The sequence below is a fragment of the Rugamonas violacea genome, assembly GCF_016461825.1.
GTDB lineage: Bacteria > Pseudomonadota > Gammaproteobacteria > Burkholderiales > Burkholderiaceae_D > Rugamonas.
In genome coordinates this window covers 248,683-289,237 of sequence record NZ_JAEMNU010000123.1, presented here as the reverse complement: position 1 = coordinate 289,237, position 40,555 = coordinate 248,683, and the positions used below count along the sequence as shown (strand labels likewise).

The 40,555-nt window shown below is 66.4% G+C and carries 36 protein-coding genes; 19 read left to right on the top strand and 17 right to left on the bottom strand.

Annotated features, from left to right (window positions below; translation table 11 throughout):
- Positions 1–69: 69 nt before the first annotated feature.
- Positions 70–1,365 (bottom strand): Xaa-Pro dipeptidase, encoded by a 1,296-nt coding sequence (locus tag H7U20_RS23535; protein ID WP_199761545.1) that lies wholly within the window; start codon positions 1,363–1,365, stop codon positions 70–72.
- Positions 1,366–1,546: 181 nt separating this feature from the next.
- On the opposite strand from H7U20_RS23535, the gene H7U20_RS23530 reads away from it, so the two are divergent.
- Both H7U20_RS23530 and H7U20_RS23525 read left to right on the top strand, forming a co-directional pair.
- Complete coding sequence (locus H7U20_RS23530; RefSeq protein ID WP_199761544.1) at positions 1,547–2,605, top strand: Rpn family recombination-promoting nuclease/putative transposase; 1,059 nt, start codon at positions 1,547–1,549, stop codon at positions 2,603–2,605.
- A gap of 193 nt (positions 2,606–2,798) precedes the next feature.
- Entirely contained in the window at positions 2,799–3,134 is a 336-nt protein-coding gene (locus H7U20_RS23525; protein WP_199761543.1) for a collagen-like protein, read from the top strand.
- A 203-nt stretch (positions 3,135–3,337) separates the two neighbouring features.
- Here H7U20_RS23525 and H7U20_RS23520 read toward each other — a convergent pair whose 3' ends face one another.
- Entirely contained in the window at positions 3,338–4,066 is a 729-nt protein-coding gene (locus tag H7U20_RS23520; RefSeq protein WP_199761542.1) for a head GIN domain-containing protein, read from the bottom strand.
- 317 nt (positions 4,067–4,383) lie between these two features.
- On the opposite strand from H7U20_RS23520, the gene H7U20_RS23515 reads away from it, so the two are divergent.
- Complete coding sequence (locus tag H7U20_RS23515) at positions 4,384–5,016, top strand: SAM-dependent methyltransferase (protein ID WP_199761541.1); 633 nt, start codon at positions 4,384–4,386, stop codon at positions 5,014–5,016.
- A gap of 111 nt (positions 5,017–5,127) precedes the next feature.
- On the opposite strand, the gene H7U20_RS23510 is transcribed toward H7U20_RS23515, so the two are convergent.
- The 4 genes from H7U20_RS23510 to H7U20_RS23495 all read right to left on the bottom strand — a co-directional run bounded on the left by H7U20_RS23510 (position 5,128) and on the right by H7U20_RS23495 (position 8,553).
- Positions 5,128–6,408, bottom strand: a complete 1,281-nt coding sequence (locus H7U20_RS23510; protein WP_199761540.1) for a c-type cytochrome — start codon at positions 6,406–6,408, stop codon at positions 5,128–5,130.
- Between the two features lie 18 nt (positions 6,409–6,426).
- Entirely contained in the window at positions 6,427–7,155 is a 729-nt protein-coding gene (locus H7U20_RS23505; protein WP_199761539.1) for a c-type cytochrome, read from the bottom strand.
- Positions 7,156–7,304: 149 nt separating this feature from the next.
- Complete coding sequence (locus H7U20_RS23500) at positions 7,305–8,042, bottom strand: 3'-5' exonuclease (protein ID WP_370593230.1); 738 nt, start codon at positions 8,040–8,042, stop codon at positions 7,305–7,307.
- A gap of 1 nt (position 8,043) precedes the next feature.
- The gene (locus H7U20_RS23495) at positions 8,044–8,553 is read right to left on the bottom strand and encodes a ProQ/FINO family protein (RefSeq protein ID WP_199761538.1); all 510 of its coding nucleotides are present in this window, start codon (positions 8,551–8,553) and stop codon (positions 8,044–8,046) included.
- Positions 8,554–9,101: 548 nt separating this feature from the next.
- On the opposite strand from H7U20_RS23495, the gene rpoD reads away from it, so the two are divergent.
- Both rpoD and H7U20_RS23485 read left to right on the top strand, forming a co-directional pair.
- On the top strand, positions 9,102–11,636 hold the full coding sequence (gene rpoD, locus H7U20_RS23490; RefSeq protein ID WP_199761537.1) for an RNA polymerase sigma factor RpoD: 2,535 nt from the start codon (positions 9,102–9,104) through the stop codon (positions 11,634–11,636).
- Positions 11,637–11,831: 195 nt separating this feature from the next.
- Positions 11,832–12,026 (top strand): hypothetical protein, encoded by a 195-nt coding sequence (locus H7U20_RS23485; RefSeq protein ID WP_199761536.1) that lies wholly within the window; start codon positions 11,832–11,834, stop codon positions 12,024–12,026.
- Here H7U20_RS23485 and H7U20_RS23480 read toward each other — a convergent pair.
- Positions 12,023–13,810 carry a sensor histidine kinase gene (locus H7U20_RS23480; RefSeq protein WP_233411011.1) on the bottom strand — a complete coding sequence of 596 codons (1,788 nt, stop codon included), beginning with the start codon at positions 13,808–13,810 and terminating at the stop codon, positions 12,023–12,025. The two genes, H7U20_RS23485 and H7U20_RS23480, sit on opposite strands and share 4 nt — an antisense overlap.
- Before the next feature lie 210 nt (positions 13,811–14,020).
- Positions 14,021–16,897, bottom strand: a complete 2,877-nt coding sequence (gene ppc / locus H7U20_RS23475) for a phosphoenolpyruvate carboxylase (RefSeq protein ID WP_199761535.1) — start codon at positions 16,895–16,897, stop codon at positions 14,021–14,023.
- Between the two features lie 93 nt (positions 16,898–16,990).
- On the opposite strand from ppc, the gene hemC reads away from it, so the two are divergent.
- The 6 genes from hemC (at position 16,991) to H7U20_RS23445 (ending at position 22,655) form a co-directional block, all read left to right on the top strand.
- Positions 16,991–18,049, top strand: coding sequence for a hydroxymethylbilane synthase (hemC, locus tag H7U20_RS23470; protein WP_199761534.1), 1,059 nt, complete (start codon positions 16,991–16,993; stop codon positions 18,047–18,049).
- Positions 18,042–18,848 carry a uroporphyrinogen-III synthase gene (locus H7U20_RS23465; protein WP_199761533.1) on the top strand — a complete coding sequence of 269 codons (807 nt, stop codon included), beginning with the start codon at positions 18,042–18,044 and terminating at the stop codon, positions 18,846–18,848. Before hemC ends, H7U20_RS23465 begins: the two co-directional genes overlap by 8 nt.
- Complete coding sequence (locus H7U20_RS23460) at positions 18,845–20,068, top strand: uroporphyrinogen-III C-methyltransferase (RefSeq protein WP_370593229.1); 1,224 nt, start codon at positions 18,845–18,847, stop codon at positions 20,066–20,068. The genes H7U20_RS23465 and H7U20_RS23460 overlap by 4 nt, the downstream gene beginning before the upstream one ends.
- A 2-nt stretch (positions 20,069–20,070) precedes the next feature.
- The gene (locus tag H7U20_RS23455) at positions 20,071–21,267 is read left to right on the top strand and encodes a heme biosynthesis protein HemY (protein ID WP_199761532.1); all 1,197 of its coding nucleotides are present in this window, start codon (positions 20,071–20,073) and stop codon (positions 21,265–21,267) included.
- A gap of 224 nt (positions 21,268–21,491) precedes the next feature.
- Complete coding sequence (ppa, locus tag H7U20_RS23450; RefSeq protein WP_099419070.1) at positions 21,492–22,034, top strand: inorganic diphosphatase; 543 nt, start codon at positions 21,492–21,494, stop codon at positions 22,032–22,034.
- Between the two features lie 291 nt (positions 22,035–22,325).
- A complete protein-coding gene (locus tag H7U20_RS23445) occupies positions 22,326–22,655 on the top strand; it encodes a DUF5335 family protein (RefSeq protein WP_233411010.1) in 330 nt (109 codons plus the stop codon).
- Here H7U20_RS23445 and H7U20_RS23440 read toward each other — a convergent pair.
- Positions 22,621–23,820 (bottom strand): GNAT family N-acetyltransferase, encoded by a 1,200-nt coding sequence (locus H7U20_RS23440; protein ID WP_199761531.1) that lies wholly within the window; start codon positions 23,818–23,820, stop codon positions 22,621–22,623. The genes H7U20_RS23445 and H7U20_RS23440 overlap by 35 nt on opposite strands.
- Positions 23,821–23,920: 100 nt before the next feature.
- On the opposite strand from H7U20_RS23440, the gene H7U20_RS23435 reads away from it, so the two are divergent.
- The 3 genes from H7U20_RS23435 (at position 23,921) to H7U20_RS23425 (ending at position 28,173) form a co-directional block, all read left to right on the top strand.
- Positions 23,921–25,972 (top strand): NAD(+) synthase, encoded by a 2,052-nt coding sequence (locus H7U20_RS23435; RefSeq protein WP_199761530.1) that lies wholly within the window; start codon positions 23,921–23,923, stop codon positions 25,970–25,972.
- A 155-nt stretch (positions 25,973–26,127) separates the two neighbouring features.
- Positions 26,128–26,466: a P-II family nitrogen regulator gene (locus H7U20_RS23430; protein ID WP_199761529.1), complete on the top strand. Its 339-nt coding sequence runs from the start codon at positions 26,128–26,130 to the stop codon at positions 26,464–26,466.
- 270 nt (positions 26,467–26,736) lie between these two features.
- Positions 26,737–28,173 carry a sulfatase family protein gene (locus tag H7U20_RS23425; RefSeq protein ID WP_199761528.1) on the top strand — a complete coding sequence of 479 codons (1,437 nt, stop codon included), beginning with the start codon at positions 26,737–26,739 and terminating at the stop codon, positions 28,171–28,173.
- Positions 28,174–28,273: 100 nt separating this feature from the next.
- Here the strand turns inward: H7U20_RS23425 and H7U20_RS23420 are convergent, their stop codons facing one another.
- Positions 28,274–28,855 (bottom strand): TetR/AcrR family transcriptional regulator, encoded by a 582-nt coding sequence (locus H7U20_RS23420; protein ID WP_199761527.1) that lies wholly within the window; start codon positions 28,853–28,855, stop codon positions 28,274–28,276.
- Between the two features lie 123 nt (positions 28,856–28,978).
- On the opposite strand from H7U20_RS23420, the gene H7U20_RS23415 reads away from it, so the two are divergent.
- A complete protein-coding gene (locus H7U20_RS23415) occupies positions 28,979–29,920 on the top strand; it encodes an ABC transporter six-transmembrane domain-containing protein (protein WP_199761526.1) in 942 nt (313 codons plus the stop codon).
- Between the two features lie 25 nt (positions 29,921–29,945).
- Here the strand turns inward: H7U20_RS23415 and H7U20_RS23410 are convergent, their stop codons facing one another.
- From H7U20_RS23410 to trxB, 3 genes are all read right to left on the bottom strand, one after another.
- Complete coding sequence (locus tag H7U20_RS23410; RefSeq protein ID WP_199761525.1) at positions 29,946–30,563, bottom strand: trimeric intracellular cation channel family protein; 618 nt, start codon at positions 30,561–30,563, stop codon at positions 29,946–29,948.
- A 192-nt stretch (positions 30,564–30,755) separates the two neighbouring features.
- On the bottom strand, positions 30,756–31,427 hold the full coding sequence (locus tag H7U20_RS23405) for a Smr/MutS family protein (protein WP_199761524.1): 672 nt from the start codon (positions 31,425–31,427) through the stop codon (positions 30,756–30,758).
- A 16-nt stretch (positions 31,428–31,443) separates the two neighbouring features.
- Complete coding sequence (gene trxB / locus H7U20_RS23400; protein ID WP_199761523.1) at positions 31,444–32,397, bottom strand: thioredoxin-disulfide reductase; 954 nt, start codon at positions 32,395–32,397, stop codon at positions 31,444–31,446.
- Between the two features lie 286 nt (positions 32,398–32,683).
- On the opposite strand from trxB, the gene H7U20_RS23395 reads away from it, so the two are divergent.
- The 3 genes from H7U20_RS23395 to H7U20_RS23385 all read left to right on the top strand — a co-directional run bounded on the left by H7U20_RS23395 (position 32,684) and on the right by H7U20_RS23385 (position 37,076).
- The gene (locus H7U20_RS23395) at positions 32,684–35,041 is read left to right on the top strand and encodes a DNA translocase FtsK (protein ID WP_199761522.1); all 2,358 of its coding nucleotides are present in this window, start codon (positions 32,684–32,686) and stop codon (positions 35,039–35,041) included.
- Positions 35,042–35,051: 10 nt separating this feature from the next.
- A complete protein-coding gene (gene lolA, locus H7U20_RS23390; RefSeq protein WP_199761521.1) occupies positions 35,052–35,687 on the top strand; it encodes an outer membrane lipoprotein chaperone LolA in 636 nt (211 codons plus the stop codon).
- Between the two features lie 87 nt (positions 35,688–35,774).
- Positions 35,775–37,076, top strand: coding sequence for a replication-associated recombination protein A (locus H7U20_RS23385; RefSeq protein WP_199761520.1), 1,302 nt, complete (start codon positions 35,775–35,777; stop codon positions 37,074–37,076).
- 235 nt (positions 37,077–37,311) lie between these two features.
- Here the strand turns inward: H7U20_RS23385 and H7U20_RS23380 are convergent, their stop codons facing one another.
- The 4 genes from H7U20_RS23380 to H7U20_RS23365 form a co-directional block, all read right to left on the bottom strand.
- The gene (locus tag H7U20_RS23380) at positions 37,312–37,767 is read right to left on the bottom strand and encodes a hypothetical protein (protein WP_199761519.1); all 456 of its coding nucleotides are present in this window, start codon (positions 37,765–37,767) and stop codon (positions 37,312–37,314) included.
- A 67-nt stretch (positions 37,768–37,834) separates the two neighbouring features.
- Complete coding sequence (locus H7U20_RS23375; RefSeq protein ID WP_199761518.1) at positions 37,835–38,092, bottom strand: hypothetical protein; 258 nt, start codon at positions 38,090–38,092, stop codon at positions 37,835–37,837.
- Positions 38,093–38,103: 11 nt separating this feature from the next.
- Positions 38,104–38,397, bottom strand: coding sequence for an ArsR/SmtB family transcription factor (locus H7U20_RS23370; protein ID WP_199761517.1), 294 nt, complete (start codon positions 38,395–38,397; stop codon positions 38,104–38,106).
- Positions 38,398–38,566: 169 nt separating this feature from the next.
- Positions 38,567–39,400, bottom strand: coding sequence for a helix-turn-helix domain-containing protein (locus tag H7U20_RS23365; RefSeq protein ID WP_199761516.1), 834 nt, complete (start codon positions 39,398–39,400; stop codon positions 38,567–38,569).
- 266 nt (positions 39,401–39,666) lie between these two features.
- Here H7U20_RS23365 and H7U20_RS23360 point away from each other — a divergent pair, with 266 nt between their 5' ends.
- The gene (locus H7U20_RS23360) at positions 39,667–40,503 is read left to right on the top strand and encodes an alpha/beta fold hydrolase (RefSeq protein ID WP_199761515.1); all 837 of its coding nucleotides are present in this window, start codon (positions 39,667–39,669) and stop codon (positions 40,501–40,503) included.
- Positions 40,504–40,555: the final 52 nt, after the last annotated feature.

Below are 40,555 nucleotides of genomic sequence, written 5' to 3'. Positions count from 1 at the left end.
GGTCCGACCCCAGTCTGTGCCCCTGGGTTTGGCCGGCATCGCCGGGAGCGCGTGATATGGCCGTCGGCCTCACTTCGCCACCACGCCGCCCTTCATCACCCAGCGCACGTTCTCCAGTTGGCGGACATCCTTCAGCGGATCGCCGTCGACGGCGATCAAGTCGGCCAGCTTGCCGGCTTCGATGCTGCCGATCTTGTCGGCCCAGCCCATCAACTGGCTGGCGTTGACGGTGGCGCTGCGGATCGCCTGCAGCGGCGTCATGCCCAGCTTGACGTAGACGGCGAACTCGCGGCCGTTCAGGCCGTGCGGGTAGACCGCCGAATCGGTGCCGAAGGCCACCGGCACGCCCTGCTGGATGGCGCGGCCGATGTTCACGCGGGCCATCGGCAGGACGGTCTTGGCCTTCTCCAGCAGCGGCTTGGGCAGGCGGATCGCCTCGGCGTTCTCGATCAGCCAGTCGCCCAGATAGAGGGTGGGCACCAGCCAGGTCTTATGCTCCTTCATCAGCTTGATGCCCTCGTCGTCGATGTAGGAGCCGTGCTCGATCGAGTCGACGCCGGCCAGCACGGCGAGGCGGATGCCGTCGCCGCCGTGGGCGTGGGCGGCCACCTTGCGGCCCAGGCGGTGCGCCTCGGCGACGATGGCCTTCATCTCTTCGATGGTGTACTGCGAGGCGCGCGGGTCGTCGCCGAAGGACAGCACGCCGCCGGTGGCGCAGATCTTGATGACGTCGGCGCCGTACTTGATGACTTGGCGGGTGCGTTTGATCACCTCGTCGACGCCGTCGGCGACGCCCTCGGCGCTGATCTTGTATTCGGGCGCGTGCATGGTGTCGTCGCAGTGGCCGCCGCTGATGCCCAGCGCCGGGCCGGAGGCGGCGATGCGCGGACCGGGCAGGTCGCCGGCGTTGATGGCGTCGCGCAGGGCGATGTCGGCGTAGCCCTCGGCGCCGACGTTGCGCACCGAGGTGAAGCCCGCCTCCAGCGTGCGGCGGGCGTTGCGCGCGCCGGTCAGCGCCGAGCGCGGCACCGAAATGGCCACCGCCGCGTAGCCGGCGTCCTCCGGGTTGCCGGTCAGGTGGGTGTGCATGTCGATCAGGCCGGGCAGCAGGGTCTTGTCGCCCAGGTCGATGACGCTGGCGCCGGCCGGAATCGCCAGCCGGCTGCCGGCGGCGGTGATGCGCTCGCCGTCGATCAGCACCACCGCCTGCTCCAGCGTGGCGCCGCTGCGCACGTCGAGCATGTGGGCCGCCTTGATGGCGATGAGGCGGGGCGGCGGCGTGTCGGCGGCGTGGCCGGCGGCGCAGGTCAACAACAAAGCGGGCAGCGCGAGGGCGCGGCCGAAGGACGAGGTGACAACGTTCAAGTGGATCTCCCAGGTGTTTTTTTTGGATTGTTGGAGCGGAAAGTATATCGAGCTTTCCGGAAGGGAAGTGCGCCGTTTGGGGCGCGCTTTGCCTGATTTTCTTCGGCGCCTTTGCGGCGAGCCAAGCTCGGCGCGCGCGGCAGGCGAGCTCGTCCTGTGCCGCCGCGACTACAATTTTGCAATGAAGGTCCACGCCGACGCCAGTTACAAGCAACTGTTCGCCCACCCGGAGTTGGTGCGCGATCTGTTGCGCGGTTTCGTACCGTATGCCTGGGTCGACCAGCTCGAGGTGAGCGCCTTCGAGCGCGTCAACGGCAGCTACGTCGGCGACGGCGGGCAGCAGCGCCACAGCGACATGGTCTGGCGCATCCGCGTCGGCGCCGACTGGATCTATCTGTACATCCTGCTGGAATTCCAGAGCCACACCGACCCATGGATGGCGCTGCGCATGCAGGTGTATGTGGGGCTGCTGTACCAGGACTTGCTCAAGCAGCGGCAGTTGACGCGGCACGGCAAGCTGCCGCCGGTGCTGCCCATCGTGCTGTACCACGGCCAGCGGCGCTGGAACGCCAGCACCGACCTGGCCGAGTTGATGCTGGCGGCGCCGCAGGGCCTGGAGTCGCTGCAGCCGCAGCAACGCTATTTGCTGATCGACCGCGCGCGGCAGGAGCTGGAGCTGCCCGGCGTGCGCAGCAATCTGGTCAATCTATTGTTTCGCCTGGAGCATTCGCGCAGCGCGCAAGACATCCTCGCCGTTCTAGGCAGCCTGGTCAGCTGGCTCGACGATCAGCAGTCGGCGACCTTGCGCAACAGCCTGAAACGCTGGATACACGCGCGTTTGCGGCGGCGGATCAAGACGATTACACTGCCAGTACGAGCGGATTTTACGGAGGTTAAAATGATCTACGAGCGCGTCTACGAGACCTTTGAACAGATGCTGGAATATGAGGCGATCCAAAAGGGCTTTAAGCAAGGCAAGTTGGAGGGTTGGGAGGAGGGCCGGGAGGAGGGCCGGGAACAGGGCCGGGAACAGGGCAGGGAGGAGGGCAGGGAAGAGGGCAGGGAAGAGGGGCACTTGTTGGCGCTCCGCGAGATCCTGTTGAAACGGCTGAGTCAACTCAAGTGCCTGAAGGCGGAGTTGCTCAATCAGATCGCCAACGCCGACGCCCGGCAGGTGCAGAGCTGGATTTATGCTTTGCTTGACGGTGACGAACCCGAGCGGATCTTTCGGCTGCATTAAGTGGCACCGCTGGCACCGCTGGCGGGACGGTGGCGGAAGCGAACGCGGCGCTTACTTGGGCCGCGTGTTCGGTAGCGAACGGAACTCTTTGTCCTTGCAGCGCATGATGCAGCTAGAGAACGCGCATCCACGCTGGCAATGACGCCGCATGACATGCCGTTACATTCCCGTTTTAATGAGAAAAAGGCCCATCATGAAAATCATCCTGCTCCCAATCGTCCTCGTCGCCACTCTCGCCCTGAGCGCCTGCCAGCGTGAGACACCGCCGACCGTCGTTCCGGTCGCCGTTCCTGTTGCTGTTCCCGGCCCTGCGGGTGCCCCTGGCGCCACCGGTGCCACCGGCGCGACGGGTGCCTCGGCCCCGGCCGGCGAGACCGGCATGCCCGGTGCCACTGGCGCGACCGGTGCCACCGGCGCGACCGGTAACGAGGGCGTCAGCGGCGCCCCGGGTGCCGACGGCGCCAAGGGCGACAAGGGCGCGACCGGCAAGACCGGCGGCGATACCGTCATCGTCGTGCCGCAGAAGTAAGCCGGCCGACGCAGGCGGGCCGCTGGGGCCCGCCACAAGGCAAGGCGCGCGTCCATCTCGATGATGGGCGCGCGCCTTGTTGCGTTTGGCCGCGACGAGTTTCATCGCGGCGGCGGCCCGGTTGGGCGACATCGCCCGTCTGTTTATTGCGGCATGCCGCCCAGGCGCTTGATCGTGCCGGATCCCGTCACGCTTTTGCTCACCTATGGATCGCCGTAGTAGCCGATGCTGCCGGAGCCGGCCACGCTCAGGCTGAGCGACTTTTGCGCCGACACGGTGGCTTGGCCGGAGCCGCCGATGTTGATCACCGCATCGCGCACGGCCAACTGGCCGGTGTGCACGGTGCCCGAGCCGCCGATCGACACTTGCAGGCGCTCGGTGTTGCCGCCGGCCTTCATGCTGCCGCTGCCGCCGATCGAGATGGTCACCGCTTCGCTGTTGAGCTTGGCGACATTGATCGAGCCGGAACCGCCCACGTCGAATTGCAGCTTCTCGCCCTGCAGACGGTCGGCGTTGATGGTGCCGGAGCCGGCCATCGAAACCCGCTCCAGGCTGCGCGCCTGCACCACCAGCTTCAGGTTGCGGATGTCGAGGTGCTGGGCCTTCTGCAGCGGCCGGATGCGCAGGGTGCCGTTCTCGACCACGGTCTCGATCAGCGGCAGGATGTTGTCGTCGGCCTCGATGGTGACGCTCTCGCTGTTGCCGAGTCGGATCTCGACGTTGCCGCCGGTGCTCAGCGCCATGGCGTTGAAGTGGCCCAGTTCGCGGGTCTGGCTGATCATCTTGCCGCTGCCCTTGACCGTTTCGCCGCGCAGCCAGTCCAACGGCGAGGCCTGGGCCGTGCCCAGCGTCAGCGGCGCGGCGACGGCCAGGGCGCTGGCGGCGAGCAGCAGGTGGCGCAGGTGGTGGCGCAGGGATGGGGTGCGTTGCATGGGGTTCTCCTGTGGGGGGCTGGTTGATGGTGTCGAATCGGTGGGTTTGACAGTGCACGCATGGTAGGCCGGCGGCGCCGCGGCGCCAACGCCGTTGCGACGGATTGCAGCCGAGGCGGTGCAGAATGCCGGCGGCGCCGACGGGCGGCGCCGCTGTCGGCCCGCTGTCGGCCCGCTGTTGCCCCGGTGGCGGGCGGCAACTTGGCCGGAAGATGAGCGGAAGGCGGCGGCGGATGAGGTATCATGCCGGTATTGCGCCGTCCTGCGGCGCAGCTTCTCAATGACCGGCCCGGGCCGGTCGATCTCACTGGAATCACATGCTTATCATCACCATCAAACAGGGCAAGGAAAAGAACTTGCTGGCCGGCGAACTCTTGATCTACGCCTCCGCGATCGACAAGGTCGACGGCAAACCGCAGGAGAAAATGAAGCCGGGCTCGAACGCCATCGTGCAAAGCTCCGCCCACCAGTTCATCGCGCGCGCCGCCTACAACTCGAAATCGCAGATCCGCGCGCGGATCTGGACCTTCAAGGAGGACGAGCCGATCGACCACGCGATGATGAAGCGGCGCGTCAAGGCGGCCGTGCAAAAGCGCCTGGTCAGCGTGAAGAAGGCGGCGCCGAGCCAGATCGTGCCGCTCATCAAGGGCGACGAGGACGGCTTGTCCGGCCTGCTGGTGGACAGCTACGGCGGCGTGAACGGCTATTTGATCTGCCAGTTCCAGGCCGGTGGCGTCGACGCCTGGAAGGTGCCGATCGTCCAGGCTTTGCTGGCCGAGACCGGTTGCCCCAACGTCTACGAGCGTTGCGACGAACTGATGCGCAAAGGCGAGGGCCTGCCCTTGTTCTCCGGCACGCTGGCCGGCGAGGAGCCGCCCGAGTCCGTCAACGTGACCGACGGCGGCAAGCACTTCAGCATGGACCTGCGCACCGGCTTCCGCTATCGCTGATCCCGCCGGGACGGACGCGCCGCGTCCACCCCGTTGGGCCGGCCAGCGCCGGCCCGGCCCCGCCGCCCGCCAGGGCGCGGCGGGGCGCACCAACGCCGGCCGCGGCGCCGCTCAGTCGAGCGGAATGTTGCGGTAGCGGTTCACATCCTGCCCGCTGACCGGCGGCGCATTATTCCCCCACGCACTACGCAGGTAAGACACCACGGCCGCCACTTCGCCGTCGTTGAGCACATGGCCGAACGGCGGCATGCCGTAGGGGCGCGGATTGCCCGCCGTGCCGGGCGCGAAGCCGCCGTTGAGCACGATGCGGATCGGATTGACCGCCTCGTCCGTGGTCAGCGCGCGGTTGCCGGCCAGCGGCGGATAGGCCGGCGGCAGCCCGGCGCCGCCGCTGCCGTGGCAATCGACACAATGGGTTTCGTACAGCTTGGCGCCGGCCGCCAGGAAGGCCTGCGCCGGCGGCGACTTGTCGCGCTCATAGTCGGACGGCTCATGCCTGGCCGGCAGCGATTTCAGATACACCGCCATGGCGCCGATGTCGGCGTCGTCCAGATGCTGCAGGCTCTCGCGCACCACCTCGGCCATCGGGCCGAACACGGTGGCGCGCGGCGACACGCCGGTCTTCAACAGCGCGCTGATGTGGGCGGGCAGCCATTCGCCCAGGCCGGCCTCGGCGTCCGAGGTCAGCGACGGCGCGTACCAGCCGAGGATGGGGATCATGCCGCCGGACAGGGTGTCGGCGCTGGCGCCCAGGCTGTTGCGCGCGCTGTGGCAGGCGCTGCAGTGGCCCAGGCCTTCGACCAGGTAGGCGCCCCGATTCCAGCTCAGCGACTGGGCCGCCTGCGGCTGGTAGACGGCCGGCTTGAAGTACAGCGCGCGCCAGGCCGCCAGCATGATCTGCTGGTTGTAGGGGAAGCGCAGGCTGTGCGCGGCGTTGCTCTGCTTGACCGGCGCGAGCGATTGGAAATAGGTGAACAGGGCATCGGCGTCGTCGCGCGTGACCTTGGTGTAATTGGTGTAGGGGAAGGCCGGATACAGCAGGCGGCCGTCCTTGGACTTGCCGTTGTGCAGGGCGTTCCAGAAGTCCGTCGCGTTCCAGCCGCCGATGCCGGTCTCGCGGTCGGGCGTGATGTTGGGCGAGACCACGCCGCCGAACGGCGTTTGCAGGGCGCGGCCGCCGGCGTAGGCGGCGCCGCCGCGCGTGGTGTGGCAGGCCATGCAGTCGCCGGCCTTGGCCAGGTAGGCGCCACGGGCGATTCTTTCCTGCAGCGGCAGGGCGGCGGCGGCCGGCGAGGGCGGCGGGCCGGCGTCGTCGCGCGGCCACAGCAGCAGGGCCAGCAGGGCGGTCAGGGCGAGGCCGCTGCCGATGAGGACGAGGGGGAGTTTTTTCATGGGTGGGGCATCCTCGGACTACTGGGCGGACTGGGCGGGCATGCTGCCGCATTGCAGCGGCAGGGGCAGGGCGATGCTGGTGGCGGGCCGGGCGGCCGGATCGGCGACCTGGCTGGACAACCAGCCCGAGACGGCGGCGACGTCGCCGTCGGACAGGCGGCCGGCGATGTCGGCCATGCAGTCGGGCGCCTGGGCGTGGCGGGTCTGGTTGCGCCAGGCGCCGAACTGGGCGTTGATGTAGTCGGCCGGCAGGCCGATCAGGCCGGGCACGGCCGGCGTCACGCCGGTCAGCTGCTGGCCGTGGCAGGCGACGCAGGCCGGCACCTTTTTGGCCGGGTCGCCGTTGAACACCAGCGTGCGGCCGCGCTCCAGCATGGGCGCGCCCAGGCGGCTGGCCAGCGGCGGCGGGTAGGGCGGATGCTGGGCCGAGAAGTAGTCGGCGATCTCGCGCAAATAGGCGTCGGGCAGGTGTTCGACCATGTAGTTCATCATCGGATAGTGGCGCCGGCCCTGGCGGAAGTTGATCAGCTGGTTGTACAGGTAGCCGGCCGGCTTGCCGGCGATGCGAGGAAAGAAGGTGTCGCGGCTTTCCTTGATGGCGTGGCAGGCGGTGCAGGCGGCGACGCGCTGCGCCAGCGTGTCGGGCAGGGTGGCGGGCGCGGCGGCGAAGGCGGGCAGGCTGGCGGCGGCCAGGGCCAGCGTGGCGGCGCCCAGCAGCGCGCTGGAGGCAAGCGGGAAAATGGTCATGGACGATACCGTTCAATGAAAGGATGGCCCGGCAAAATGGGCCTCGTCACAAGGATATACCCGGGCGCGGTTTAAGGACAGGCGCAGAAGCCGCGCGAAAAGCGGATCAGTTGGCTGCGCGGCGCCGCACGGTGGCGGCGCGCATGGCGTCAGGCCGGTTCTGCCTTGCCGTCGGCCGCAGGCGCGGCCTCGCCGTTGCCGGCCGGCGTAGCCGCACGCGGCGCGCGCGCCTGGCGCGGCGGCCGTGGCGGCTTGGCCGGGCGCAACGGTGGCAACTGGCCGCCGGCGGCGATCCAGTGGCGGTAGACGCGCAGCGCCACTTGGGCGTCGTCGGCTGCGTAGAGGATCTGCTTGTCGCTCAGGCGCGCGCTGGCCCAGTTGGTGGTGGAGATCTTTTTGGATTTCTGCAGCTTCTGGCCGAAGAACTTGGCCACCGCGCTTTTCGCGCCGAGGTCGTTGCGTTGGCCGCCGCGCAGCGCCACCGAGAGGTCGACCACGCCGGCGGCGCGGATGTCCAGCTTGGCGTGCAGCCGCTTGACGTCGTCGGACAGGCCGAAGCCGACCTTGAGGGTCTGCTCCGACTCGAGGATGGCGCGCAGTTCGGCCAGCGGCGGGTTGGCGCCGATCTGGAACAGATAGGCGACGCCGTCCGTGGCCAGCTGGATCAGATGCGGCCCGCTTGAACTTTCACCCTTGGCGAAGGTCGGCTTGGACTCGGTGTCGAAGCCGATCGCGTCGGCCGCCAGCAGCGCGGCGCGGGCCGCCTCGGCGTCGGCCGGGGTGCGCACCAGGCGCACATCGGCCAGGGCGATGCCGTGGTAGGGCGGCAGTTCGGCGGGCGTTTGCGCCGGCGGGGCCGGCGTCTCGGCGGTCAAGTCCGGGCTCAACTTAGCCCTTGCGCGAGAACTTCGCGGTCAGCTGGTTGAGCTTGTCGGCGCGCACGCGGCTGGCTTCTTCCTCGGCGGCTGCGTCGCGCTCGGCCTTCTTGCGCTCGGCTTCCTTCTTGAAGCGGTCCTGCAGCACCTGGGTGGCGTGGCTGCGGTGGGTGTCGGTCACTTCCGCGCCGGCGGTGCCGTCGAGGTCGTAGCGCAGCTTGGCCTTCTCCATCACCTTCAGATAGCGCAGCGAGCCGGTGTGGATGCCCAGCGCGGTGCGCATGGTCTTGCGGTCCAGGTCGGGCAGGCGCGCCAGGATCTGCTTGTCGATGCCGATGGACAAGGGCAGGAAATCGCGGAAGGCGGGGAATTGTTGCTGCAACTGCTTCAACAGCGTGCGCGGGGTCAGCGCCGGCGTCGTCGTCGGCGCGCTCGCTGGTGCGCTCGCGGCAGGGGTAATCGGGGTGTTGCCTGGCTCGTCTGCCTGAGGCTGGGGGGTAAGGCTAGTGTTCATCGACTTCATTGGTTACACAAAGAGGCGCCAGCATATCATGCGGGCTAGGCGAATGCAGTGCATTTTGAGCCAGCATGTCGTTTCAACCACACTTTTCTTCCGCTGCGGCAGGTGCTTTTAGGCCGCAGACCTTGTATAATGACTGACGCACCACATGTAGGGCGGTGCGGTTTCAGTCAGGTACAAGAAGTTTAGCAAGGGCGCTACGCCCTTGTTATATGGTTTTTTGATGTCGGATATTGGATTTATCAATTATCCTGATGTCTCGCTATACGGCATAATTTGCCCTCTTCTCTATTCTTCACTGAAAAATAGATATAAGCCCGTTTCGCTTGCGGGCTTTTTTTATTCCGCTAGGTATAACGTCACAATTTACAACACTCCCGACTCCTGTGCGGCCGTTCGCGGCATCCGCCGGGTCGTGGCGTTTGTGTAAATTCGTGGTCCAGCCGTCCGCAAGGGCAGGCAAACACGCTCCATCGAGTCCGGTACGCAGGCTTAGGTGGAATTATTCACTTCGCGCCGCGAACCGCTGGCCTCGCATTTGAGAGAAATTCATGACAAAAACGCCGAAAACTTTAACGCTGTCCGTCAAGGCCGCCCGCACCAGCGCCGCGCCGTTGGTGGTTCCTAAGACGACTTTATCTTATGTGATCGATAATGCGCAAGAGGCAGCTGGAAAAGCAACGGTGGTGGTCAAGAAGAAAACCCGCCTGGCCGCCGCCGTGGCCGACGCCGCGCCGGCCGAAGCCGCCGTCAGCGTGCCGGCCGCCGTGCTCGACGCCGCCCTCGCCGAGGCCGCCGATGGCGCCGCCCCGCTCAAGACGCCGAGCGTGAAGATCGCCCGCAAGGCCGGCGCCGCCTCGGCCGCCGTCTCGCTGGCCGCGCCGGCCGGCCCCAAGGTGGTGGCGCCGAAATCCAAGCTGGTCAAGGCCAAGGCCGAACCGGCGCCGGTGGTCATCGTCACCGCCGGCCCGGTGGTCAGCCAGGTCACCGACGCGGCCACGCTGGCGGCCATCGACACCTCGGGCTACCTGCTGCCTAGCGTCAAGGTGCCCGGCCGCCGTGGCCGCAAGCCGAGCGAATTCACGCCGGAAAACGACGAAGTGGCGGCGCTGAACGCCGTCGAGCGGGCCGAACTGAAGGCCGTCTCGAAGGCGCGCGAGCGCAAGGCCAAGGGCGGCGCGGCCGACCTGCTGGGCGGCGACGCCAAGACCTCGGCCGAGGATCTGGAGCGCCGGCGCCAGCAAATCAAGAACCTGATCAACATGGGCAAGGAGCGCGGCTTCCTGACCTATGCCGAGATCAACGACCAACTGCCGGAAAACATTGTCGACCCGGAGGCGATCGAAGGCATCATCGCCACCTTCAACGACATGGGCATCGCCATCTACGAGCGCGCGCCGGAAGCCGATTCGCTGCTGCTGACCGACAGCGTGGCGACGGTGACCAGCGACGACGAGGTCGAGGCGGCCGCCGCCACCGCGCTGTCGACGGTCGATTCCGACTTCGGCCGCACCACCGACCCGGTGCGCATGTACATGCGTGAGATGGGCGCCGTGGCGCTGCTGACGCGCGAAGGCGAGATCGAGATCGCCAAGCGTATCGAGGGCGGCTTGAAGGACATGATCCAGGCCATCTCGGCCTGCCCGACGACGATCGCCGAGATCGTCGCGCTGGCCCGCAAGATCGAGGCCGACGAGCTGAAGGTCGACGAGGTGGTCGACGGCTTCGTCGACCTCAACGAGGCCAGCAGCGGCAGCGCGCCGGCGGCGGCGCCGGCGGCGGCGGCCGGCGAGGACGACGAGGAAGAGGAAGAGGAAGTCGAGGAAGAGGACGGCGACGCCAACGGCGGCGCGGCCGGCTTCTCGACCGAGCAACTGGTGCAGCTGAAAAAAGCCGCGTTGGAGAAGTTCAACGTCATCTCGACGCAGTACGACAAGATGCGCAAGGCCACCGGCGGCTACGGCTCGAAGGCCTACATCGCCGCGCAGGAAGCCATTTCGGCCGAGCTGCTGGGCATCCGCTTCACCGCCAAGGTGGTCGAGAAGCTGTGCGACACCCTGCGCGGGCAGATGGAGGAAGTGCGCCACATCGAGCGCGCCGTGCTCGAATTGTGCGTCAACAAGTGCGGCATGCCGCGCGCCCACTTCATCAAGGTGTTCCCGGGCAACGAGTGCGACCTGGACTGGGTCGACCTGGAAGTCGATTGCGCCTATCCGTACAGCGCCATCCTGGGCCGCAACGTGCCGGCCGTGAAAGAGCTGCAGAAGAAGATGATCGACCTGCAGGCCCGCGTGGCGCTGCCGCTGGCCGACCTGCGCAAGATCAACAAGCAGATGGCGGCCGGCGAGAAACGCGCCCGCCAGGCCAAGCGCGAAATGACCGTGGCCAACTTGCGCCTGGTGATCTCGATCGCCAAGAAGTACATCAACCGCGGCCTGCAGTTCCTCGATTTGATCCAGGAGGGCAACATCGGCCTGCTCAAGGCGGTCGACAAGTTCGAATACCGTCGCGGCTACAAGTTCTCCACCTACGCCACCTGGTGGATCCGTCAGGCCATCACCCGTTCGATCGCCGACATGGCGCGCACCATCCGCGTGCCGGTGCACATGATCGAGACGATCAACAAGATGAACCGCATCTCGCGCCAGATCATGCAGGAAACCGGCAGCGAGCCGGACCTGGCGACCCTGGCGGTCAAGATGGAAATGCCGGAGAACAAGGTGCGCGAGATCATGAAGATCGCCAAGGAGCCGATTTCGATGGAAACGCCGATGGGCGAGGACGGCGATTCGCAACTGGGCGACTTCATCGAGGACAACACCACCTTGGCGCCGCTCGACGCCGCGCTGCACGCCTCGATGCGCAACGTCATCAAGGAAGTGCTGGACTCGCTGACGCCGCGCGAAGCCAAGGTGCTGCGCATGCGCTACGGCGTCGAGATGTCGAACGACCACACGCTGGAAGAAGTGGGTAAACAGTTTGACGTGACGCGCGAACGCATCCGCCAGATCGAAGCGAAGGCGATGAGCAAGCTGCGCCAGCCGTCCCGTTCGGACAAGTTGAAGAGCTTCCTGACCACGCACTAGGCGCGGCGCTAGTTCGTTTGGACAAAGAGAAGGGAGGCGCGGGCCTCCCTTTTTTTCGTCCCGGAAAACTTGCGCCGTCCTTGGCGTGTAAAGCGACGGCAGCGTGGCGATGACCTTGTTGTTCCTCATATTGGCGCGCGGTTGGCGGGCGCATCATGGAATCGTAGCGCCAGAAGTCCAGCCAGTGAGGCGAGCATGAAGCCCAATCAGTCCGACCAGCAAGCCGATGCGCCGCAGCCCGCGCAGTTGACCGACAAGCCCAACAGCCTGGCAGCGACGCCGGCGCGCCTGGAGCGGCGCCACGTCCCGCCGGTGCCGCCGGCGCCGGAGCGCATCCGCGAACAACTGGGCTGGTGGCTGATTCCCGCCAACAAGCGCGGCGGCGCCTAGCCCGCCGCCATCGCCACGGCCGGCCGGGCCTGTTGTTCCAGGCCGGGCAGCAGGATCGACATCGAGCTGCCGCTGTCGGTGCGGCGCGCGATGATCAGTTCGCCGCCGAAGGCGTTGACCCGTTCGCGGATCGCCCGCAGGCCGAAGGCGGCCACCTGGGAACGCTCGCCGTGCTGCTCGCTGTGCTGCTCGCCGACGCCGTCGTCGGTGATGACGATGGTCATGCGCCGCGGCTGCAAATTCAAGGACACCTGCACCGCGCTGGCGCCGGCGAACAGGTTGATGTTGCTCAGCGCCGTCTGCACGATGCGGAAAATGCTGGAGGTCTGGCGCGGATCGAGCGAGCAGTTGGCGCTGTCGTCGATCAGTTGCAGCGAGCATCGCAGGCCGCTGCGCTGTTCCAGCCGCTGCAACTGCCACTCGACCGCCGCGCACAGGCCCAGTTCCAGCACGCTGGGATGCAGCTCGTCGATGATGGCGCGCACCGAGTGGATCGAGGCGTCCAGCGTGGCCAGCACGCGGCCGGCCTCGCGGTGCAGGCGGCCGTGGCGGGCGCCGGTGCGCGCGTGCAGCATCGACACGTCGAGCTTGAGCGCCATCAGGTTCTGCCCCAGCTCGTCGTGGATGTCGAGGGCGATGCGGCGTTGCTCGTCCTCCTTGAGGTTCTCCTGGTGGTCGGACAGCGCGCGCAACTGTTGCAGCGAGCGCTGCAGGGCGTCCTCGTCGCGCTTGCGCTCGGTCACGTCGACGCACATGGCGATCAGCAGCAGCGGCTTGCCGGCGGCGTCGTACAGCGGCTTCTTGTAGGTCTGCGCGCTGCGGTTCTCTTGGTGCGCGGCGTCCCACACCTGCTCCTCGCGCACCAGCAGCGTGCCGCTGGCGAAGGTGGCGCGGTCGTCGGCCAGGAAGCCGGCCATTTGCTCGGCCGGGAAGTGGGCGTCGCCGCGGTTGCCGCGCAGCTCGGCGAAGGGCATGCCCCACATCTTCTCGCAGGCCTCGTTCATCAGCGTGATATTCGAATCGGCGTCCTTGATGAACAGGGCCACCGGCATCATCGAGATGATCTCCTGCAATTGCACGTCGCTGTGCGCCTGCGCCTGTTCGGCCGCCTTGCGCACCTCGATCTCGGCGCGCAACTGGTCGTTGGCCCGCTGTAGCTGGTCGGTGCGCTCGCCGATGCGCCGCTCCAGCGTGCCGTTGGCCTCGGTCAGGGCGCGCCGGCCGGCGATGGTCAGGCGGCGGATCTTCAGCAGGATGGCGCTGCTCAGCACGGTCAACGCCAGCAGCAGCAGGATCAGTCCCTGGCGCAGCTGGGCGTGCTCCTCGCGGTCCTGTTTGCGGATGCGGTCGCGCTGGGCGCGCTCGGCGCCGATCATGCCGAGCACCTGCAGGCCGATGCCGGCCAGGCCGTGCTCGCCGTCGGGCGTGCCGGCGCGCATCGCGCGGACCTGTTGTTGCAGGCGGGCCAGCAGCGGCGGCATGGTGTCGCTGCCGACGGCCAGCGGCGCGCCCTGGTCGAGCTGGCGCTGCAGGGTCAGCACGGCGGCGGCCCGGCTGGCGTCGGCGGCGCCGTCCGGCTGGCGCTCGCTGAGCATCTCGGTGCGGTACAACTGGGCCTGCAACTGTTCCAGCCAGAGCACCCGGCCGCGCGCCTGCTTGAGCCGCTCGTCGGCCTCGGCCGACTGGCCGCTCTGGTGCGCCACCACGCCGACCATGGCGGCCATCAACACCAGCACGGCGGCGATGCCGGCCAGGCTCCAAGTTTCAATCGACCATTTTTTCATTGTCGGCTCCAGCAGACGTCGTCGCAAAGGGGACCGGCCGATCCGGCGGACAGGCGAGGGCGGGCACGGGCTGACTTATTGTAATATTTCTTTTATCTATTTGTCTTTCTTTTTATGTAACATTCTTAAAAAGAAAAAGGGCGGGAACAGCAGTTTGCCGTTCCCGCCCCCCGGCGGGTGAGCGCGCCGCTCGCCTGGCCGGCGAATCGTCTAGCCGGTGTTGCGCAGGCCGGCGGCGACGCCGTTGATCGACAGGTGGATGCCGCGGTGGACCCGCTCGTCGACCTTGCCGGCCTGGTTGGACTGGGCGCGGTGGCGCTTGATCAGCTCGACCTGCAAGTGGTTCAGCGGGTCGAGGTAGGCGAAGCGGTTCTGGATCGAGCGGGCCAGCAGCGGATTGCCGGCCAAACGTTCGCCGGCGCCGGTGATGCTTTGCAAAATCTCCAGGGTGCTGGCGTGCTCGTCGGTGATGCGCTTGAAGATGCGTTCGCGCAGCTCCTGGTCGGCCACCAGTTCGGCGTAGCGCGAGGCGATCGCCAGGTCGGTCTTGGCCAGCACCATGTCCATGTTCGACAGCAGGGTGGCGAAGAACGGCCATTGCCGGTGCATGGCGCGCAGCTGGGCGATGCGCGCCTCGCGCGGGCCGGCGGCGATCCAGGCGCCGATGGCGCTGCCGAAGCCGTACCAGCCCGGCAGCAGCAGGCGGCACTGGCCCCAGGAGAAGCCCCAGGGGATCGCCCGCAAGTCCTCGATGCGCTTGGTCGACTTGCGCGAGGCCGGGCGCGAACCGAGGTTCAGTTCGGCGATCTCGGCGATCGGCGTGGCGGCGAAGAAGTAGTCGGTGAAGCCGGGCGTCTCGTAGACCAGGTTGCGGTAGGCCTGGTAGGCGAGCGCGGAGATGTCGGCCATGACGGCTTCGAAGCCGGCCAGCTCGGCCTGGTGGGCGGCGTCGGCCGACTGCGGCATCAGGCTCGCCTCCAGGGTGGCGGCGACCAGCAGCTCCAGGTTGCGCCGGCCGATGTCGGCGTTGGAGAACTTGGAGGCGATGATCTCGCCCTGCTCGGTCAGGCGGATCTGGCCGTTGACGGTGCCCTGCGGCTGGGCCAGGATGGCCTCGTAGCTGGGGCCGCCGCCACGGCCGACGGTGCCGCCGCGGCCGTGGAACAGGCGCAGCTTGACGCCGGCGTCGGCGAACACGGTGACCAGGTGGGTCTCGGCCTTGTACAGTTCCCAGTTCGAGGTGAGGAAGCCGCCGTCCTTGTTGGAGTCGGAGTAGCCCAGCATGACTTCCTGGATCTGGCCCTGGCGGGCGATCAGCTGCTTGACCAGCGGCAGCGCCATCACCGCCTGCATGATGTCGGCGGCGCGCTGCAGGTCGGGAATGGTCTCGAACAGCGGGATCACCATCAGGTCCAGCTCGGCCCCGTCGGCGGCCGTGGCCAGGCGCAGCAGGCCCATCTCTTTTTGCAGCAGCAGCACTTCCAGCAGGTCGGACACCGTCTCGGTGTGCGAGATGATGTAGTTGCGGATGGCGCGGGCGCCGTAGCGGGCGCGGATCTCGCGCGCCGCGCGCAGGATGGCCAGCTCGGAGTCGGTCTCCTCCGAGTAGGCGATGTAGGGCGAGTAGAGCAGGCGCGGCTGCGCCAGCTCGGCCAGCAGCAGGGCCACCTTGGCGTCCTCGTCCAGGGCGGCGTAGTCGGCCTGGGCGCCGCCCTTGGCGAACAGCTCGGCCAGCACGCGCTCGTGGATGTCCGAGCTTTGCCGCATGTCCAGCGAGGCCAGGTGGAAGCCGAAGATGTCGGCCGCCCGTTTCAGGGTCGACAGGCGCGGCTTGACCAGCATGCCGCCGTGGTTGGCCTCGAGCGAGTCGATCAGCACCTGCAGGTCGGCGGCGAAGCCGGCCGCGCCGGCGTAGGGCTCGGCGTGGCCGACCTCCTTGCGCAGGATGTTGGTGGCGCCCAGCGCGCGCGCGGTGCTGGCCAGGCGGGCGTAGATGCCGATCAGGGCGCGGCGGTAGGGCTCGTCGCTGCGGTGGTCGGAGGTGTCGGGCGAGGTGTCGGCCAGCACCTGGAGCGCCGGGCTGCAAGCCACCATCAGGGTCGAGACCGACAGTTCGGCGCCCAACGCGTGGGCCTCGTCCAGGTAGAAGTCGAGGATGGTGGTGGCGTGGCGCGCCAGGGCGTGGCGCATGGTGCCGGCGTTGACGTTGGGGTTGCCGTCGCGGTCGCCGCCGATCCAGCTGCCCATTTGTATGTAGGGCGCCGCCGGGTCGCCGGCCGCCGGGGCGCCGTCCGCCCGCTCGGCATCCGCCGGAGCGCCGTCCGCCGGGTCGCCGGCCGCCGGGTAATGGGCGGCGATGTCGCCCTCGATGTCGTCGTACAGGCCGGGCAGCTCGCGCAGGAAGGTGATGCGGTAGTAGGACAGCGCGTTTTCGATCTCGTCGGCCACGCTCAGCTTGGAGTAGCGCAGCATGCGCGTCTGCCACAGCGTGGCGACGCGGGCGCGCAGCAGGTGCATGTTGGCGGCGCGTTCCTTCGGCGTCAGCGGCAGGTCGCGCTCGGCCAGCAGGCGGGCGATGTCGTGCTCGGCGTCGAGGATGCTCTTGCGCTGCACTTCGGTCGGGTGGGCCGTCAGCACCGGGGCGATCAGGGCGTCCTGGAAGAAGGTGCTGACGGTTTGCCGGTCGACGCCGGCGTCCTTCAGCTTGCACAGGGCGAAGTTGACGCTGCCTTGCTGCGGCCTGGAGCCGGCCAGCAGGTGGGCGCGGCGGCGGCGGATGTGGTGCTGGTCCTCGGCGATGTTGGCCAGGTGGGAGAAATAGGAGAAGGCCCGCACCACGGAAATGGTTTGTTCGCGGGTGAGGATCTTGAGCATGCCGTCGAGTTCCTTGGCGGCGCCGGCGTCGGCTTCGCGGCGGAAGCGCACGGCGGTCTGGCGGATGGTCTCGACCACGGCGAAGACCTCTTCGCCCTCCTGTTCGCGTAGCACGTCGCCGAGCAGGCGGCCGAGCAGGCGGATGTCTTCTTTGAGCGGCGCGTCTTTGTCCACGCCCGGTTGTTCGTCTATTGCACTAGATTGTTTTGCCATGTGATCTGCCGCGAAAAATGGTGAATGTCGGTGCAAAAGGCTTTTGGCCCGGTTCTGCAAGAGGGGCGCATGATAAAATTTGTGATCTTAAACATGCGCGAATTAACTGGCCACCGCCGGTTAGCGTCAGCTACAGCGAAAGAACTGGTTTTGAAAACATCCGAATTGGCCCAAGCTACCCCATCCAGATTAGTCATCGCCTCGCGGGAAAGCCGGCTCGCCATGTGGCAGGCCGAGCATGTCCGCGCGCGCTTGACACAATTATATCCGCAGTGCAGCGTGGAGATTCTGGGAATGACGACGCGGGGCGATCAAATCCTCGACCGCACCCTGTCCAAGGTCGGCGGCAAGGGCCTGTTCGTCAAGGAACTGGAGGTGGCGATGGCCGAGGGCCGCGCCGATCTGGCCGTGCATTCGCTGAAGGACGTGCCGATGGAGCTGCCCGCGGGCTTCGCCCTGGCCGCCGTGCTGGAACGCGAAGACCCGCGCGACGCCTTCGTCTCCAACGACTACGCCTCGTTGGCCGAGCTGCCGCCGGGCGCGGTGGTCGGCACCAGCAGCCTGCGGCGCCAGTCGCTGATCGCGGCGCGCTACCCGCAACTGGTGATCAAGCCGCTGCGCGGCAACCTGGACACCCGTCTGGGCAAGCTGGACCGGGGCGACTACGCCGCCATCATCCTGGCCGCCGCCGGCCTCAAGCGCCTCGGCCTGCCCGGGCGCATCCGCGCCCTGCTGGCGCCGGAGGACAGCCTGCCGGCCGCCGGCCAGGGCGCGATGGCGATCGAGATCGCCGAGCGCGACGACGGCATCGACCTGCGCGCGCTGCTGGCGCCGCTGAACCACCTGGCCACCGCCCAGGCCGTGACGGCCGAACGCAAGGTGTCGAAGGTGTTCGGCGGCAGCTGCCAGGTGCCGCTGGCCGCCTTCGCCACCATCGCCGACGGCCAGATGCACCTGCGCGCCATGGTCGCCACGCCGGACGGCAGCCGCATGGCCAGCGCCGAGGTGCGCGGCGCCGCCGACACGGCCGAGCAATTGGGCGCCGCCGTGGCCCGGTTGCTCAGCGAGCAGGACGCCGTCAGCATTTTGTCGGTCTGTCTGGCCGAGCTTGTGGCAGAGCCGCAGGCCGCCGCCGACGCCGCCGATGCCTGACACCGTCGTCATCACCCGGCCACTGGCGCAGGCGCGGCCGCTGGCCGAGCGGGTGCGCGCGCTCGGCCGTCCGGTCGAGCTGCTGCCGCTGCTGGAAATCGGCGAACTGGCCGACAGCGGCCCGCTGCGCGCCGCGCTGGCCGGCCTGGCCGACTACGCGCTGGTGGCCTTCGTCTCGCCCAACGCCATCGACGCCGCCTTCGCCCACATCGCGCATTGGCCGGCCGGCGTCAAGCTGGCCGTGCTGGGCGAGGGCAGCCGCACGGCGCTGGCGGCGCACGGCGTCACGCCGGCCGAGGTCGACATCGTCAGCCCCGCCGACGCCAGCAAGAGCGACTCCGAACACCTGCTGCAGACGCTCGACCTGGCGGCCCTGCGCGGCCGCCGCGTGCTGATCGTGCGCGGCGACAGCGGCCGCGAGCTGATGGCCGACGGCCTGCGCGCGGCCGGCGCCGTGGTCGACGTGGTGCCGGCCTACCGTCGTTCGGTGCCGCCGCTGACGGCGGCCTTGCGCGCCACCTTGCGGCGTCTGCTGGCGCAGGCCAACGACTGGGTCATCACCAGCTCGGAGGCGCTGCGCGGCCTGCTGGCCTTGTTGGCGGAGATGGATGCGGCGGACGGCGGCACAGAAAAAACTGACGCGACGCAACAGAAGTATGTTGTAATGATGCAACAACAGCATTTGATCGTGCCCCACGCCCGGATTGCCGAAACGGCGAATAATCTCGGCTTTACCCGACTGACGCTGACAGGTTCAGGCGACGAACGTCTACTGGCCGCGTTACAATCACACCCATGAACGAATTGCCTACATTACCCGAAACCGTGAACTCCGCCGGCGAGACGCCGTCGACGCCGCCGCCGGCGCCGTCGGCGCCACCCACGCCCGCGCCCGCCGCTCCGGCTGCGCCCGCCACACCAGCCACACCGGCCACACCGGCCACGCCCGCCGCTTCGGCCGCTTCGGCCGCGCCCGGCCTGGCCGAGACGCTGCAGCAACCGCTGGTGATCGCCGTCATCACCCTCGGCATCCTGCTGGCCGGCCAGACCTGGTCGTCGCACAACCAGGTGCGCAATCTGCGCGAGGAGATGGCGCGCCGCCTGCAAAAGGGCGACGCCAGCAACGCCGAGACCGGCACCATCGTGCGCGCCGCGCAGGAAGCCAACAAGGAACTGCAGGGCAAGGTCGGCCTGCTGGAAAACAAGGCCGTCGAGGCGCAGAGCCAGCAACTGGCCCTGGAGCAGTTGTACCAGGACCTGTCGAAGAACCGCGACGAGTGGGCGCTGACCGAGATCGAGCAAGTGCTGTCGACCGCCAGCCAGCAGCTGCAACTGGCCGGCAACGTGCCGGGCGCGCTGATCGCGCTGCAAAACGCCGACCGCAGCCTGTCGCGCTCGGACAAGCCGCAGTTCATCACGATCCGCCGCGCCATCGCCAAGGACACCGAAAAACTCAAGGCCCTGCCGAGCGTCGACTCGGTCGGCGTGGCGCTGCGCATCGACAGCGTGATCGCCCAGGTCGACATGCTGCCGATGCTGGCCGACGAGAAGCCGACGCTGCCGGCGCCGGCCGAGAAGAAGCCCAAGCCGAAGCAGATGAAGGGCGGCAAGCTGGTCGAGCCGGAACCGACCAGCCCGTGGCTGCTCAAGTTGCAAGAGGTCTGGACCAGCTGGAGCAGCGAGATGTGGACCGACGTGCGCCAGCTGGTGCGGGTGCGCAGCGTGGAAACGCCGGACGCGCTGATGCTGTCGCCGAGCCAGGCCTACTTCCTGCGCGAGAACCTCAAGCTGCGCCTGCTCAACGCCCGCATGGCCCTGCTGTCGCGCAACGAGACGGCCTTCCGCAGCGATCTGATCGCCGCCCAGGAGGCGCTGGTCAAGTACTTCGACGTGCGCGCCAAGCAGACCCAGACCGTGCAGGCGCTGCTGCGCCAGGTGCAGGCCAGCAATCTGGCGATCGACATGCCGACCTTGGCCGACAGCCTGAACGCGGTGCGTAACTACAAGGCGAAACCTTAACCATGCGCTTATTCCTCTGGTTACTCGCCTTGATGGCCGCCGCCATCGGTATCGCCGTGACGGCGCGTTTCAATCCGGGCAACGTGGTGCTGTTCTACCCGCCGCACCGGATCGACCTGTCCTTGAACTTCTTCGTCGTGCTGCAAGTGCTGCTGTTCGTACTGTTGTACGTGCTGATCCGTGCCTTCCGCGCCACCGTCAAAATGCCCGGCCGGGTTGCCAGCTATCGCCAGCGCAAGCGTGAGCGCGACGGCAACAAGGGTCTGCGCGAGGCGCTCAAGGCGCTGTTCGAGGGCCGCTTCGGCCACGCCGAAAAAGCCGCCCTGCGCGCCGCCGAACTGCCGGAAAACGCCGGCGTGGCCGCGCTGATCGGCGCCCGCGCCGCCCACCGCATGCGCCAGACGGCGCGCCGCGACAACTGGCTGGCCCGGCTGAGCGACGATCCCGTGCTGAAAACCGCGCGCCTGATGACGATGACCGAACTGCTGGTCGACGACCACCAGCCGGAAGCGGCGCTGGAGGCGGTGCGCGAGCTCAACGCCAGCGGCACCCGCCACATCCATGCGTTGCAATGGTCCTTGAAGGCCCAACAGCAGGCCAAGAACTGGCCGGAAGTGTTGCGCCTGGTGCGTTCGCTCGACAAGCACCGCGCCCTGCATCCGGCGCTGTCGTCGCGCCTGCGCGAGCTGGCCTACGACGATCTGCTGTCCGACGCGGCGCACGACGCCGAATCGGTGCGCCGCGTCTGGGCCAGCGTGCCGGCGGCCGACCGCATCAAGCCCTTCGTCGCCTGCCGCGCCGCCACCGCGCTGAACGCCCGTGGCCTGCACGACGAGGCCCGCCAAGTCGCCGAGGCGGCCCTGGCGGCCGACTGGGACGAGCGGGTGGTGCGCGCCTACCGCGAAGCGGCGGCGCCGGCCGGCACGCCGGCCCTGCTGACGCAGATCGAGCATTGCGAAGGCTGGTTGCGCGAGCGGCCGACCGACGCCGAGCTGGCGCTGACCCTGGGCTCGCTGTGCCTGAAGCAGAAGCTGTGGGGCAAGGCCCAGCGCTATCTGGAGCAGGCCCTGTCCGACGCCAGCGACTCGCGCATGGTGCGCGAATCCCACCTCAAGCTGGCGCAGCTGCACGACGCGCTGCAGCAGCCGGAAGAGGCCGCCAACCACTACCGACAGTGCGCCCTGGCCACCATCCTGTGATCCCCGAACCCGTCCCCGCGACGGGTTTTTTGTGCCAGTTCTTCCTTTGCCGGGGCGGCGACCCTTCAACACCACCCAAGGGCGAACCGCCAGGGTCGGACCCCGCGGGGTCCGACCCTAGATTTGCGCCGCGGGGTTTGTTTTGCCTGCTGCATCGCACAAGTACGCTTCAACTCGCTATAATTACGCGGTTAAACCATTTGCATGCATAACGAGGAAACCCCATGAGCTTGAATAAAGTACCATCCGGCCGCGATCTGCCCAACGATTTCAACGTGATCATCGAAATCCCGATGAACGCCGATCCGATCAAATATGAAGTCGACAAGGAATCGGGCGCGATCTTCGTCGACCGTTTCATGGGCACTGCGATGCACTACCCGTGCAACTACGGCTACGTGCCGAACACCCTGTCCGACGACGGCGACCCGGTCGACGTGCTGGTGATCACCCCGTTCCCGCTGATCCCGGGCGTGGTGGTGCGCTGCCGTCCCATCGGCGTGCTGAAGATGACCGACGAATCCGGTGAAGACGCCAAAGTCCTGGCCGTGCCGGTCGACAAGGTTCTGTCGATCTACAGCCACTGGCAGAAGCCGGAAGACCTGAACGAACTGCGCCTGCGCCAGATCCAGCATTTCTTCGAGCACTACAAAGATCTGGAAAAAGGCAAATGGGTCAAGATCGACGGCTGGTACGGCGTTGAAGATGCGAAACAGGAAATCCTGAACGGCGTCGCGTCGTACAAAAAAGAAAACCCGGAGGGCTAATCGGCGCGGCGTCCGCGCCGCCCGGTCCTTTAAAAAACGCACCCACGCCACGGCGGGGTGCGTTTTTTTTTGCTCGGCAAGGGGCTTGGCAGGCCAGCCAAACCCACAGGCGTGAAGCCGGGGTCAGACCCGTCGGGGTCTGACCCCAGTTTGCGCCCCTGGGTTTGTCTAGCCAAGCGCCATGTCCGCCTGACGCCGATCATGTTTCGCGCGCAGCGGTGAAACTTGCCGCGGCCGTGACGATCTGATTCGATGGGCTGACATTTTCGGGAGAGGGGCGCGATGAGCATCATGAAAATTGACAAGGCCGAGTGGAAGGCCTATTTCGACCGCATGGCCAAGACGCTGGAGGGCAAAAGCATCGAAATCGACATCGAGGCCCTGGCCATCGGCAGCCAGGTCGAGGCGCAGTGGCTGCCCTTGCTCGGCATCAGTTACGAGCCGCGCGAGGATCTGCTGGCGGTGATGGCCGAGGGCCTGAATCACCTGATCCGCCGGCCGTTGGCGGTGTACGCCGAGGTGCGGATGGGCGAGGTGGTCAGCCTCGAAGTGGTCGACGACGAGGACTACCGCCACATCCTCAAGCTCAGCGATCCCTTGTTGCTGTCGGCGCCGCACTGAGCGGCGGCGCTTCGGTTGCCGTTCCGCCGCGGAAGGGATTGCGCTCGTTGAGTTCGTCGATATAGGCTTCGATGCCGCCGCTCTCGCGTTGCAGGAAGCGCTCGATGGCGTCGGCGAAGGCGGGGTGGGCCAGCCAGTGCGCCGACCAGGTCTTTTGCGGCAGGAAGCCGCGCGCCATCTTGTGCTCGCCCTGGGCGCCGCCCTCGAAGGTGGCGATCTTCTGCGCGATGCAGAACTCCAGCGGCTGGTAGTAGGCCGTCTCGAAGTGCAGGCAGGGCACGTGCTCCAGCGCGCCCCAGTAGCGGCCGTACAAGGTGTCGGCGGTGTGGATCAGCAACGAGGAGGCGATGGCCTGGCCGTCGCGCTCGGCGACGATGAGCAAAATATTCTGCGCCATGGTGGCGCCGATGCGCCGGAAAAAATCCAGGCTCAGGTACGGCGACGAGCGGTGTTCGGCGTAGGTGTTGGCATAGCAGCGGTGGAAGAAGCGCCAGTCGGCCTCGCCGGCGTCGACGCCGCGCACCTGGCGCATGGTCACGCCGGCCTCGCGCACCTTGCGCCGTTCGGCGCGGATGTTCTTGCGCTTCTTGTGTTCCAAGGTGGCGAGGAACTGCTCGAAGTCGCTGTAGCCGGCGTTGAGCCAGTGGAACTGCACGCCGCTGCGCAGCATGAAGCCGGCATCTTCCAGTTGCCGCGCCTGGGCCTCGGACGGATACAGCACGTGGCTCGACGACATGCCGGCCTGTTGCTGCTGGGCGCACAGCAGCTCGACCAGCGCGGCGCGGGCGGCGCCGTCGCGCGCCAGCAGGCGGCCGCCGCTGACCGGCGTGAACGGAATCGCCGACAGCAGCTTGGGATAGTATTCCAGGCCGTGGCGCTCGTAGGCCTCGGCCCAGGCCCAGTCGAACACGTACTCGCCGTAGGAATGCGATTTGACATACAGCGGCATGGCGGCCACCAGCGTCTGTTCCTGCCACAGGACGAGAAATTGCGGCTGCCAGCCGGTGTCGGCGCAGGCCGAGCCCGATTCATGCAGCGCGTGCAGGAAGGCGTAGGATAAAAACGGATTGGCCTCGTTGCCGGCTTCCTGCTGCGCCAGCAAATCATTCCAGGCGGATTCTCCGACCTCGGTCAAAGAAGAAACGATACCCGTGCGATAATTCATTTTCCAAGCTTTCGCATTCAACAGCCTTGCATTCTACGCAGAAAAACCCGCCCACGTTCGGCGCCGCCCGCGCGCGTCGCCCGGCAGTGAAAGAATCGACATGACCCAGAATTTCTTCAACCTGTATTCCCACGATTTCGCCCGCGTCGCCGTCGGCGTGCCGACCTGCCGCATCGCCGACCCGGCCTACAACGCGGCGCAGACCATCGAGTTGGCCAGGCAGGCGCAGCAGCAAGGCGCGGCGCTGGTCGCCTTCCCCGAGCTGGGCCTGGCGGCCTACACCTGCGACGACCTGTTCCAGCAACGCGCGCTGCTGGACGCCTGCGAGCAGGCGTTGGCCACGGTGGTGGCGGCGTCGCGCGAATTGGCGCTGGCGTTGGTGGTCGGCCTGCCGTTGCGGGTCGGACACCAGTTATACAACTGCGCGGTGGTGGTGGCCGGCGGCGCCATCCGTGGCGTGGTGCCGAAGAGTTATCTGCCGAACTACGGCGAGTTCTACGAGGCGCGCCAGTTCAGCACCGGCGACTACGCCGTCGCCACCGAAGTGGAGCTGTTGGGCGCGACGGTGCCGTTCGGTTCGGCGCTGCTGTTTGAAGTGAACAATATGCCGCTGTTCAAGTTCCACGTCGAAATCTGCGAGGACGTCTGGGTGCCGGTGCCGCCGTCGTCCTTCGCCGCGCTGGCCGGCGCCAGCGTGCTGGTCAACCTGTCGGCGTCGAATGTGTTGGTCGGCAAGGCCGGCTACCGCCACCAGCTGGTCGGCCAGCAGTCGGCCCGTTGCCTGGCGGCCTATCTGTACACCTCGTCGGGCGGCGGCGAGTCGACCACCGACATGGCCTGGGACGGCCAGGCGCTGATCTACGAGAACGGCGAGATGCTGGCCGAGTCGCAGCGCTTCAGCGACGAGTCCAGCCTGATCTTCGCCGACATCGATCTGGAACGCCTGTCGCGCGAGCGCATGCACCAGACCACCTTCGGCCATTCGGTGCAGCGCCATGCCGCCGAGGTGAACAAGTTCCGCGCGGTGCGTTTCGCGCTGGCGCTGGACTTGGCGCAGGCGTTGCCGCTGAAACGTTGCGTCGAGCGCTTCCCCTACGTGCCGGCGGACAGCCGCCGCCGCGACGAGCGCTGCAACGAGGTCTACCACATCCAGGTGCAGGCGCTGGCCCAGCGCCTGACGTCGAGCAACATCAAGAAGGTGGTGATCGGCATTTCCGGCGGCCTCGATTCGACCCACGCGCTGCTGGTTTGCGCCCGCGTGATGGACAAGCTCAAGCTGCCGCGCACCAACATACTGGCCTACACCATGCCCGGCTTCGCCACCAGCGAGCGCACCCTTAAGCAGGCCAAGCAGTTGATGGCGCTGGTCGGCTGCACGGCGGCCGAGATCGACATCCGCCCTAGTTGCATCCAGATGCTTAAGGACTTGGGCCACCCGTATGCCGAGGGCCACGCGCAGTTCGACATCACCTTCGAGAACGTGCAGGCGGGCGAACGGACCAACCATCTGTTCCGCCTGGCCAACCACAACCACGGTATCGTCATCGGCACCGGCGACCTGAGCGAGCTGGCGCTGGGTTGGTGCACCTACGGCGTGGGCGACCACATGTCGCACTACAACGTCAACGCCAGCGTGCCCAAGACGCTGATCTCGCACCTGGTGCGCTGGGTCGCCGAGTCCGGCGTGATCGGCCGCAACGACGCCCAGGTGCTGCTCGACATCCTCGGCACCGAGATCAGCCCCGAGCTGGTGCCCGGCACGGCCGGCGGCCAGCCGGAGCAGAAGACCGAGAGCGTGATCGGCCCCTACGAATTGCAGGACTTCAACCTCTACTACGTGCTGCGCTTCGGCTTCGCGCCGAGCAAGGTGGCCTTCCTCGCCCTGACAGCCTGGCAGGACCGCGAACGCGGCCGCTGGCCGGACGGCGACCACGTCGCGCGCAACCAGTACGGCCTGGGCGAGATCAAGAAGAACCTGGGGATCTTCCTCGACCGCTTCTTCCGCACCAGCCAGTTCAAGCGCACTTGCGTGCCCAATTCGCCCAAGGTGGGCAGCGGCGGCTCGCTGTCGCCGCGCGGCGACTGGCGCGCGCCGAGCGATGCGCAGAGCGTGGTCTGGATGCGGCAGTTGCAGACCATTCCGGCAGAGTAGGGCGCGCTTGGCGCGGGGTCGATTACAATAGCCGATTAGCCCCGGCCCGTCGGCGGCCGCAGGTCGGGCCGTGGGGAGCGAACTGAGGCGGCGAACCGCGGCAATGAGCTGGCGCAGCATTGAGTTGAATTACCGATTTATATCAAGGAGATGTCATGAAACAGATTACCGCTGTGATCAAGCCGTTCAAGCTCGATGAAGTGCGCGAGGCGCTGGCCGAAGTCAACGTGACCGGCCTGACCGTCACCGAAGTCAAGGGTTTCGGCCGCCAGAAGGGGCATACCGAGCTGTATCGCGGCGCCGAGTATGTGGTCGACTTCCTGCCGAAAGTCAAAGTCGAAGTGGTGGTCGACGACGCCGTGGCCGAGCAGGTGGTCGACGCGATCATCAAGGCGGCCCGTACCGGCAAGATCGGCGACGGCAAGATCTTCGTGCAGAACGTCGAGCAGGTGATCCGCATCCGCACCGGCGAAACCGGCGCCGACGCGGTCTAAGCGGAATGCCGGCGGCGCCGGCATTCCAGGCCAACTTGTATAGACTTATCGTATATGCATATTTGTATATATTGGTTTGGTTTTTCCTGCTGAGTTCGTATGATGGAAGCTCTCTTCTTCCATCTCGACAAGGTCGATCCGGGGCTGTGGGCACCACGGCGCTGCGATGACCTTCATCAGGAAAGTTTTCGCCATGGCCAGTCCGCAGTCCCCGCGCAGCAAGCACGCCGTCGTTCCCGTCCCGCATCGCGGCCTGATCTGAGGCTGCCGATGAAAAAAACCGACCAATCCCGCCGCAAGATCCTGAAGAGCTTGCCCGCGCTCGCGCTGGCCGAGTCGCTCGCCGGCTATTCATCGCTGGCGGGCGCCGCCGCGCGCGGCGGCGAACAACCGAACATCATCTTCATCCTGGCCGACGACCTCGGCCATGCCGACCTGGGCGTTTACGGCCAGACCGACTTCGCCACGCCGCAGCTGGACAAGCTGGCCGGGCAGGGCATCCGCTTCACCCAGGCCTATGCCAACTCGGCGGTCTGCTCGGCGACCCGCTTCGCGCTGATCACCGGGCGCTACCAGTACCGTCTGCGCGGCGGGCTGGAGGAGCCGATCGCCGGCGCCTCGGACACGCTGGGCCTGCCGCCCCGGCATCCGACCCTGCCGTCGCTGCTGAAGAAGGTGGGCTACGAGACGGCGCTGATCGGCAAGTGGCACCTGGGCTACCTGCCCACTTTCGGCCCGCTGAAAAGCGGCTACGACAGTTTCTTCGGCAACTACGGCGGCGCCATCGACTACTTCACCCACAAGCCCGGCGTGGGGCCGGACGTCAAGGAGGACCTGTACGAGGGCGAGGTGGCGGTGCGGCAGGTCGGCTACTACACCGATTTGCTGGGCGAGCGCGCGGTCGACTTCGTGCGGCGCCAGCAGGCCGGCAAACCGTTCTTCCTGTCGCTGCACTACACGGCGCCGCACTGGCCGTGGGAGGGGCCGGGCGACGAGGCGGTGGCCGGCCAAATCGGCAACATCTTCCACTACGATGGCGGCAATCTGGAGACCTACGGCAAGATGGTCGGCGCGCTCGACAGCTCGATTGGCAAGGTGCTCAAGGAGTTGGAGCGGCGCGGCCTGGCCGACAACACCATCGTCATCTTCACCAGCGACAACGGCGGCGAGCGTTTCTCCAAGACCTGGCCGTTGACCGGACAGAAAACCGAGTTGCTGGAGGGCGGCATCCGCGTGCCGGCCATCGTGCGCTGGCCGCGCCGTATCGCCGCCGGCCAGGTGACGCCGCAGGTGGCGATCAGCATGGACTGGCTGCCGACCCTGCTGGCGGCGGCCGGCGGCGCGCCCGACCCGGCGTATCCGACGGACGGGCAGAACTTGTTGCCGTCGCTGCTCGACGACAGCGTGCGCAACGAGCGCACCCTGTTGTGGCGTTACAAGGCGAACGCCCAGCGCGCCATCCGCTCCGGCAACTGGAAGTATTTGAAGATGGGGCGCAACGAGTATCTGTTCGACGTGGTGGCGGACCAGCGCGAGCGGGCCAATCTGGCGCGCAAGCATCCCGAGGTGTTGGCGCGGCTCAAGGCGCAGTGGGAGAGCTGGAACCGCGAGATGCTGCCGATCACCGCCGAGGTGCGCACCCACGCCGTCAGCGGCGCGGTGCAGGCCGACCGATACGGCGTGCCGGCCGGCGGTGTAGCGGACTAAATTTGTTGGAAGCTCGAAAAATCGTTACCCCGCTTGCCCATTGGTTCAGCATGGGTTCCCGCCTGCGCGGGAACGACAATTGGCGGTTTTCGAAGTGTACTTACCTAGCCGGTGCGCCGAGCAGCAGCTTGGCCACTTCCATCACTTCCGCCAGCGCCGACTCGCGCGCCGCCGCCGAGGGCTTGAGCAGCAGATCGTCGGCATAGCCCATCGCCATGGCGAACAGCTGGCGCGCGGCGCGCGCCGGCGCGCGGCAGCGAAACTCCGCGCTGGCCACGCCGCGTTCGATCAGCTGCGCCAGCGTCTCCTGCCACTCGGCGTTGACGGCAAAATAGATCTCCGCCAGCAGCGGCTCGTGCATCGCCTCGTCCCAGGCATCGAGCCACAGCGTCCAACCGCTATCGGTGTCGGCCGGCAGGCAGCTGCTTAAAAAACCCAGCAGCGCCTGCGACGGCGTCGCCCCGGCCAGCGGCGCGCGCACCGCGTCGAGCTGCTGCTGGGCGAAGCGGACGAAGGCTTCCCGCCGCAGCTCGTTCCAGTCGGCGAAATAATGGTAGATGTGGCTGCGCGACAATCCGGCGTGTTCGGCCAGGTCGCGCGTCGATACGTCGGCAAATCCCTTGCTGCGAAACAGTTCGAGGGCGGCGGTGATGATCTGGTCTTTGCGGTCGCTACGGGACATATATGCGGGGTTCCTCGATGGCGTGCTGGACGCCGGTGAAAAGATAGGGCTTGCTTTTGAGCGCTCGCTCAAGGATACTTGAGCACTCGCTCAAAAAGCGTTTTTTGTCACTTTAAAGCATCTATGACCTCCACGCCACAACTCATCGCCGCAAAAGGCGAAAAAATCGGCCAAGAAATCGCCAAGGAAATCGGCCAACAGTCGGCCAGCCGCACCCTCATGGCCCTGCTGCGGGCCTATCCGGGCAAGCTGTTCGTCACGCTGTCGCTGGTGGCGCTGGAGAACGCGCTGCTGCTGGCCTACCCCTTGTTCGCCGGCTTCTCCATCGACTCGATCCTGCGCGGCGACGCCGGCAGCGCGATGTTCTACGCCGTCGTGGTGTTGGCCTTCTGGGTGGTCGGCGCGGCGCGGCGCGCGGTGGATACGCGCACCTTCACGCGCATTTACGCCGACCTGGCGGTGCAGGTGGCGCTCAGCCAGCGTCAGCAGCAGCAAAGCGTGTCGACGGCGGCGGCGCGGGTGATGCTGGCGCGCGAGTTTGTCGACTTCTTTGAGAAGCATGTGCCGACCATCGCCACGGCGCTGGTGTCGATTGTCGGCGCGGCGGTGATGTTGGCGGTGATCGAACCATGGGTCGGTTTGGCCAGTTTCGTCGCCTTGCTCATTTGCATGACCTTGATGCCGCGCTTCCTGCGCCGCAACGAGGAGTTGCACGAGCGCTTGAACGACCAGTTGGAGAAGGAGATCGGCCGCGTCGCCACGGTCGGCCAGGCCACGCTGTCGCGTCATTACCGGCTGATGTCGCGGTTGCGCATCTGGCTGTCGGACCGCGAAGCGGCGGCCTATCTGTTTGTCGGCTCGGTCGCCGCGCTGTTGTTCGTGGTCGCCATCGCCGAACTGGCGCTGTCGCCCAAAGCGGCGGCGGGGCACGTGTATGCGGTGATGACCTATTTGTGGACCTTTGTCGGCAGCCTGGACGAGGCGCCGGGCATGGCCGATCAAATGGCGCGGCTCAAGGACATCGGCAAGCGGGTCGATCCGGGCTCGTTGCGGGCCGAGGGCTGAGGGCTGAAGGCTTGAACCGTGCGGCTCAGTGGCGGCCGATGCGCATGTCGAACTTCCAGGTGAGCAGGCGCAGCAGGGTGATGAAGGTGGCGCTGGCCCACAGCGCGAAGTCGTCCGGCACGTCGGTCTTCATCAGCAGGATGTAGAGCCAGCAGCCGAAGAAGGCGCAGATGGCGTAGGGCTTGCCGTCGCGGAAGACCATCGGCACCTCGTTGCAGACGATGTCGCGCAGCACGCCGCCGAAGATGCCGGTGATGACCCCCATCATCGAGGCGATGAACACCGGCATGTGCGCCGCCTGCGCCTGCGACACGCCGGCGACGGCGAACAGGCCGAGGCCGATGGCGTCGGCGATGACGATCAGCCGTTCGGAGACGATCTGGCGCAGCGTGCGGATCAGCGGCGAGGCGATCAGCGCTAGGACGAAGATCAGGATGGCGTATTCCTGGTGCTGGACCCAGAACAGCGGGCGCTTGTCGAGCAGGATGTCGCGCAGCGTGCCGCCGCCGAAGGCGGTGATGAAGGCCACCGTGAACACGCCGACCAGGTCCATGCGCTTGCGGCGCGCCTCGATGAAGCCGGAAAACGCCCCCACCAGGATCGCCACGATTTCAATGATGGTGATCAGGGAGACGTGCGGCATGTGCTTCATGTAGGGGACTTGGCAAGATTGTTAATGCCATAGGTTAACATGAGGCAGCCGCCAGCGGGGGCGGTTTTGTTGCTTGTTTGGAAGTCCCGCCGCGCTCGGGCGGCTTGGCGAACCCCACCGGCAGAAACTGGGGTCGGACCCCTGGGGGTCCGACCCCGGCGGTTCGCCGTTGGGTGGTTTTGCTTAATTCCGTTGCGGTAGCAGGGCGGCGCGCAGCAGCACGATCAGGGCGCCGTCGCCGCCGTCGGATGGACGGGCGGCGCAGAAGGCCACCACTTCCTCCTTTTGCACCAGCCAACTGTGCACCATCGACTTGAGCACCGGCTCCTGGCTCTTCGAGCCGAAGCCCTTGCCGTGGATCACGCGCACGCAGCGGTGGTTGCGCAGGGTGGCGCGGCGCAGGAACTCGCCCAGGCCGTCGCGCGCCTCGTCGCGGCGCAGGCCGTGCAGGTCGAGGTCGTCCTGGATCGGCCAATGTCCCTTGCGCATCTTGCGCACCACGTCGGGGCCGACACCGGGCGCCACATAGTTCAACGCCGGGTCTTCCTCCATGTAGTGGTCGACCTCGAACAGGTCGGACAGCGACTCGCGCAACACCGCCTGGTCGTCCTCTTCCTGGGTGCGCGGCCGGGTCGGCGCGGCCGGCGCGGCGCCGGCCTTGGGCAGGCCCGCCACGTGGCGGTTTGACTCCGGCATGCGCTTGACGCCGCCCACGCTGGATTGGAACAGGTTGGCCTCGACCGCCTGCACCTTCTCGCGCTTGAGGCGCTCGGCCTGGGCCACGGCGCGCACGTCGGACTGTTCCTTGAGCTGTTTGGCCAAGGACTTCAGGTCGGCAAAGTCTTTCAAACCCATCGCGTCGGCCGTCCGTTTATTCTTGCGCTTCGAGGAAGCGCTGGGCGTCCAGCGCGGCCATGCAGCCGGTGCCGGCGCTGGTGATGGCCTGGCGGTAGATGTGGTCCTGCACGTCGCCGGCGGCGAACACGCCGGCCACGCTGGTGGCGGTGGCCATGCCTTCGGTGCCGGTGCGGGTCTTGATGTAGCCGTTGTGCATTTCCAACTGGCCTTCGAAGATGCCGGTGTTGGGCTTGTGGCCGATCGCCACGAACAGGCCGTGCACGGTCAGCTCGGTGACGGCGCCGTCGCTGGTCGACTTGATCTTGACGCCGGTGACGCCGCTGTCGTTGCCGACCACTTCGTCCAGGGTGTGGTTGTACTTGATGACGATCTTGCCCTCGGCGACCTTGGCGTTGAGGCGGTCGATCAGGATGGCCTCGGCGCGGAACTTGTCGCGGCGGTGGATCAGGGTGACCTTGTTGGCGATGTTCGACAGGTACAGCGCCTCCTCGACGGCGGTGTTGCCGCCGCCGACGACGGCCACTTCCTGGCCGCGGTAGAAGAAGCCGTCGCAGGTGGCGCAGGCCGACACGCCCTTGCCCATGAAGGCTTGCTCGGACGGCAGGCCGAGGTACTGGGCCGAGGCGCCGGTCGAGATGATCAGCGTGTCGCAGGTGTACTCGTGGCTGTCGCCGATCAGGCGGATCGGTTTTTCGTCCAGCTTGGCGGTGTGGATGTGGTCGAACACGATGTCGGTGTTGAAACGCTCGGCGTGTTGCAGGAAACGCTGCATCAGCTCGGGACCTTGCACGCCCATCGGATCGGCCGGCCAGTTTTCCACGTCGGTGGTGGTCATCAGTTGGCCGCCTTGCTCGACGCCGGTCACCAGCATCGGCTTGAGGTTGGCGCGCGCGGCGTAGACGGCGGCGCTGTAGCCGGCGGGGCCGGAGCCAAGGATCAGAACGCGGGCGTGTTTGGTAGTCGTCATGGAGGGCTTCTTCAGAAAAAGTGGAGTGGTCCAGAGTTGGGGGCTTGGGCGCAGAGTGCAAGGCGGCGTGCCGCGCATTGCATTCGTGCAAGCAATGCAGGATTATAGTCCAAGCCGGCTAGGCGGTTGAATCAGGAGGGCCGTTTTCGCCGCTATGCCTTAGAATAACTGTATGTGGGTATTTCTTACCCGACAACATTGCGTTTGACCCGCAGTTGAGCATCCAGTTGAGCACCCAGTTGAGCACTTATTTGTACATGATCCAAGCAGCACAATTCCAGAGCGTATGACGAAACCCAGCCCCGCAGCAGCCAACAGCTATACCCGCAACGTGACGGAACGACAACCCTTGCCCAACCGGCTGGTGCGCCTGCTGTCGGAAGCGCGCTGGTTCGCGCTGGCCGCGCTCGGCCTGTATTTCGTCTTGATTTTGCTGAGCTATTCGAAGGGCGACCCCGGTTGGTCGCACGCCAATGTGGTGCCCAAGGTACACAATCTGGGCGGCCGCGCCGGCGCCTGGCTGTCCGATCTGTTGCTGTTCATCTTCGGTTTTTCCGCCTGGTGGTGGTGCCTGTGCCTGCTGCGCATCGTCTGGAACGGCTACCGCCGCCTGACCCGCAAATTCCTCATGGAGCAGGAAGAGGAGCAGGAGCACCAGCACGAGAACCTGATCCGCATCGTCGGTTTCGTGCTGCTGTTCATCGGCAGCGTCGGCCTGGAATTCCTGCGCATGTACTCGCTCAAGGTGCAACTGCCGCGCGCGCCGGGCGGCGTGCTGGGCCAGCTGATCGGCCACTCGGCCGATGTCGCCTTCGGCTTCACCGGCGCCACATTGCTGTTGCTGTTGCTGTTCGGCCTGGGCTTCAGCCTGTTCTTCCAGGTTTCCTGGCTGGCCGTGGCCGAGCGCATCGGCGGTGCCATCGAGACGGCGATCGATTGGTTCATCCAGCGCTACCAATACCGCGAGGACCGCCGCCAAGGCGAGGTGGCCGCCGTCAAGCGCGAGGAAGTGGTGGTCATCGAGCGCGCCAAGCACGTCGAGAAGCATGTGGCGGCGGCGCCGGTCAAGATCGAGCCGCAGATCGTCGCCGTGGTCAAGTCGGAGCGGGTCGAGAAGGAGAAGCAGGCCAGCCTGTTCCAGGACCTGAGCGGCGACAGCCAGCTGCCGCCGCTGTCCCTGCTCGACGAGCCGGCCGCCGTGCAGGAAACCGTGTCGATCGAGACCCTGGAGTTCACCAGCCGCCTGATCGAGAAGAAACTGTCCGACTTCGGCGTCGAGGCCAAGGTGGTGGCGGCCTATCCCGGCCCCGTGGTGACGCGCTACGAGATCGAGCCGGCCACCGGCGTCAAGGGCAGCCAGATCGTCGGCCTGGCGCGCGATCTGGCGCGCTCGCTGTCGTTGACCTCGATCCGCGTGGTCGAGACCATCCCCGGCAAGAACTGCATGGCGCTGGAGCTGCCCAATCCGAAGCGGCAGATCGTGCGCCTGAGCGAGATCGTCGGCTCGAAGGTCTACAACGACAATCCGTCGCCGCTGACGGTGGCGCTGGGCAAGGACATCGCCGGCAAGGCCGTGGTCGCCGACCTGGCCAAGATGCCCCACTTGCTGGTGGCCGGCACCACCGGCTCGGGCAAGTCGGTGGGCATCAACGCGACCATTTTGTCGCTGCTGTACAAGTCCGACCCGGCCGACGTGCGGCTGATCCTGATCGATCCGAAGATGCTCGAGATGTCGGTCTACGAAGGCATTCCGCACCTGCTGGCGCCGGTCGTCACCGACATGCGCCAGGCCGGCCACGCGCTGAACTGGGCGGTCAACGAAATGGAGCGGCGCTACAAGCTGATGTCCAAGCTGGGCGTGCGTAACCTGGCCGGCTACAACGCCAAGATCGCCGAGGCGGCCAAGCGCGAGGAGCACATCCCGAATCCGTTCAGCCTGACGCCGGACTCGCCCGAGCCGCTCGACAAGCTGCCGACCATCGTCATCATCATCGACGAGCTGGCCGACCTGATGATGGTGGTCGGCAAAAAGGTCGAGGAATTGATCGCCCGTATCGCGCAGAAGGCGCGCGCCGCCGGCCTGCACTTGATTCTGGCCACGCAGCGCCCATCCGTGGACGTGATCACCGGCCTGATCAAGGCCAACATCCCGACCCGCATCGCCTTCCAGGTATCGTCGAAGATCGACTCGCGCACCATTCTCGACCAGATGGGCGCGGAGGCGCTGCTGGGCATGGGCGACATGCTGTACATGCCGCCGGGCACCGGCCTGCCGGTGCGGGTGCACGGCGCCTTCGTCTCGGACGAGGAGGTGCACCGGGTCGTCAAGCATTTGAAGACCACGGGCGAACCGAACTATATCGAGGGCATCCTCGAGGGCGGCACGCTGGAAGGCGAGGGCGGCGCGGCCGGCGAGGCTGGCGGCGACGCCGGCGGCGAGGCCGATCCGATGTACGACCAGGCGGTGCAGGTGGTGTTGAAGAACCGCCGCGCCTCGATCTCGCTGGTGCAGCGGCATTTGCGCATCGGCTACAATCGCGCCGCCCGCCTGTTGGAACAGATGGAAAACAGCGGCGTGGTATCGCCGATGCAATCGAACGGCAACCGCGACATTCTGGTGCCGGCGGCCAGCGCGGAACAATAAGGAAAACAGTATGCAACGATTCAAAGCGATTTTCGTCCTGGCCGGCGGCCTGCTGCTGGCCGGCGCGGCCCAGGCCAGCGCGCTGGAGCAATTCAAGTCCTTCGTCGCCAGCACCAAGTCGGCCAAGGGCGAGTTCAGCCAGCGGCAGATCAAGAACATGGACGGCGGCAGCACCGCCAAGCCGTCGAGCAACTCCAGCGGCACCTTCGTGTTCGCCCGTCCGGGCAAGTTCATCTGGACGTACGTGAAGCCGTACGACCAGTTGCTGCAGGCCGACGGCGAGCAGCTCTACATCTTCGACAAGGACTTGAACCAGGTCACCGTGAAGAAGCTGGGCGACGCGCTGGGTTCGTCGCCGGCGGCGATCCTGTTCGGCAGCAACGACCTGGAGAAGAACTTCACCTTGGCCGAGGCCGGCACCAAGGAGGGTCTGGAGTGGCTCAAGGCGACGCCGAAGGCCAAGGACACCAGCTTCGAGCAGATTTCCATCGGCCTGCGCAACGGCCTGCCCGAAGCGATGGAGCTGAAGGACAGCTTCGGCCAGGTGTCCGTGCTGGCGTTCAAGAAGTTCGAAAAGAATCCGGCGCTGGGCGCCAACGCCTTCAAATTCGTCATGCCGAAGGGCGCCGACGTTTTCAACAATTAACCATTCGTCCGATGGATGACAACGCCGCTGCCCGGTGGCGCGGCGTTTTTTCCGTTGTGGCGAGAGCAAACGAATCGACCCATCCGCATGGCTGACTTATTTTCCAATGAACCACGGCAGCCGCTGGCCGAGGCGCTGCGGCCCAAGACGCTGGACGACGTGATCGGCCAGAGCCAGTTGCTCGGCCCGGGCCGGCCGTTGCGGCTGGCTTTCGAGTCCGGCCGGCCGCACTCGATGATCTTGTGGGGGCCGCCGGGCGTGGGCAAGACCACCCTGGCGCGGCTCACCGCCAACGCCTTCGACTGCGCCTTCATCGCGCTGTCGGCGGTGTTTTCCGGCGTCAAGGACATCCGCGCCGCGATGGAGCAGGCCGAGCAGAACCTGGCGATGGGCAAGCACACCATCTTGTTCGTCGACGAGATCCACCGCTTCAACAAGGCGCAGCAGGACGCGCTGCTGCCATACGCCGAGTCGGGGCTGGTGACGCTGATCGGCGCCACCACCGAGAACCCATCGTTCGAGGTCAACTCGGCGCTGCTGTCGCGCGCGCAAGTGTATGTGCTGCAATCGCTCAACGAGGACGAACTCAAGCAACTGGTGGCCAAGGCGCGCGAGAAGGTGCTGGCCCATCTGGTCATCGACGAGGCCGCCATCGACACCTTGGTCGGTTACGCCGACGGCGACGCCCGGCGCCTGTTGAATTTGTTGGAGCAGGCCAGCACGGCGGCCAACGCGGCGCGCACCAACGCCATCACCGCCGAGTTCATCCAGAACGCGCTGACGCTCAACGCGCGCCGCTTCGACAAGGGCGGCGACAATTTCTACGACCAGATTTCGGCCTTGCACAAGTCGGTGCGCGGCTCGAATCCGGACGCGGCCTTGTATTGGTTCTGCCGCATGATAGACGGCGGCGCCGATCCCAAGTATTTGTCGCGCCGCATCGTGCGCATGGCTTGGGAGGACATCGGCCTGGCCGATCCGCGCGCCATCCAGCTGGCCAACGACGCCGCCGAAACCTTCGAGCGGCTCGGTTCGCCCGAGGGCGAGCTGGCGCTGGGGCAGGCGGTGATCTACCTGGCGGTGGCGGCGAAGAGCAACGCCGGCTACAACGCCTTCAACCAGGCGATGGCCTTCGTCAAGAAGGACAAGTCGCGCGAAGTGCCGGTGCATCTGCGCAACGCGCCGACCAAGCTGATGAAGGAGCTCGGCTACGGCCACGAGTACCGCTACGCCCACGACGAGCCGCACGCCTACGCCGCCGGCGAAACCTATTTCCCCGACGGCATGCGCGAGCCGGGCTGGTATCAACCCGTGCCGCGCGGGCTGGAGAGCAAGATCGCCGACAAGTTGGCCTTCCTGCGCAAGCTCGATGAGGATGCGGGGAAGTAGGCGTTAGTCTAGTCGGGGTCAGGTCCGACATTCGGACACGAACTGTGCCGTAGTAGTCGGGGTCAGGTCCGACATTCGGACACGAACTGTGCCTTAGCGGTGCCCAAAACCGTGCCAGGCGACCAAGTGCTGAGGCCGTGTCCGAATGTCGGACCTGACCCCAGTCGGTTTGCTGAGGCCGTGTCCGAATGTCGGACCTGACCCCAGTCGGTTTGACCCCAGTCGGTTTGCTCCTCTAGGCCGGATGCAGCGTACTTTTCGGGTCCTTGCGTGCGGCACGGGACGAGGCGATGGTCCAGCGGTCACCTTGCTTGAGCACGTAGTGCGACCACACATAGCGCCACGGCACGGCGATGTAGACCAACACGACAAAGGAAAGCTCGAACAGCTGCCCTTGGGTCGCTTCGTCGATATGGCCGGCCCGCCATTGCGGCAGGGCGACGATGGCCAACCACAGTGTTTTCCAGACAATTTCCCACAACAGCACGGGCAGCATCTGCAAGGGATAGCGCAGCCCCAGGGCGCACATGATCGAGAAGGCGGCCAGCATGCAGACGACGGTGCCGCCCATCAGGTCCCACTGTTTGGTGTGGTGGATGATGCCGGGCCAGAGGACGATGCCCAGTCCGACAACGACCAGCAGGTACATGGCGCGCAGTACATACAGACGAAACGACGAAACTTCATACATGATGATATCTCCTTGAGGTGGAATGTCTTGCTTGCTTGGTTTGCCTGCGGTCCGGACGGTTGATCGCCTATTCGACTTCCTTGAGGATTTTTTCAAGCGCGCCCATGCGCGATTGCAGCTCGGCCAGCGTGGCGCTGACGGAGGCCAGCGCCGCCACGGTCTGGGCCTGGGCCGCCGCCGCCTGGGTGGCGACGGCGCGGTAGGCTTCGTCCTGGCCCAGGCGCACGCGCGCTTGCAGGATGGCGGACACGTATTTCATGAAGAAGATGATCACCGCGGCGGCGGCGGGGAAGAAGAAGGCCGCAAAAAAGACGTTTTCGGACATGATGGTCTCTACTATTCAGGGTTGGTGGTCAGGGTTTTCACCGCTTCGGCGATCAGCGCCGGCGTGAGTGCGAAGTTGAAACTGTTTACCTCAAAGTAGTTGAGCGCCTTGCCATCCTTGGACAGCTCCAGTTGACTGCTGACCAGGCCGGCTCCTTCCAGTTTCTGCAGGTGCAGATGCAGCAAGGGACGGCTGATGTTGAGCTCCCGCGCCAACTGGCTGACGTAGTTGCGTCCGCCCGTTTGCAGCGCCGCGATGATCCGCAGGCGGTGGGGGTTGGAGAGCGCCGCCAGGATGGCCAGCATTTGATCTCCGTCGGGTGGTAGGGTTTTTGTATTCACGTGTAAAGAATAGCTGACACATGATACGAAGTCAAACGAATTTCATCATCAATGCGATCATCGGCGTTTTTGCTGCGCGGCTAGGGGGGAGCGGCAAGCGGTTTGGTGGGCTATGCGGGCGGAACCGGCCGTCTCAGGCCGGCGCCGAATCCTGCCGCGCCAGTTCGCGGCACAGCTCGGCCGTCTCTTCGTCCATCGGGAAGCAACATTCGATGTGCAGCTCGTCGAGCGTGACGTCGCGCGGCGTGCCGAAGGTGGTGATGGTGGAGAAGAAGCGCAATTGCCGGTCGCCGCGCTGCAGGATGGTGGTTTGCAGGGGCTGCGGCGCGCTGTCGAGCTGGCGCGTGTGCCAGCCGGCCGGCACGCCGGGGGCGGCCAGCATCTCGTCGAGCAGGGCGCGGGCCACCCGGTCGGTCGGCGCGCCGGCCACCACGCGGTGCATATGGCGGATCAGGTTGCCCGCCACTTCCTCCCAGTTGACCACCGCCGAGCGCAAATCCTGCGGATCGAACATCTGCCGCAGCATGTTGCGCTGGGTGCCGGCGCGGTCGCCGAGCAGGAAGCGGTTGACCCGGGCGGCGGCGCGGTTGCTGGTCTGCACGTCCCAGTGGCGGTTCAGCAGGATGGCGGGATAGGGTTCCTGCTGGCGCAGGATGCAGTCGATGGCTTGGCGGATGTGGGCCAGCTCGGGCTGGGCCAGCGCCGTCTCCGGGTGGCTGGGCGCGTAGCCGGCCGCCAGCATCAGCGCGTTGCGTTCGCGCAGCGGCATGGCCAGGGTGTCGGCCAGACGGTCGATGACGTCGCGGCTGGCTTGCGCCTTGCCCGTTTCGACGCAGCTGAGATGACGGGCGGACAGGCCGGCCTCCAGCGCCAGGTCGAGCTGGCTCATGCGCCGCGCCGCGCGCCATTCGCGCAGCAGGGCGCCGACGTGGGCGGAGGACGGTGGGTGCGCGGCGGGATGATCCATGGTGCCGATTCTACAGCCCGGTTTGTTGCAAAGCCATGACCTGTGAGGTCATTGATTCCATGTCGTTGTCGCGGCAATAATAGGCTTGATATATATTTAAGGCACTTCTAACCCCCGTCGTTCCCGCGCATGCGGGAACCTATACGTCGCACCCTGTCTAGCATGGCATGGGTTCCCGCATGCGCGGCGGTCCGCCGATGCGGAACGACACATTCGGGGGTATTCGATGCGCCCTTCAACCATCAATCCAACCTCAAGGACATCCCATGGAGCAGCAATTGCAGATCGAAGGCATCGACGTCCGGATCGAAGGCGCGGACCAAGACCAAGGCCAGGACACCATTGTCATGCTGCACGGCTGGCCGGACACCTGGCGCGTCTGGGACGGCCAAGTGGCGGCCTTGAAGGAACGCTATCGCTGCGTGCGCTTCACGCTGCCGGGCTTCGACATCACCCGGCCGCGCCGCGCCTATTCGCTCGACGAGACGATGGCCATCATCGCCAAGATCGTCGACCAAGTCAGCCCCGGCCGCAAGGTGACCTTGATGTTGCACGACTGGGGCTGCGTGTTCGGCTACCAGTTCTATATGCGCCATCCGCAACTGGTGTCGCGCATCGTCGGCGTCGACATCGGCGACGCGCAATCGCGCGACCATGTGAAGTCGCTGAGCCTGGCCGCCAAGCTGATGGTGGCCTGGTATCAACTGACGCTGGCGGCGGCCTGGAAGATCGGCGGCCCCATCGGCGACGGCTTGACCAAGTTCATGCTCAAGGTGCTGCGCGCGCCGTCGCCGAAGCAGTACATCAGCTCGGCGATGAACTTCCCCTACTATTTGGTGTGGACGGGCGGCTACGGCGGCAAGGGCGATCGCACGGAGTTTGTGCCCAAGTGTCCGATGTTGTTCGTCTATGGCACGCGGAAACCTTTCCTGTTCCACTCGACGCAGTGGACCGACTGGCTGGCCGCTCGGCCGCTGAGCCAGGTGGTGGCGCTGAAGACCAGCCATTGGGTGATGCTGGAGCAGCCGCAGGAGTTCAATCAGACGGTGTTGGCATGGCTGGACGCCTCGGCGGTGGTTGCCGGGGTTGCCGCAGCGGCATGACCGCGCAGGCCGTGGTGCAGCCGGGCGGCCAGCCGCGCCGCCCAGCCGCCGG

Coding starts and splice junctions, on each gene's coding strand:
- H7U20_RS23530 (WP_199761544.1), top strand. CDS start 1,547: ATGAAGGTCCACGCCGACGCCAGTTACAAGCAACTGTTCGCCCACCCG.
- H7U20_RS23525 (WP_199761543.1), top strand. CDS start 2,799: ATGAAAATCATCCTGCTCCCAATCGTCCTCGTCGCCACTCTCGCCCTG.
- H7U20_RS23520 (WP_199761542.1), bottom strand. CDS start 4,066: ATGCAACGCACCCCATCCCTGCGCCACCACCTGCGCCACCTGCTGCTC.
- H7U20_RS23515 (WP_199761541.1), top strand. CDS start 4,384: ATGCTTATCATCACCATCAAACAGGGCAAGGAAAAGAACTTGCTGGCC.
- H7U20_RS23510 (WP_199761540.1), bottom strand. CDS start 6,408: ATGAAAAAACTCCCCCTCGTCCTCATCGGCAGCGGCCTCGCCCTGACC.
- H7U20_RS23505 (WP_199761539.1), bottom strand. CDS start 7,155: ATGACCATTTTCCCGCTTGCCTCCAGCGCGCTGCTGGGCGCCGCCACG.
- H7U20_RS23495 (WP_199761538.1), bottom strand. CDS start 8,553: ATGAAGTCGATGAACACTAGCCTTACCCCCCAGCCTCAGGCAGACGAG.
- rpoD (WP_199761537.1), top strand. CDS start 9,102: ATGACAAAAACGCCGAAAACTTTAACGCTGTCCGTCAAGGCCGCCCGC.
- H7U20_RS23485 (WP_199761536.1), top strand. CDS start 11,832: ATGAAGCCCAATCAGTCCGACCAGCAAGCCGATGCGCCGCAGCCCGCG.
- H7U20_RS23480 (WP_233411011.1), bottom strand. CDS start 13,810: ATGAAAAAATGGTCGATTGAAACTTGGAGCCTGGCCGGCATCGCCGCC.
- ppc (WP_199761535.1), bottom strand. CDS start 16,897: ATGGCAAAACAATCTAGTGCAATAGACGAACAACCGGGCGTGGACAAA.
- hemC (WP_199761534.1), top strand. CDS start 16,991: ATGCGCGAATTAACTGGCCACCGCCGGTTAGCGTCAGCTACAGCGAAA.
- H7U20_RS23465 (WP_199761533.1), top strand. CDS start 18,042: ATGCCTGACACCGTCGTCATCACCCGGCCACTGGCGCAGGCGCGGCCG.
- H7U20_RS23460 (WP_370593229.1), top strand. CDS start 18,845: ATGAACGAATTGCCTACATTACCCGAAACCGTGAACTCCGCCGGCGAG.
- H7U20_RS23455 (WP_199761532.1), top strand. CDS start 20,071: ATGCGCTTATTCCTCTGGTTACTCGCCTTGATGGCCGCCGCCATCGGT.
- ppa (WP_099419070.1), top strand. CDS start 21,492: ATGAGCTTGAATAAAGTACCATCCGGCCGCGATCTGCCCAACGATTTC.
- H7U20_RS23445 (WP_233411010.1), top strand. CDS start 22,326: ATGAAAATTGACAAGGCCGAGTGGAAGGCCTATTTCGACCGCATGGCC.
- H7U20_RS23440 (WP_199761531.1), bottom strand. CDS start 23,820: ATGAATTATCGCACGGGTATCGTTTCTTCTTTGACCGAGGTCGGAGAA.
- H7U20_RS23435 (WP_199761530.1), top strand. CDS start 23,921: ATGACCCAGAATTTCTTCAACCTGTATTCCCACGATTTCGCCCGCGTC.
- H7U20_RS23430 (WP_199761529.1), top strand. CDS start 26,128: ATGAAACAGATTACCGCTGTGATCAAGCCGTTCAAGCTCGATGAAGTG.
- H7U20_RS23425 (WP_199761528.1), top strand. CDS start 26,737: ATGAAAAAAACCGACCAATCCCGCCGCAAGATCCTGAAGAGCTTGCCC.
- H7U20_RS23420 (WP_199761527.1), bottom strand. CDS start 28,855: ATGTCCCGTAGCGACCGCAAAGACCAGATCATCACCGCCGCCCTCGAA.
- H7U20_RS23415 (WP_199761526.1), top strand. CDS start 28,979: ATGACCTCCACGCCACAACTCATCGCCGCAAAAGGCGAAAAAATCGGC.
- H7U20_RS23410 (WP_199761525.1), bottom strand. CDS start 30,563: ATGCCGCACGTCTCCCTGATCACCATCATTGAAATCGTGGCGATCCTG.
- H7U20_RS23405 (WP_199761524.1), bottom strand. CDS start 31,427: ATGGGTTTGAAAGACTTTGCCGACCTGAAGTCCTTGGCCAAACAGCTC.
- trxB (WP_199761523.1), bottom strand. CDS start 32,397: ATGACGACTACCAAACACGCCCGCGTTCTGATCCTTGGCTCCGGCCCC.
- H7U20_RS23395 (WP_199761522.1), top strand. CDS start 32,684: ATGACGAAACCCAGCCCCGCAGCAGCCAACAGCTATACCCGCAACGTG.
- lolA (WP_199761521.1), top strand. CDS start 35,052: ATGCAACGATTCAAAGCGATTTTCGTCCTGGCCGGCGGCCTGCTGCTG.
- H7U20_RS23385 (WP_199761520.1), top strand. CDS start 35,775: ATGGCTGACTTATTTTCCAATGAACCACGGCAGCCGCTGGCCGAGGCG.
- H7U20_RS23380 (WP_199761519.1), bottom strand. CDS start 37,767: ATGTATGAAGTTTCGTCGTTTCGTCTGTATGTACTGCGCGCCATGTAC.
- H7U20_RS23375 (WP_199761518.1), bottom strand. CDS start 38,092: ATGTCCGAAAACGTCTTTTTTGCGGCCTTCTTCTTCCCCGCCGCCGCC.
- H7U20_RS23370 (WP_199761517.1), bottom strand. CDS start 38,397: ATGCTGGCCATCCTGGCGGCGCTCTCCAACCCCCACCGCCTGCGGATC.
- H7U20_RS23365 (WP_199761516.1), bottom strand. CDS start 39,400: ATGGATCATCCCGCCGCGCACCCACCGTCCTCCGCCCACGTCGGCGCC.
- H7U20_RS23360 (WP_199761515.1), top strand. CDS start 39,667: ATGGAGCAGCAATTGCAGATCGAAGGCATCGACGTCCGGATCGAAGGC.